The 57,671-nt window shown below is 71.4% G+C and carries 52 protein-coding genes (1 of these 52 running past the window's edge); 20 read left to right on the top strand and 32 right to left on the bottom strand.

The window, feature by feature from the left end; all coding sequences use genetic code 11:
* Positions 1-59 precede the first annotated feature (59 nt).
* The 7 genes from D2L64_RS09335 to eno all read right to left on the bottom strand — a co-directional run bounded on the left by D2L64_RS09335 (position 60) and on the right by eno (position 6,008).
* Positions 60-800, bottom strand: a complete 741-nt coding sequence (locus D2L64_RS09335) for a uracil-DNA glycosylase (protein WP_119574387.1) — start codon at positions 798-800, stop codon at positions 60-62.
* The gene (locus D2L64_RS09330; RefSeq protein WP_119574385.1) at positions 793-1,479 is read right to left on the bottom strand and encodes a dienelactone hydrolase family protein; all 687 of its coding nucleotides are present in this window, start codon (positions 1,477-1,479) and stop codon (positions 793-795) included. Before D2L64_RS09330 ends, D2L64_RS09335 begins: the two co-directional genes overlap by 8 nt.
* Before the next feature lie 154 nt (positions 1,480-1,633).
* Positions 1,634-2,566: a Ppx/GppA phosphatase family protein gene (locus D2L64_RS09325; protein ID WP_119574461.1), complete on the bottom strand. Its 933-nt coding sequence runs from the start codon at positions 2,564-2,566 to the stop codon at positions 1,634-1,636.
* Between the two features lie 363 nt (positions 2,567-2,929).
* On the bottom strand, positions 2,930-3,442 hold the full coding sequence (locus D2L64_RS09320) for an amino-acid N-acetyltransferase (protein ID WP_119574457.1): 513 nt from the start codon (positions 3,440-3,442) through the stop codon (positions 2,930-2,932).
* 23 nt (positions 3,443-3,465) lie between these two features.
* The gene (locus D2L64_RS09315) at positions 3,466-4,023 is read right to left on the bottom strand and encodes a DUF501 domain-containing protein (RefSeq protein ID WP_119574459.1); all 558 of its coding nucleotides are present in this window, start codon (positions 4,021-4,023) and stop codon (positions 3,466-3,468) included.
* Between the two features lie 23 nt (positions 4,024-4,046).
* Complete coding sequence (locus tag D2L64_RS09310) at positions 4,047-4,694, bottom strand: FtsB family cell division protein (RefSeq protein WP_119574383.1); 648 nt, start codon at positions 4,692-4,694, stop codon at positions 4,047-4,049.
* Positions 4,695-4,724: 30 nt separating this feature from the next.
* A complete protein-coding gene (gene eno / locus D2L64_RS09305; protein ID WP_119574381.1) occupies positions 4,725-6,008 on the bottom strand; it encodes a phosphopyruvate hydratase in 1,284 nt (427 codons plus the stop codon).
* A 222-nt stretch (positions 6,009-6,230) separates the two neighbouring features.
* Here eno and D2L64_RS09300 point away from each other — a divergent pair, with 222 nt between their 5' ends.
* Complete coding sequence (locus D2L64_RS09300; RefSeq protein ID WP_119574379.1) at positions 6,231-6,923, top strand: hypothetical protein; 693 nt, start codon at positions 6,231-6,233, stop codon at positions 6,921-6,923.
* Between the two features lie 85 nt (positions 6,924-7,008).
* On the opposite strand, the gene D2L64_RS09295 is transcribed toward D2L64_RS09300, so the two are convergent.
* The 4 genes from D2L64_RS09295 to mfd all read right to left on the bottom strand — a co-directional run bounded on the left by D2L64_RS09295 (position 7,009) and on the right by mfd (position 14,382).
* Positions 7,009-8,628, bottom strand: coding sequence for a DUF885 domain-containing protein (locus D2L64_RS09295; protein WP_119574377.1), 1,620 nt, complete (start codon positions 8,626-8,628; stop codon positions 7,009-7,011).
* 178 nt (positions 8,629-8,806) lie between these two features.
* Positions 8,807-9,793, bottom strand: a complete 987-nt coding sequence (locus D2L64_RS09290) for a nucleoside triphosphate pyrophosphohydrolase (RefSeq protein WP_119574375.1) — start codon at positions 9,791-9,793, stop codon at positions 8,807-8,809.
* Positions 9,794-9,795: 2 nt separating this feature from the next.
* Positions 9,796-10,575, bottom strand: coding sequence for a hypothetical protein (locus D2L64_RS09285; protein ID WP_119574373.1), 780 nt, complete (start codon positions 10,573-10,575; stop codon positions 9,796-9,798).
* Positions 10,576-10,692: 117 nt separating this feature from the next.
* Positions 10,693-14,382, bottom strand: coding sequence for a transcription-repair coupling factor (mfd, locus tag D2L64_RS09280; protein ID WP_119574455.1), 3,690 nt, complete (start codon positions 14,380-14,382; stop codon positions 10,693-10,695).
* 260 nt (positions 14,383-14,642) lie between these two features.
* Between mfd and D2L64_RS09275 the strand changes: the two genes are divergently transcribed.
* Complete coding sequence (locus D2L64_RS09275; RefSeq protein ID WP_119574371.1) at positions 14,643-14,837, top strand: helix-turn-helix transcriptional regulator; 195 nt, start codon at positions 14,643-14,645, stop codon at positions 14,835-14,837.
* Positions 14,838-15,226: 389 nt separating this feature from the next.
* Here the strand turns inward: D2L64_RS09275 and D2L64_RS09270 are convergent, their stop codons facing one another.
* Entirely contained in the window at positions 15,227-16,267 is a 1,041-nt protein-coding gene (locus D2L64_RS09270) for a S66 family peptidase (protein ID WP_119574369.1), read from the bottom strand.
* 83 nt (positions 16,268-16,350) lie between these two features.
* Between D2L64_RS09270 and D2L64_RS09265 the strand changes: the two genes are divergently transcribed.
* Both D2L64_RS09265 and ppc read left to right on the top strand, forming a co-directional pair.
* Positions 16,351-17,379, top strand: a complete 1,029-nt coding sequence (locus D2L64_RS09265) for a YhgE/Pip domain-containing protein (RefSeq protein ID WP_119574367.1) — start codon at positions 16,351-16,353, stop codon at positions 17,377-17,379.
* 151 nt (positions 17,380-17,530) lie between these two features.
* Positions 17,531-20,317: a phosphoenolpyruvate carboxylase gene (ppc, locus tag D2L64_RS09260; RefSeq protein ID WP_119574453.1), complete on the top strand. Its 2,787-nt coding sequence runs from the start codon at positions 17,531-17,533 to the stop codon at positions 20,315-20,317.
* 85 nt (positions 20,318-20,402) lie between these two features.
* Here the strand turns inward: ppc and D2L64_RS09255 are convergent, their stop codons facing one another.
* The gene (locus tag D2L64_RS09255) at positions 20,403-21,125 is read right to left on the bottom strand and encodes a hypothetical protein (protein WP_407663067.1); all 723 of its coding nucleotides are present in this window, start codon (positions 21,123-21,125) and stop codon (positions 20,403-20,405) included.
* A 148-nt stretch (positions 21,126-21,273) separates the two neighbouring features.
* Between D2L64_RS09255 and D2L64_RS09250 the strand changes: the two genes are divergently transcribed.
* Together D2L64_RS09250 and D2L64_RS09240 are read left to right on the top strand one after the other, a co-directional pair.
* Positions 21,274-22,446, top strand: coding sequence for a DNA recombination protein RmuC (locus D2L64_RS09250; protein ID WP_119574363.1), 1,173 nt, complete (start codon positions 21,274-21,276; stop codon positions 22,444-22,446).
* Positions 22,447-22,608: 162 nt separating this feature from the next.
* Complete coding sequence (locus tag D2L64_RS09240) at positions 22,609-25,875, top strand: S8 family serine peptidase (RefSeq protein WP_119574361.1); 3,267 nt, start codon at positions 22,609-22,611, stop codon at positions 25,873-25,875.
* Between the two features lie 545 nt (positions 25,876-26,420).
* On the opposite strand, the gene D2L64_RS09235 is transcribed toward D2L64_RS09240, so the two are convergent.
* Positions 26,421-26,861 carry a hypothetical protein gene (locus D2L64_RS09235; protein ID WP_119574359.1) on the bottom strand — a complete coding sequence of 147 codons (441 nt, stop codon included), beginning with the start codon at positions 26,859-26,861 and terminating at the stop codon, positions 26,421-26,423.
* A 145-nt stretch (positions 26,862-27,006) separates the two neighbouring features.
* Positions 27,007-27,984 carry a 4-hydroxy-3-methylbut-2-enyl diphosphate reductase gene (locus D2L64_RS09230; protein ID WP_119574357.1) on the bottom strand — a complete coding sequence of 326 codons (978 nt, stop codon included), beginning with the start codon at positions 27,982-27,984 and terminating at the stop codon, positions 27,007-27,009.
* 130 nt (positions 27,985-28,114) lie between these two features.
* Between D2L64_RS09230 and xseA the strand changes: the two genes are divergently transcribed.
* Positions 28,115-29,419 (top strand): exodeoxyribonuclease VII large subunit, encoded by a 1,305-nt coding sequence (gene xseA, locus D2L64_RS09225; protein WP_233558869.1) that lies wholly within the window; start codon positions 28,115-28,117, stop codon positions 29,417-29,419.
* Positions 29,420-29,493: 74 nt separating this feature from the next.
* Positions 29,494-29,715: an exodeoxyribonuclease VII small subunit gene (locus D2L64_RS09220; protein ID WP_119574355.1), complete on the top strand. Its 222-nt coding sequence runs from the start codon at positions 29,494-29,496 to the stop codon at positions 29,713-29,715.
* A 143-nt stretch (positions 29,716-29,858) separates the two neighbouring features.
* On the opposite strand, the gene D2L64_RS09215 is transcribed toward D2L64_RS09220, so the two are convergent.
* The 3 genes from D2L64_RS09215 to D2L64_RS09205 form a co-directional block, all read right to left on the bottom strand.
* On the bottom strand, positions 29,859-30,695 hold the full coding sequence (locus D2L64_RS09215; protein ID WP_119574353.1) for a hypothetical protein: 837 nt from the start codon (positions 30,693-30,695) through the stop codon (positions 29,859-29,861).
* Between the two features lie 167 nt (positions 30,696-30,862).
* Complete coding sequence (locus tag D2L64_RS09210; protein WP_233558868.1) at positions 30,863-31,663, bottom strand: hypothetical protein; 801 nt, start codon at positions 31,661-31,663, stop codon at positions 30,863-30,865.
* Between the two features lie 105 nt (positions 31,664-31,768).
* Entirely contained in the window at positions 31,769-32,416 is a 648-nt protein-coding gene (locus tag D2L64_RS09205; protein WP_119574349.1) for a DUF4245 domain-containing protein, read from the bottom strand.
* Between the two features lie 151 nt (positions 32,417-32,567).
* Here D2L64_RS09205 and glpX point away from each other — a divergent pair, with 151 nt between their 5' ends.
* Together glpX and D2L64_RS09195 are read left to right on the top strand one after the other, a co-directional pair.
* A complete protein-coding gene (gene glpX / locus D2L64_RS09200) occupies positions 32,568-33,599 on the top strand; it encodes a class II fructose-bisphosphatase (protein WP_119574347.1) in 1,032 nt (343 codons plus the stop codon).
* A 46-nt stretch (positions 33,600-33,645) separates the two neighbouring features.
* Positions 33,646-34,632, top strand: a complete 987-nt coding sequence (locus D2L64_RS09195) for a DMT family transporter (RefSeq protein ID WP_119574345.1) — start codon at positions 33,646-33,648, stop codon at positions 34,630-34,632.
* Between the two features lie 24 nt (positions 34,633-34,656).
* Here the strand turns inward: D2L64_RS09195 and D2L64_RS09190 are convergent, their stop codons facing one another.
* From D2L64_RS09190 to D2L64_RS09170, 5 genes are all read right to left on the bottom strand, one after another.
* Entirely contained in the window at positions 34,657-35,310 is a 654-nt protein-coding gene (locus D2L64_RS09190) for a rhomboid family intramembrane serine protease (protein WP_119574343.1), read from the bottom strand.
* A gap of 125 nt (positions 35,311-35,435) precedes the next feature.
* Complete coding sequence (locus tag D2L64_RS09185; protein ID WP_119574341.1) at positions 35,436-36,107, bottom strand: aggregation-promoting factor C-terminal-like domain-containing protein; 672 nt, start codon at positions 36,105-36,107, stop codon at positions 35,436-35,438.
* Between the two features lie 290 nt (positions 36,108-36,397).
* Entirely contained in the window at positions 36,398-37,813 is a 1,416-nt protein-coding gene (locus D2L64_RS09180) for a PhoH family protein (RefSeq protein WP_119574339.1), read from the bottom strand.
* A gap of 415 nt (positions 37,814-38,228) precedes the next feature.
* Positions 38,229-38,561, bottom strand: coding sequence for a hypothetical protein (locus D2L64_RS09175; RefSeq protein WP_119574337.1), 333 nt, complete (start codon positions 38,559-38,561; stop codon positions 38,229-38,231).
* A 28-nt stretch (positions 38,562-38,589) separates the two neighbouring features.
* Positions 38,590-38,934 (bottom strand): hypothetical protein, encoded by a 345-nt coding sequence (locus tag D2L64_RS09170; protein ID WP_119574451.1) that lies wholly within the window; start codon positions 38,932-38,934, stop codon positions 38,590-38,592.
* Positions 38,935-39,198: 264 nt separating this feature from the next.
* Between D2L64_RS09170 and D2L64_RS09165 the strand changes: the two genes are divergently transcribed.
* The 3 genes from D2L64_RS09165 to otsB all read left to right on the top strand — a co-directional run bounded on the left by D2L64_RS09165 (position 39,199) and on the right by otsB (position 41,045).
* Positions 39,199-39,639: a helix-turn-helix domain-containing protein gene (locus D2L64_RS09165; RefSeq protein WP_119574335.1), complete on the top strand. Its 441-nt coding sequence runs from the start codon at positions 39,199-39,201 to the stop codon at positions 39,637-39,639.
* Positions 39,640-39,798: 159 nt separating this feature from the next.
* Entirely contained in the window at positions 39,799-40,152 is a 354-nt protein-coding gene (locus D2L64_RS09160; RefSeq protein WP_119574333.1) for a hypothetical protein, read from the top strand.
* Positions 40,153-40,220: 68 nt separating this feature from the next.
* Positions 40,221-41,045, top strand: a complete 825-nt coding sequence (gene otsB, locus D2L64_RS09155) for a trehalose-phosphatase (RefSeq protein ID WP_119574331.1) — start codon at positions 40,221-40,223, stop codon at positions 41,043-41,045.
* 18 nt (positions 41,046-41,063) lie between these two features.
* Here the strand turns inward: otsB and D2L64_RS09150 are convergent, their stop codons facing one another.
* The 3 genes from D2L64_RS09150 to D2L64_RS09140 form a co-directional block, all read right to left on the bottom strand.
* On the bottom strand, positions 41,064-41,834 hold the full coding sequence (locus tag D2L64_RS09150; RefSeq protein ID WP_119574329.1) for an isoprenyl transferase: 771 nt from the start codon (positions 41,832-41,834) through the stop codon (positions 41,064-41,066).
* Positions 41,835-42,189: 355 nt separating this feature from the next.
* A complete protein-coding gene (locus tag D2L64_RS09145; RefSeq protein WP_119574327.1) occupies positions 42,190-43,041 on the bottom strand; it encodes a hypothetical protein in 852 nt (283 codons plus the stop codon).
* A 31-nt stretch (positions 43,042-43,072) separates the two neighbouring features.
* Positions 43,073-44,923, bottom strand: a complete 1,851-nt coding sequence (locus D2L64_RS09140) for a phosphoenolpyruvate carboxykinase (GTP) (protein ID WP_119574325.1) — start codon at positions 44,921-44,923, stop codon at positions 43,073-43,075.
* A 415-nt stretch (positions 44,924-45,338) separates the two neighbouring features.
* Between D2L64_RS09140 and D2L64_RS09130 the strand changes: the two genes are divergently transcribed.
* Both D2L64_RS09130 and D2L64_RS09125 read left to right on the top strand, forming a co-directional pair.
* The gene (locus D2L64_RS09130; protein WP_119574449.1) at positions 45,339-45,866 is read left to right on the top strand and encodes a GtrA family protein; all 528 of its coding nucleotides are present in this window, start codon (positions 45,339-45,341) and stop codon (positions 45,864-45,866) included.
* Between the two features lie 62 nt (positions 45,867-45,928).
* The gene (locus D2L64_RS09125) at positions 45,929-46,648 is read left to right on the top strand and encodes a GtrA family protein (protein ID WP_119574323.1); all 720 of its coding nucleotides are present in this window, start codon (positions 45,929-45,931) and stop codon (positions 46,646-46,648) included.
* A 103-nt stretch (positions 46,649-46,751) separates the two neighbouring features.
* On the opposite strand, the gene D2L64_RS09120 is transcribed toward D2L64_RS09125, so the two are convergent.
* Both D2L64_RS09120 and D2L64_RS09115 read right to left on the bottom strand, forming a co-directional pair.
* Complete coding sequence (locus tag D2L64_RS09120) at positions 46,752-47,309, bottom strand: PH domain-containing protein (protein WP_119574447.1); 558 nt, start codon at positions 47,307-47,309, stop codon at positions 46,752-46,754.
* A 212-nt stretch (positions 47,310-47,521) separates the two neighbouring features.
* Positions 47,522-48,406: a biotin--[acetyl-CoA-carboxylase] ligase gene (locus tag D2L64_RS09115; RefSeq protein ID WP_119574322.1), complete on the bottom strand. Its 885-nt coding sequence runs from the start codon at positions 48,404-48,406 to the stop codon at positions 47,522-47,524.
* Between the two features lie 74 nt (positions 48,407-48,480).
* Here D2L64_RS09115 and D2L64_RS09110 point away from each other — a divergent pair, with 74 nt between their 5' ends.
* Complete coding sequence (locus tag D2L64_RS09110; protein WP_119574320.1) at positions 48,481-50,064, top strand: acyl-CoA carboxylase subunit beta; 1,584 nt, start codon at positions 48,481-48,483, stop codon at positions 50,062-50,064.
* Between the two features lie 50 nt (positions 50,065-50,114).
* Here the strand turns inward: D2L64_RS09110 and D2L64_RS09105 are convergent, their stop codons facing one another.
* The 3 genes from D2L64_RS09105 to D2L64_RS09095 all read right to left on the bottom strand — a co-directional run bounded on the left by D2L64_RS09105 (position 50,115) and on the right by D2L64_RS09095 (position 52,289).
* A complete protein-coding gene (locus tag D2L64_RS09105) occupies positions 50,115-50,963 on the bottom strand; it encodes a hypothetical protein (RefSeq protein WP_119574318.1) in 849 nt (282 codons plus the stop codon).
* The gene (locus tag D2L64_RS09100) at positions 50,956-51,456 is read right to left on the bottom strand and encodes a SigE family RNA polymerase sigma factor (RefSeq protein WP_119574316.1); all 501 of its coding nucleotides are present in this window, start codon (positions 51,454-51,456) and stop codon (positions 50,956-50,958) included. Before D2L64_RS09100 ends, D2L64_RS09105 begins: the two co-directional genes overlap by 8 nt.
* A gap of 89 nt (positions 51,457-51,545) precedes the next feature.
* Entirely contained in the window at positions 51,546-52,289 is a 744-nt protein-coding gene (locus tag D2L64_RS09095; protein WP_119574314.1) for a M50 family metallopeptidase, read from the bottom strand.
* Between the two features lie 237 nt (positions 52,290-52,526).
* Here D2L64_RS09095 and D2L64_RS09090 point away from each other — a divergent pair, with 237 nt between their 5' ends.
* A complete protein-coding gene (locus D2L64_RS09090) occupies positions 52,527-53,279 on the top strand; it encodes a GH25 family lysozyme (RefSeq protein WP_119574312.1) in 753 nt (250 codons plus the stop codon).
* A 231-nt stretch (positions 53,280-53,510) separates the two neighbouring features.
* Here D2L64_RS09090 and D2L64_RS09085 read toward each other — a convergent pair whose 3' ends face one another.
* Complete coding sequence (locus D2L64_RS09085; protein ID WP_119574445.1) at positions 53,511-55,652, bottom strand: serine/threonine-protein kinase; 2,142 nt, start codon at positions 55,650-55,652, stop codon at positions 53,511-53,513.
* A gap of 92 nt (positions 55,653-55,744) precedes the next feature.
* On the opposite strand from D2L64_RS09085, the gene D2L64_RS09080 reads away from it, so the two are divergent.
* From D2L64_RS09080 to D2L64_RS09070, 3 genes are all read left to right on the top strand, one after another.
* On the top strand, positions 55,745-55,957 hold the full coding sequence (locus tag D2L64_RS09080) for an acyl-CoA carboxylase subunit epsilon (RefSeq protein WP_119574310.1): 213 nt from the start codon (positions 55,745-55,747) through the stop codon (positions 55,955-55,957).
* Between the two features lie 109 nt (positions 55,958-56,066).
* Complete coding sequence (locus D2L64_RS09075; RefSeq protein ID WP_119574308.1) at positions 56,067-56,528, top strand: hypothetical protein; 462 nt, start codon at positions 56,067-56,069, stop codon at positions 56,526-56,528.
* Positions 56,525-57,671: the 5' portion of a hypothetical protein gene (locus tag D2L64_RS09070; protein ID WP_233558867.1), read on the top strand. Its footprint extends 215 nt past the window's final position; 1,147 of the gene's 1,362 nt are visible here — the first part of the coding sequence; its start codon is at positions 56,525-56,527; its stop codon lies beyond the right edge, outside the window. The genes D2L64_RS09075 and D2L64_RS09070 overlap by 4 nt, the downstream gene beginning before the upstream one ends.

The following is a 57,671-nucleotide window of genomic DNA, read 5'->3' as shown; positions in this document are numbered from 1 at the left end:
AGCGACACGAACGGCGGGCGAACACGCGTCCCGTCCGTCATCGCCACCGCCCCGCAGCTTCAGTCCGTCCCGGCCAACTGTCTCGCCTGGAGGAACACGTCGTCCAGCATCCCTGGTGTCAGCCGCCCGGTGAAGGTGTTCTGCTGGCTGACGTGGTAACAACCGAGCAGATCCGGAACGGCCGCGCCGGACCAGTGTGCCCCATGGCCGAACGCCGGTCGCGGGCTGGGCGCGGCGACACCGTAGACGTCGCGCAACACCGGCCACCACGCGGCCCAGGCGAAGGCGCCCAGCGCGACCACCACCCGCAGGGTCGGTCGGATCAGGGCGACCTCCCGACGCAGCCACGGTGCGCAGGTGTCCCGCTCGACGGGGGTGGGCTTGTTCTCCGGCGGCGCGCAGCGGACCGCGGCGAACACCCGGGTCTGCCGCAGCGCCAGTCCGTCGTCGACGGCCACGCTGGTCGGCTGGTTGGCCAGGCCGGCGCGGTGCAACGCGGCGAAGAGCACGTCACCGGAGCGGTCCCCGGTGAAGATCCGGCCGGTGCGGTTCCCGCCGTGGGCCGCCGGGGCCAGGCCCAGGATCGCGATCCGGGCCGCGGGGTCGCCGAAGCCGGGCACCGGCCGTCCCCAGTAGTCCTGGTCCCGGAAGGCGGCCCGCTTCGTCCGCGCCACCTCCTCCCGCCAGGCCACCAGCCGCGGGCAGGCGAAGCAGTCGGCGACGCCCACGTCGAGGTCGGCCAGGTTGGTCGCCCGCGCGGCGCGGGCGACGACCTCGGCGGGGGTACGCGACTCAGCCAAGCTTCGCCCGGAAGAGTTCGAGGCTGCGGGCCCAGGCGCTGGTGGCGGCGCGCTGGTCGAACTTCTCCGGCCGGTCCTCGTTGAAGAAGGCGTGCGCGGTGCCCGGGTAGTCGTGCAGCTGGCAGTTGCCACCGGCGTTCTCGATGGCCCGTCGGACCGCCTGCACACCCGGGTCGGTGGACGTGCCGTCCGCCTCGGAGCAGTGCACGAGCGCGTCCTTGCCGGCGTAGTCCGTCCACTCCGAACTCATGCCCTCCCAGGGCAGGCGGGGGTAGAACGCGGTGGTGGCGACGATCCGCTCGGAGTAGGTCGCGGCCCACAGCGCCAGGCTGGCACCGGCGCAGAAGCCGGCGCAGCCGACCTTGCCGGTGACCTCGCTGCGGCCGGCGAGGTAGTCGGCGGCCACCGCGATCTCCCGGGCCGCCTCGTCCATCTGCGGCCCGTTCAGCATCTGCCGGGGCTCGCTGGGCCGGCCGGCCGGCTGGCCGTGCCGGAAGTCCGGGGCGAGGGCGACGAAGCCCGCCTCGGCGAACCGGTCCACCACCGACCGGATGTGCGGTACAAGTCCCCACCAGTCCTGGATGACGATGACCGCGGGACTGGCCGTGCCGGTGGCGGGCACCGCGAGGTATCCATCACCCGTACCGCCACCACCACGGTAGGTAACCATCTCGCCCATCGGCCCGTCCTCCTAGCGGTCAGTCAACGTTGGCTGGTCGCCCAGTGGTCCTACGTGCCGGTAGCCTGCCATGCGGTGACTCCCGCCGGAAGATGCCGGAACAGTGGCATTCACCTCCCGTTCGCATCGGCGTGGTGCGCGGCCGGACGGCCGGTCAGCCGACCAGGCTCCAGGCGATGCCGTCGAGGATGTCGTGCTCCGAGGCGACCACGGATTCCATGCCGGCACGTTCCATGATCACGCGAAGCACCAGTGCCCCGGCGCCGATCACGTCGGCCCGACCCGGGTGCATCACCGGGATCGCCAGGCGCTCTTCGCGGGTCATCGCCAGCAGCTGCGCGGTCACCTCCGCCACCCGGTCGTACGACACCCGGGCGTGGTGGATGCCGGTCGGGTCGTACTCGGTGAGGCCCTGGGCGATCGCGACCACGGTGGTGACCGACCCGGCGAGCCCGACCAGGGTGGCGGCCTCCCGCCCGGGCACGGCGGTCAGCGCCCGGTCCACCGCCACCGTGATGTCCGCCTGCGCGGCGGCGATCTCGTCCAGGCCGGGCGGGTTGCCACGTAGGTGCCGCTCGGTCATCCGGACACAGCCGATGTCCATCGAGATCGCCGCGTGTACGCCCGCGTCGCGGCTGCCGACGACGAACTCCGTCGACCCTCCGCCGATGTCCACCACCAGGTACGGCGACCGCACGTCGGCGGGCAGCCCGCGCACCGCCCCGGTGAACGAGAGCCGCGCCTCCTCGTCGCCGCTGACCACCTCCGGCGGTACGCCGAGGGTCTGCTCCACCATGGCCCGGAACTCGGCGGCGTTCTCGGCGTCCCGGGTGGCCGAGGTGGCGCACATCCGTACCCGCTCGGCGCCCAGCTTCTCGATCTCGGCGGCGTAGTCGGCGAGCGCGATCCGGGTCCGTTCGATCGCCTCCGGGGCGAGCCGGCCGATGGCGTCCACGCCCTGCCCGAGTCGGACGATCTCCATCCGCCGCCGCAGGTCGACCAGGGGGGCGGTCGATCCCGCCGAAGGGTCGGGCAGGTCGGCGACCAGCAACCGGATCGAGTTGGTCCCGCAGTCGATGGCGGCCACACGTGTCGTCACGTCGGTCACCCTACCGTCGCGATCAGCGCCGAACGCCGACTCGGCGGCCACATCCCGCCAGGCCCGGCATCGCCGGGCCGGGGAGGCCCGGGCCGAGAGCAGGTCCGTGGACAGGCGTGATTTCACCATGAAATTTGATTTCACCCTGAAATCATCGTCCTGAAGACGATCGCCGCCCAGACACGCCCGGCCACGGTGCCGGCGCCGACCCGGCGCAAGCGTGACGGCAACGGCTGCCGCGGTCACCACCAGAGCGAGCTTCCCGCTACAACTCTGCTCATGGGAATCGATCTCATCAGCGCGCCCCGCGGAGGAGGCCCCTCAGCTCCACTGCGACGAGATCAGGTTCACTCAGAGGCGCAGCAGCATCCGGGTGTTGCCCAGGGTGTTCGGCTTGACCCGCTCCAGGTCGAGGAACTCGGCGACACCCTCGTCGTAGGAGCGCAGCAGCTGTTCGTAGACCGGATGCGGCACCGGCGCACCGTCGATCTCGGTGAAGCCGAACGAGCCGAAGAAGCTGGTCTCGAAGGTAAGCACGAAGATCCGGGCCACGCCCAGTTCCCGGGCCGCCTCGATCAGTTCGGCGACGATCCGGTGCCCGATCCGCCGCCCCCGGTACGTCGGGTCGACCGCCACGGTCCGGATCTCGGCCAGGTCCTCCCACATCACGTGCAGCGCGCCGCAGCCCACCACCGTGCCGTCGGTGGCCCGGCTGGCCACCCGGAACTCCTGCACGTCCTCGTAGAGCGTGACGGTCGCCTTGCTGAGCAGCCTCCGGTCGTCGGTGTAGGTGTCCACCAGGCGACGGATCGCCCGCACGTCGGCGGTGCGGGCTCGCCGGATCACCACGTCGTCGGCCACCACCGCGTTCGGGGCCTCCTCGGTGCTCACTCGGTCTCCGGCACGTCGACGCACCGCCCGGCCGCCCACCAGGGCTCCACCAGGTCGAGGGTCTCGTCACCGAACGGGTTGACCCCGGCCCCGGCGCCGAGCGCGTGGCCGAGATGGACGTGCAGACACTTGACCCGGCCCGGCATCCCCCCGGCCGACACACCGTCGATCTCGGGCACCTCGGCGATCGCCTCCCGACGGGTGAGGTAGTCCTCGTGCGCCGCCCGATACCGGGCGGCCAGCTCCGGGTCGGTGGTCAACCGCTCCGCCATCTCGCGCATCAACCCGGCCGACTCCAGCCGGCTGCACGCCGCGGTCGCCCGCGGGCAGGTCAGGTAGTACAGCGTCGGGAACGGGGTGCCGTCGGCGAGCCGGGGCGTCGTCTCCACCACGTCGGGCAGGCCGCACGGACAGCGGTGGGCCACCGCCCGGGTGCCGCGCGGCGGGCGTCCGAGCTGCGCGGCCACCGCGGCCAGGTCGGCCTCGGTGGCCGGCTCACGCTTCGGCGGGGGTACGGAGGCCGCCGCCGGCTCCTGCGGTGGTACGACAGTCACGGTGCCATTCTCTCGGTCGGTGCTCACTCGTCGAGCTGCGAGTCGGTCTGGGCGGCGGGTTGCGCGGCGTCGGCGGCCCGCACGCTCGACCAGAGGGTGTCGTACCAGGCATCGGGGAGCTCCGGCGTGCTCGGGCCGCCGTCGGTGCCGGCGTCCCGGGCCGCACCGGCCGGATCCTCCAGCAGGATCACCATCTTCTCGCCGGGCCGGTGCATGAAGAACCGTTCCCGGGCCTTCGTCTCGATGTACGCCCGATCCTGCCACTTCTCGGCCTGGGTGGTCAGTTCGGCGATCAACTCCCGCTGGGCGGCCTGCGCCGCCTCCATCCGTTCGATGTCGGCCTGCTGGTCGAGGTAGACCCGGACGGGATAGGTGTAGGCGAGCGCCAACGCGATCAACACCGCGATGAGCACGGTGGCTCGGCCGGTGAGACCTCGGGATCGGGGTGCGGCCAGCCGGGTGACCCCGCCACCGGCCGCCCGCCTGGCGGCGGGTCGCTTCGCGGAGCGTACGCCCTCGGCAGCCCGGCTGGCCGACGGTGCGCGACCGGCGGCCCGCGACTCCGCGCGGACGCCGGTGTCGCGTACCGTGCTGCGGCTCGCGGCGGGCCGACCGGTACGACCCGGCCGGCGGGCCGGACGCTGACCACCCGGCGTGCGGCGCTGCTGCATCACACCCCTCCCCCGAGGTCTCGCATCGGCTCAGGCGGAACGGTAGCGCGGGAAGGCGCCCGCGCCGGCGTACCGCGCCGCGTCGGCCAGCTCCTCCTCGATCCGCAGGAGCTGGTTGTACTTGGCCACCCGGTCCGACCGGGCCGGCGCGCCGGTCTTGATCTGGCCGCAACCGGTGGCCACCGCCAGGTCGGCGATGGTGGTGTCCTCGGTCTCGCCGGACCGGTGGCTCATCATGCACTTGAAGCCGGCCCGGTGGGCCAGCTCGACCGCGTCCAGCGTCTCGGTCAGCGAGCCGATCTGGTTCACCTTGACCAGCACCGCGTTCGCCGCCTTCTCGGCGATGCCACGGGCGATGCGCTGCGGGTTGGTGACGAAGAGGTCGTCGCCGACGATCTGGACCCGGTCGCCGATCGCGGCGGTCAGCGTCTGCCAGCCGGTCCAGTCGTCCTCGGCCAGCGGGTCCTCGATCGACACGATCGGGTACGCGTCGGCGAGCTTGGTGTAGTACTCGCTCATCTCCTCGGCGGTCTTGGCGACCCCCTCGAAGGTGTACGAGCCGTTGTCGAAGAACTCGGTCGCCGCCACGTCCAGGGCGAAGACGATGTCGGTGCCGAGCCGGTAGCCGGCCTTCTCGACCGCCTCGGCGATCAGGTCCAGCGCGGCGGCGTTGGTCGGCAGGTTCGGGGCGAAGCCGCCCTCGTCGCCGAGGCCGGTGGAGAGGTCCTTCTTCTTCAGCACCGACTTCAGGGCGTGGTAGACCTCGGCACCGGAGCGCAGCGCCTCGCGGAAGCTGGGCGCGCCGATCGGCGCGATCATGAACTCCTGGATGTCGACGTTGCTGTCGGCGTGCGCGCCACCGTTGAGGATGTTCATCATCGGCACCGGCAGCAGGTGCGCGTTCGGTCCGCCGAGGTAGCGGAAGAGGCTCAGGTCGGCGCTGCCGGCGGCGGCCTTGGCGACCGCCAGGGAGACCCCGAGGATGGCGTTGGCGCCCAGCTCGGCCTTGTTGTCCGTGCCGTCGATGTCGAGCATCTTCTGGTCGATCACCCGCTGCTCGCTGGCCTCGTAGCCGATCAGCTGGTCGACGATGCGGTCCTCGATGTTGGCGACCGCCTTCTCCACTCCCTTGCCCAGGTAGCGGCCCTTGTCACCGTCGCGCAGCTCGATCGCCTCGAAGGCGCCGGTCGAGGCGCCGGAGGGCACCGCCGCCCGGGAGATGGTGCCGTCGTCCAGCCCGACCTCGACCTCGACGGTGGGGTTGCCCCGCGAGTCCAGGATCTCCCGAGCCTCGATTACCTCGATGGTTGCCACTGAGTCGCTCCTCGTTCGTGTGGTCTCGTCCGCTATGGGCCGCGACGGTGCGGCTGAGGCAGGTGTTGAACGCAGCGTATCGGTCCCGGCCCTTCCGTACCTCGGCCGGGCAGGCGCACGGCCCACGTTCCGGGTACGGACGGGTCGGACATTCCCGGATTCTCGTGCGTCAACCGGCAACGAGTTTGCACGAGCGGGACCTGATCGACCAGGCTTGGCGCCATGCCCGCCGCCTCGACCACCCTCCGAACGCTCGCCGTGTCGGCCATCGCGTTGCTCACCGTCACCGGCTGTCAGGCCCTGGACGACGCGGGACGGGCGATGGGGCGGGCCGACATCGTCAACGACCTGGCCGCCCGGATGGACCGGGCGCTGGAGCTGACCTACTCGGCGGAGTACCAGTTCGGCGGTGGGCAGCGGGCGCTGATCACCCAGGCCCAGGACCCGGCCCGGTCCGCGTACGAGTGGCCGGGCGGGAAGTTGACCGTCACCGCCGAGGCGACCACCCACTGCGAGACCACGGCCGGTCGGCCGGTCTGCACCCTCGAGGCGCCGCCCGCGCCCAACGCGAAGCCCTCGGTGGTCGTCTTCGCCGCCGCCGAGCGGGAGGGTCTGGTCACCCCGCCGATGGTGATGGGGTTGCTGACCAGCGCCGCCCTGGACCCGGGCGCGGTCATCACCCAGCGCGACAGTACGGTCGCCGGCTACCTCGCCACCTGCGTCGACGTACGCCAGCAGGACGACCACTTCTCCGCCTGCGTGACCGGGGAGGGTGCGCTGGGCAGCTTCACCGGCCGGGTCGCCGGGGAACCCGTGGAGCTGGCGTTGAGCCAGTTCCGGGAGCAGGTCGACGGCACGGCCTTCGACCTGCCGGCGAACGCCGGGGTCGTCGACCGTCGCCCGGCCGATTCCTGACGACCGGCCGATTCCTGACGACCGGCCGATTCCTGACGACCGCCGATTCCCGACGCCCGCCGGTGCCCGGCACGGTTGCCGGGGCTCACACCCCCAGCAGGGTGCGCAGGTGCCGCGGCGACGGGCAGTCGTGGGCGAGCATCTCGTCGTGCCAGTCGCGTACCGGCACGTCGGCCGGGCGGGCCGCGGCGATCTCGGCCACCTCGCTGTAGCCCACGAAGTACGTCGACAGCTGGGTCGAGGTGAGCAGCGACCGGCGCCACTTGCCCGCCGCCTCACCCTCCTCCTGGAATCCCCGGCCGGTCAGTAGCGCCATCGCCTCGGCCTCGGGCAGTTCCTCGGCGTGCACCAACTGGTCGAGCAGCGCGTTGAGGGTCATCCGCAGCTGCATCTTGAGCTGCTGCAACCGCACCGGCAGGCCACCGAAGCCGCGCTCGACCATCAACTGCTCGGCGTAGACCGCCCAGCCCTCGACGAACGGGCCGGAGCGGGTCAGCGCCCGTACCCGGGTGGAGCCGACGTACCGCCGGGCGTGGGCCAGTTGGAGGAAGTGGCCGGGCATCGCCTCGTGCACCGTCAGATTGCGGATCATGTGGTCGTTGTACTCGCGGTAGAACGACTCGACCCGGCTCGCCGGCCAGTCGGCCGGGGTCGGCGCGATGCAGTAGAACGTGGGCAGGTCGGCGGTCTCCAGCGCACCGGGGGCGTCGCAGTAGGCCACCGCCACACCCCGGGCGAACTCCGGCATCACCTGGATGACGCACGGATCGTTCGGCACGGTCACCAGGTCGTGGGCGCGGACGAAGTCACTCGCCTCGTCCATGGTGATCGAGGCGAGGTCCACGATGGTGTGGTCGTCCGGGTGCTCGGCGGCGAGCAGGTCCAGGGCCCGGCGTACCGTCTCGTCGTCGGCCGGGCCACCGACCAACTCCACCGCCGCCGCGCGGATCTCCGCACCGACCCGGTCCAGGTTCGCCCAGGCCCGGCGTTGGATCTCGGCGGCACCCAACTCGGTGTCCAGCGCGTACCACAGCCGGGCCTCCCAGCGCCGCCGGCCCAGGCGCGGGTCGCGGCCCGGCCCAGGATCGGCGGCCAGCCCGGCACGCAGCCAGGCGACGAACTCCTCGAGGGCCGCGATCGCGCCGGTGGCCGCCGGTTCGACCCGATCCAGCAGCGCGGGCGCCTGGGCGAGCAGCGCCGGCACCTCGTCGCGGATCAGTGCCGCCGTCCCGGTGAACTGCCCCACCGCGGTCTCGGCGTGGATGCGCGGCACATCACGCAGCGTGGTGCGGGCGGTGGCCAACGCGTCCGGAATCGCGGCGAGCCGACCGGCGAGGGCGACCAGCCGCTCCTCGGCGGGCGCGTACGGCCGGGCGAGCAGCCCGTGCAGCAGCGGCCCGGGGTTGTGCGCGAGCGGGTTCCACTCCCGCTCCCGGATCTCGGTCAGCTCGAACAGTTGCCGGTCGACCAGGGTGGCGAGCAGCGCGTGGTCCACCTGCTCCGCGACGTCCAGGGCGTCCGGGTCGATCTCGCACAGCACGCTGGCCGCGTCCACCAGCATCGCCCGGTCCGCCGCGACCGCGTCGTCCGACAGATCCGGCAACCGGTCGTCGTACCGGTGGTCCCCCACCGCGCTGGCCACCCCCGGCCGGCTGGCCAGCAGCGCCTCGACGATCCGCTCCCCCACCACCGCAAACCGTTCCACCCCCCGACCCTAACCACCCATTCCACCCCACCGCTCCGCTGCCCACAGGTGCCCGCTTCGCCGGTCGGGAGGTTTCCGTTCCGGAAACCGTCTCGGCACGACGCGAACTGCTGGACCAACCGTGCCGGCGGAGGCCGGGCGGGCTGGGTGGGGGGCGGGTTCTGGGGTGGGGGTCGGTTCAGGCTGGGGGGCGGGGGATGGAGGACTCGGCGGCGCGGATGGATTCGGCGTGCGCGAGGGTGGCGCGACGCAGGGCGGTCTCCGGGTCCAGGCCGGCCGCGCGGGCCTGCGCGACGGCGGCCAGCAGGGTGCCGCCCAGGGCGGCCTCGGCGTCCGGCTGCGCCTCGGGCAGGGGTAGCGGCAGGTTGAGACCGACCCGGGCGGCGCGCTCCAGGATCTTCGCGGCCAGGGCGAGCGCGGGCTGGCTCATCGCGATGCCGTCGAGCACCGAGTCGCGGGACTTCTCGGCCTGCTTGATCCGCTCCCAGTTCGCGGTGATCTCCGCCAGGCTGCCCGCCTGCGCACCGGCGAAGACGTGCGGGTTGCGCCGGATCATCTTGTCGACCAGCCCGCCGGCCACGTCGTCGACGGTCCACCGCTCGCCCTCGGGCAACTCCTCGGCCAGCCGGGCGTGCAGCACCACCTGGAGGAGCACGTCGCCCAGTTCCTCGCGCAGCGCGTCGGTGTCGCCGACGCTGATCGCGTCGTACGCCTCGTAGCACTCCTCGAGCAGGAAACCGGCCAGACTCTGGTGGGTCTGCGCCCGCTTCCACGGATCACCGCCGGGTGAGAGCAGCCGATCCAGCACAGCCACCGCGTCGAGCAACCGGGCGCCCGGCGGATCCCAGGAGCCGTACATCAGCTCCAACTCCGCCAGCGCCGGCTCCCGGGCCAGCCGCAGCCCCAACTCCCGGGCCAGCGACTCGTCCCCGGCCGGACCGGCCAGCCAGACCACCGTGCCATGGGCGGCCACCGCGTCCAGCAGCGCGGGCACCGGCGGCCCGTCGGGCACCCCCACCTCGGCGCCGGCCACCCGCAACGCCGTGGTCAGCTCGCTCTCCGCGGCGGTCAGCACCGGTGCGGAGCGTACGACGTCCCAGGCGGCCGCCGTGAGCAGACCGGCCGGCAACCGGGGTGAGGTCACCAGCAGGACGATCCGGGGCATGCTCAGCCGTCGGTCGGTACGGCCGGCTCGGTCGGCCGCGGCTTCGGCGTGGAGATGTCGGTGACCGGGCCGTCCTGGTTCAGGTAGGGCAGCCCGTAGAAGATCAGGTTCTGGCCGTTGCTCACCACCGACGGCACGGACAGCGGCTGGAACCGGGGGTTGATCGAGGTGTCCGACCGCTCCGCCTCCTCCTGCAGGGCCACGCTGAGCGCCGCGCCGTTACGGATGAAGCCACCGTCGCCGAAGATCTGCCGGACCTGCTCCACGGGCAGCCCGGCCTCCAGCCCGGCGGGCGCCTGCAACGCCTGGTAGACGGCCAGCACCGCGGCGTCGCTCAGCTCCGGCTGCGGCAGCTGCTGGCCGAGCGCCTGGGAGAGGTCCGCCCACTCGCTCCACAGCTTGGTGTACTCGGCGGTGGCCGGCACCCGCAGCCCCTGCTGCAACTGCTCCGGCTGGATCTGGTCGGGCACCGCGATGTTCTTCTCGGCCGCCACCCGCTTGCCCAACTCCAGGCTGACCAACAGGTTGACCACGTCCTGTCGGGTCACGGTGGTGCGGAGGTGCTCCGGCTCCGGGGTGACGCCCGCCTGGGCCGCCTCGCCCCGGACCGCCTCGCCGAACTTCTCCTGCGCGTCCTCGTAGATCTCGTCCACCCGACTCACCGAGTAGGTGGTGTCACCCACGTACGCGGCGACATCGGGGGAGGACTTCCCGCAGGCGGCCAGGGAGAGGACACCGAGGGCCGCAACGCTGGCGGCGGCGACAAGACGGCGAACACGCATGCCGGCCACTCTCTCATGCCCCACCGGTCCCGCACCCGACCACCCCGGCCCACCCCCTCCGTTGATCATGAAGTTGTTACCCGCCCACGTCGGCGTGTCGGGACAACAGGTTCATGATCAACGGGGTGAGGGGGTCGGGGTGGCGGGGGCGCCGAGGACGTCGGCCAGAAGTTGGGCGCACCAGTCGAGCAGGGGCTGGTCGCGGAGGGGGTCTCCGCCGATCCGGCGGGTCGTCGGCCTAGGGACGCTTACCTGGTCGAGGGCGGACTTGTAGACGGAGTCGGGGTGGTAGCGCTTGAGGCGCAGCTGCTTGGAGTCGGGCAGCGGCAGCGGGCCGAACCGGATGTGCTTGCCCTGCATGCTGACGTCGGTCAGGCCGTAGCGGCGGGCCAGCAGCCGGAACCGGGCCACCGCGAGCAGGTTCTGCACCGGGGCGGGCGGCTCGCCGTACCGGTCGGTCATCTCGGCCGCGACCTCGCGCAGCCGCTCGTCGTCGCGCGCCTCGGCGAGCTTGCGGTACATCTCCAGGCGCAGCCGTTCCACGCCGACGTAGTCGTGCGGCAGGTGCGCGTCCACCGGAAGATCGATCTTGACGTCGGTCTCCTCCTCGGGACGCTCGCCCTTGAACGCCGACACCGCCTCGCCGACCATCCGCACGTACAGGTCGAACCCGACGCCCTCGATGTGCCCGGACTGCTCGCCGCCGAGCAGGTTGCCGGCGCCCCGGATCTCCAGGTCCTTCATCGCCACGTACATGCCGGCGCCCAGCTCGGTGTGCTGGGCGATGGTGGCCAGCCGCTCGTGCGCGTGCTCGGTGAGCGGTTTGTCCGGCGGGTACAGGAAGTACGCGTACGCCCGCTCCCGGCCCCGACCGACCCGGCCCCGGATCTGGTGCAACTGGGCCAGGCCGAGCAGGTCGGCCCGCTCCACGATCAGCGTGTTGGCGTTCGGGATGTCGATGCCGGACTCCACGATCGTGGTGCAGACCAGCACGTCGAACTCCTTCTCCCAGAAGCCGACCATCACCTTCTCCAGGGCGTCCTCGCCCAGTTGGCCGTGCGCCACCGCCACCCGGGCCTCGGGCACCAGCTCCCGCAGCCGCCGGGCCGCCCGCTCGATCGACTCCACCCGGTTGTGCAGGTAGAAGACCTGACCGTCGCGCAGCAGCTCGCGGTGGATGGCGGCGGCCACCTGCCGGTCGTCGTACGCCCCGACGGCGGTGAGCACCGGGTGCCGCTCCTCCGGCGGGGTGGCGATGGTGGACATCTCCCGGATACCGGTGATCGCCATCTCCAGGGTGCGCGGGATCGGGGTGGCCGACATGCTCAGCACGTCGACCGCGGCCCGCATCGACTTCAGATGCTCCTTGTGCTCGACGCCGAAGCGCTGCTCCTCGTCGACGATGACCAGCCCCAGCGACTTGAACCGGGTGGCCGAGGCCAGCAGCCGGTGGGTGCCGATGACGACGTCGGCGGTGCCGTTGGCCACCATCTCCAGGGCCTGCTCGGACTCCTTGGGCGTCTGGAAGCGGGACAGCTGCCGGATCGTCACCGGGAACTGGCTCATCCGCTCGGCGAAGGTGTTGTAGTGCTGCTGCACCAGCAGGGTGGTCGGGACCAGCACCGCGACCTGCTTGCCGTCCTGCACCGCCTTGAACGCCGCCCGTACCGCGATCTCGGTCTTGCCGTAGCCGACGTCGCCACAGATCAGCCGGTCCATCGGGATGCTCTGTTCCATGTCCCGCTTGACCTCTTCGATGGCGGCGAGCTGGTCCGGCGTCTCCTGCCAGGGGAAGGCGTCCTCCAACTCCCGCTGCCACGGGGTGTCCGGCCCGAAGTTGTGGCCCTTGGACGCCTTGCGCGCGGCGTAGAGCTGGATCAGCTGGGCGGCGATCTCCTTGACCGCCTTACGCGCCCGTGCCTTGGACTTCTGCCAGTCCGAGCCGCCCATCTTGTGCAGCGTCGGCTGTTCGCCGCCGACGTACCGGCTGAGCTGGTCGAGCTGGTCGGTGGGGACGAAGAGCCGGTCGCCGGGCTGGCCGCGCTTGCTCGGGGCGTACTCGATCACCAGGTACTCGCGGGAGGCGCCGTTGACCGTACGCTGCACCAGCTCCACGTACCGGCCGATGCCGTGCTGCTCGTGCACCACGTGGTCACCGGCGCGCAGCTCCAACGGGTCGATGGTGTTGCGCCGCCGGCTCGGCATCTTGCGCATGTCGCGGGTCGAGACACCCCGACCACCGGTCACGTCGTTGCCGGTGAGCAGCACGAACCGGGCCGCCTCGGCGACGAAGCCACCGGTCAGGCTGCCGCAGGTGACCAGCAGTTCGCCCGGCGCGGGCGCGGCCGGCACCTGCTCGGTCAGCCGCGCGCCGAGGCCGCCGTCGCGGAGCACCTCCACCGCCCGCTGGGCGGGACCGTGCCCCTCGAAGACCAGCGCGATCGACCAACCCTCCCCGGCCCACCGCTTCAGGTCGTCGACCACTCGGGCGGTCTCGCCGTGGTAGAGCGGGGCGGGCTGGGCGGCCAGGCTGACCGCGATCGCGTCGTCGGGGGTCACGTCGACCGCCGTCGGCTCGTCCTCCCACGGCTGCCGGGTCGCGGCCGGACCCGCCGGCTCCGCCAGACCGAACGGGGACAGCGTCCACCACGGCTGGCGCAGCGTCGCGGCGTGCGCGCGTACGTCGGCCAGGGTGCGGAAGGCGGCGGCGCCGAGGTCGATCGGGGCCTGCCCACCGACGGCGGCCGCGGCCCAACTGGCCTGCAAAAACTCGTCCGAGGTACGCACCAGGTCGTGCGCGCGGGTGCGGATCCGCTCCGGGTCGCAGAGCAGTACGTGGGTGCCCGCCGGCATGCAGTCCAGCAGCAGCTCCATCGAGTCCCCGCCGATCAGCGCCGGGGCCAGCGACTCCATCCCCTCGACCGGTACGCCGCCGGCCAGCTTGTCGAGGATCTCGGCCAGCTCCGGATGCTGCCCGGCCAGCACGGCGGCCCGCTCCCGCACGGCCGGGGTGAGCAGCAGTTCCCGGCAGGGTGGCGCCCAGAGCTGGGCGACCTGCTCGATGGTGCGCTGGTCGGCCACGGCGAAGGTACGGATCTCCTCCACCTCGTCGCCCCAGAACTCGACCCGGGACGGATGCTCGTCGGTGGGCGGGAAGATGTCCAGGATGCCGCCGCGCACGGCGTACTCGCCCCGCTTGGTGACCAGATCGACCCGGGCGTACGCCAGGTCGGTCAGCCGGCGGGCGACCTGTTCCAGATCCGCCTCTTCCCCGGCGGCCAGCCGCACCGGTTCCAGGTCGCCGAGCCCCTTGAGCTGCGGCTGCAACACCGACCGGACCGGCGCGACAACCACCCGCAGTGGCCCGGTGCTCCCCTGCGCGTCGGTGGCGTCCGGGTGGGCGAGTCGGCGCAGCACCGCCAGCCGCCGGCCGACCGTGTCGGAGCGTGGCGACAGCCGCTCGTGCGGCAGCGTCTCCCAACTTGGGAAGATCGCCACCTGCTCCGCCGGCAGCAGACTGCCCAGCGCGGCGACCAGGTCCTCGGCCTCCCGGCTGGTGGCGGTCACCGCCAGCACCGGCCGCCCCGCACCGCCGCCAACCGCACCCGACACCTCGACGCCCGTTGTGGCCGCGGTGCCCTCGGCCGGCTCGGCCGCGACGGCGGCGACCGCGAACGGGCGCAGTGCCGGCGGGGCGGTCAGGTCGAGGCCGTCGACCTGGGCGGCACCGGAGCGCGCCAGGTCACGGACCCGGGCCAGGCCCGGGTCGGCCAGAGCAGCGGCGAACAATCCGGTGAGCGCAGTCATGATCACTTCCGAGGCAGGGCACGACGATGGCGACGGCACGACGATCACCCCTCGTCCATCCGGACGGGGGGGGTTCCACCTTCCGACACTATCTCCCCGGCCCGACGATCCGCCCCGTCCGCTCCGGTAGCCACGCGCCGTGGAGTCCGGCACTCGGAGCCCGGCATGATCACGCTCGTTCACGGAACGAGTGGCCACTTCATCACCGCCAAGTAGGCAAGTGGCTAAGTGACAACCCCTGACCTGCCTACGGTCGCGACGTGAGACTTGCCGCGCTGGCTGACGTGGCCGAGATGCTCGGCGGGGTGTCACGCACGCGCGCCACCGAGATCGTCCGCAGGCCAGGCTTTCCTGATCCGATTGACGTGGTCGGCAACGGCCGGATGCGGATCTGGGACCGCGACGCAGTTGAGGCGTGGATCAAGCAGAACCGCCCACACCAGCACGCCGATTAGCCACAGGCACCCGCGCCGCAGCCGGTGGGGCTCGCGCCGGACGGTCATCGCCGACTTGGTGTGGTCTGCGGCCGTCCCGCTGCGGGGGCATTGTGTGGCACGGTCGTGATTTCAGTCAGAAATAAAAATTTCTCTGTGAAATCACGCCACCCCGCCATTGCCCCGGCTCGTGGCGACCTTCTGAGATCTTGGTCCGGGGCCGACCTGGGATCGCTCACCGACACTGCCGCCGACCTGCTCACCACCGCTGCTCAGGCACTTGACGTTCGCGCCCGCGCCCGGCCCAAACGCAACAACGTTGCGTTCATGGAACGAGCGTGATCATGCCTAGCCGGGCCCCTCGCATCGGGGCCCGCCCGAAGAGACGGGGGCCCGCCCGAAGAGCCGGGTCAGTAGCGGACCGAGATTCGTTCGTTGATCGCGTCGATACGGACTTCGCCGCCGTAGGGGACGATCAACTGCGGGTCGGTGTGGCCGAGGTCGACGTCGAAGACCAGCACGGCGTGGGGGGCGTACTCGGCGAAGGCGCGGGTGATGGCGGCGCGCTGCTGTTCGGCGTACGCCTGCTTTTCGGTTGGGGTGAGGCGGCGAGCGAACTCCCACGCCTTGGCTCGGCCGACCAGCGCGGCGGGGAAGGTGGCGAGCAGGCCGCGTTCGCCGAGGTTGCGGAGTATCCGGTAGACCTCGATGGCGGGCGGCAATTCCTCGGAGGTCTCCAGCAGGAAGACCGAGCCGGCCAACGACGCGGCAGCGCCGACCCGGTCGGCGGCGAGCAGCCAGTGCAGCACCTCCAGGTTGCCGCCCCAGATACGGCCCTCCACCACCGTCGCCGGGCCCTGCCAGCGCCAGCCCTCGCTGGGAAACATCACCGGTTCGTCGGCCAGGCAGCCGGGGTCGTTCCAGTCGTTCGGCTCGTCGCCCCACTTCGGCGCCGGGGTCAGGTCGTACCAGCCGGCGGTGAACAGCGCCGCGCGCAGCGAGTCGGCGGTCAGCGGGTGCAGTTTGCCGGGGCGGCCGAGGTGCACCAGCACTGAGCCGCCGTGGTAGCTGACGATGCCCAGCCGGTGCAGGTGGTTGAGCAGGTTGGTGTTGTCGGAGTAGCCGAAGTAGGGCTTCGGGTTGGCCCGCAGCACCGCGTCGTCCAGGTGCGGGGTGACGGTGATCAGGTCGTCGCCGCCGACGGTGGCCAGCACGGCGGTGATCGTGGGGTCGGCGAAGGCGGCGGTCAGGTCCCGGGCCCGGTCGCGCGGGTCGGCACCCATGATCCGGGTGGTCGGGTACTCCACCGGTTCGAGGCCGTACTCCTCGCGCAGCCGGCGCAGTCCCAATTCGTACACGTGGGGGAAGAGGGCTGGCAGGCCGGCGGAGGGTGACACCACCGCGACCCGGTCGCCGGGCCGGGGTTTCGGTGGGTAGATCAACGACGTCATGTCGTGACGTTACCGATCACCACTAGCGGTTTTCCCGCCGATAAAAGCCACAAATGGGGTTCATTCGCTTCTAGGCTGGCGGGGTGGGCGAGGAGAGCGCGGTGCGCGAGTGGCTGCCGCGTACCGTCGCGTTGCTGGTCGGGACGCTGATCCTGGCGTCGGCCTTCATCGCCGCGTACGTCGGTGCGCTGCACGCACCGACGCCTCGGGACATCCCGGTCGGCGTGGTCCGGGGCGACCAGCCCGCCCAGGCGCTGCTCGTCGCGATCCGGCAGCGCACCACCAGCGTCAAAGCCATCACGTACGCCGATCCCGCCGCAGCCGAGGCCGCGCTTGACGGGCGCGACGTGTACGCGACGCTCACCTCCGCAGGCGACGGCGCGCTGGCGCTCACCCTGGCCAGCGCCTCCGCCCCCGCCGCCACCGAGGTGGTCCGGCAGGTGGTCACCACGGCCGGTCAGCAGGCCGAGGTGCCGGTGCAGGTGACCGACCGGGTGCCGGTCTCGCCCGACGACCCACGCGGCCTGGTGCCGTTCTACCTCGCCATCGGGTTCGTGCTCGGCGGCTACCTGGCCTCGACCGTGCTCGGTGTCTCGCTGGGTACCGCGCCCCGTGGGCTGCGCGGGGCCGGGCTGCGGATCGCCGCGCTCGCGGTACACGCCGTGCTGCTCGGGATCGTCGGTGCGGTACTCGTCGGTCCGGTGTTGGGGGTGTGGCCGGACCACGTCCCGACGATCGCCGCCGTGGGCGCCCTGGCCGCGTTCGCCGCCGCCATGGTGGCCGCGGCGGTACAGGGTTGGCTCGGGCTGTTCGGCACCGGTCTGGTGATCCTGCTGCTGGTGGTGCTCGGCAACCCGGGTTCCGGTGGCGTCTACGCGCCGGAGTTCCTGCCCTCGGTGCTGCGCGGCATGCACCGCTGGAACGTGCCGGGGCTCGCCACCGACCTGATCAAGTCGGCGGTCTACTTCGACGGCCGGGCGGCCCGGTGGCCGGGAGTCGGGCTGGCGATCTGGGTGGCCGCCGGAATCGTGGGATTGATCACCGCAGCCCTGGTCCGGGGCCGTCGCGACACCGCCCCCGCGGGCCGCCATCGCACACCCGACCAGCGCTGATGTCCGGTTCTCCACGGCCACCGCGTTAGCCAGGGGCGCCTCCCACACAAAAGGCGACAACAAGGGGCCCCTCCTGCCCAGCGGCCCTTCGCGGATACGATCGGGGGCAGTCGGACAGCGCTGTCCTTCGTACTAACGTGAGGAGCGCATGGTGACCGACCAGCACGATCACGACGGCCCCGACGCCGCTCTACGCGCCGACATCCGCCGGCTGGGCACCCTGCTCGGGCAGACCCTGGCCCGCCAGGAGGGGCGCCCCCTGCTCGACCTGGTCGAGGAGATCCGCGCCCAGGTCCGTACCGACGCGCCGGCCGCCGCCCGCCGGCTCGGCGGGCTCGATGTGACCACCGGCACCAAGCTGGCCCGCGCCTTCTCCACCTACTTCCACCTGGCCAACATCACCGAGCAGGTGCACCGGGCCCGCGACCTGCGCCGCCGTCGGGCGGTGCACGGCGGCTGGCTCGATCAGGCGGCCAAGATGATCTCCGAGCGCGGGGTGCCGGCGGAGGAGATCGCCGCGGTGGCCCGCCGGCTGGCGGTGCGCCCGGTCTTCACCGCCCACCCGACCGAGGCCGCCCGCCGGTCGATCCTGTCCAAGTTGCGCGCCATCGCCGACGAGCTGGACGCCGAGACGGCCAACGCGATCCTCTACGGCGCCAGCGACGAGGGCCCGGCGAACCGGCGACTGGCCGAGTTGCTCGACCTGATGTGGCAGACCGACGAGCTGCGGCTGGACCGACCGGACCCGACCGACGAGGCCCGCAACGCGATCTACTACCTGCGCGACCTGTACGCCGAGGCCGCCCCGCAGGTGCTCGACGACCTCGCCGAGACGCTGCGTACGCTCGGCGTGGAGACCTCGCCGACGGCGCGCCCGCTGACCTTCGGCACCTGGATCGGCGGTGACCGCGACGGCAACCCGTTCGTCACCCCGACGGTGACCCGCGAGGTGCTGGCGATCCAGCACGAGCACGGGCTCTCGGCCACCGAGACGGCGATGGAAGAGCTGATCAACGAGGTGTCGGTGTCCCGCCGGCTGCGCGGCGTGTCGCTGGACCTCTCCGCCAGCCTCGCCGCCGACCTGGACGCGCTGCCCGAGGTGGCACCCCGGTTCCGCCGGGTCAACGCCGAGGAGCCGTACCGGCTCAAGGCCCGCTGCGTACGCGCCAAGCTGGCCAACACCCGGGCCCGGCTGCGCCAGGGCACGCCGCACGTGCCGGGGCGGGACTACCGGGGCTCGGCCGAGCTGATCGCCGACCTGGAACTGCTGCGCGCCTCGCTGGCCCGCAACTCCGGCCAGCTCACCGCCGTCGGCCGGCTCGCCTCGACGATCCGGACCGTCTCCGCGTTCGGCCTGCACCTGGCGACCATGGACGTCCGGGAGCACGCCGAGAAGCACCACGAGGTGCTCACCCAGCTGTACACGGCGGTCGGCGAGGTCTCCGACTACCCGTCGCTGACCCGGTTGGAGCGCACCAAGCTGCTCGCCGACGAGCTGACCGGGCGCCGTCCGCTGTCCACCGCGGACACCCCGCTGACCGAGTCGGCCCGCAAGACGTTCGACGTCTTCGGCACCATCCGGGAGGCGCAGGACCGGTTCGGCAGCGAGGTGATCGAGTCGTACATCATCTCGATGACCCTCGGCGTGGACGACGTACTCGCCGCGGTGCTGTTGGCCCGCGAGGCCGGGCTGGTCGACGTGCACAGCGGGCGGGCCCGGATCGGTTTCGTGCCGCTGCTGGAGACCCCGGCCGAGTTGAACTCCGGTGGTGAGCTGCTCGACGAACTGCTGTCGCTGCCCGCGTACCGGGCGCTGGTGGCGGCCCGGGGCGACGTGCAGGAGGTGATGCTGGGCTACTCCGACTCCAACAAGGAGGCCGGCATCACCACCAGCCAGTGGTCGATCCACCGGGCGCAGCGGGCGCTGCGGGACGTGGCCGCCCGGCACGGGGTGCACCTGCGGCTGTTCCACGGTCGGGGCGGCACGGTGGGCCGCGGTGGTGGCCCCACCCACGACGCGATCCTGGCCCAGCCGTACGGCACGCTGGACGGGGCGATCAAGGTGACCGAGCAGGGTGAGGTCATCTCCGACAAGTACACGCTGCCCGCGTTGGCCCGGGAGAACCTGGAGCTGACCGTGGCCGCCGTGCTCCAGGCGACCCTGCTGCACACCGCGCCCCGGCAGCCGGCCGAGATGCTGGAGCGCTGGGACGCGACGATGGACCAGGTCTCCGAGTCGGCGTACCGGCGGTACCGGTCGCTGGTGGAGGATCCGGACCTGCCGGAGTACTTCTGGGCGTCCACGCCGACCGAGCTGCTCGGCGCGCTGAACATCGGCTCCCGGCCGGCGAAGCGGCCGAACACCGGTGCCGGCCTGTCCGGGCTGCGGGCCATCCCGTGGGTCTTCGGCTGGACGCAGACCCGGCAGATCGTGCCCGGTTGGTTCGGGGTCGGTTCGGGTCTGGCCGCCGCCCGGGAGGCCGGGCTGGCCGACGTGCTGACCGAGATGCACCGCAACTGGCACTTCTTCCGCACGTTCCTGTCGAACGTGGAGATGATGCTGACCAAGACCGACCTGGGCATCGCCCGCCGGTACGTGGAGACCCTGGTCCCGAAGAAGCTGCACCCGATCTTCACGAAGATCGAGGAGGAGTACGAGCTGACCCGGCGCGAGGTGCTGGCGATCACCGACTCGCCGGATCTGCTGGAGAACTCCCCGGTGTTGCAGCGCACCCTGGCGGTCCGCGACACCTACCTGGAGCCGCTGCACCACCTGCAGGTGGCGCTGCTGCGCCAGTACCGCGACTCGGGTGCCGCCGGTCGGGCGGTGGTGACCGCACCGGGCGGGCGGCGCGCCCCCAGCGACGGTACGGCGCTGGAGCGGGCGCTGCTCACCACCGTCAACGGCATCGCCGCGGGCATGCGCAACACCGGCTGAACGACCGGCAAGGAACGGGCCCCGCTACCGCCTCCGGGCGGTAGCGGGGCCCTCCTCGACTGCCGGGCTGCCGGCGGCCCCGGGCTCAGAAGTCGCCGCCGCCGAAGTCACCACCACCGAAGTCGCCGCCGCCGAAGTCGCCACCACCGAAGTCGCCACCGGCGTCGCCGCCGTCGAAGCCGGCACCGGCGTCGCCCAGGTCTCCCATGCCCGCGGCGGCGTCGGCGTCGTAGCCGGGGTCGCCGAACGAGGGCGAGAAGAGCGCGTCGGCGATCAGCATGCCGCCGATCACGCCGGCACCGGCGCCCAGCGCCGTCTTCCACCACGGGGTCGAGTACCAGCCGGCCGGTACCGGCCGGCCCTGCATCCGCCCGCCCGGGTAGTAGTACGGCGTGTCCCGGCCCGGCTGCGGACCGGCCCGGAAGGTCTGGCCCTGCACGTCGACCTGCCGGGGCACGGTCAACTGCCCGGCGCCACTGGCGGTGGCCAACGGTGGCAGGTCCGGCCCCGGGTCGATGCCGAGCGCCGTCCGGGCCGCCCGGATGTAGGTGAGCCCTTCCACCGCGGTCTCCCGGGCCAGCCGGTACTGGGTTGCGGTCCGCGCCTGCTCCAGCTGCGAGCCGGCGGCGTGGTAGCGCTCGGCGGCGTCGGCCAACGCCTGGCGTACCGCCGGGTCGTCGCCGCTGAGGTTCATCACCTGGCCGCCGAGGCGCTCGTACCAGCGACGGGCGTCGGCCTGCACGTCGGCGAGGTCACGCGCCGCACGTTGCCGCTGCCACCAGACCAGGCCGACGACGAGCACGGCCATCACGAGTACGCACAGCAGAAGTTCCACGACTCCAAACGTACCCACCCGACGCCACGTACCCACCTGCCCGGGTGCGTCGGAACATCCGGCGCCACACCCCGAGCACCCGTCGCGGGCGTGGCTCGCCGTTGTTTGGCAAGCTCGTGGCGTGGAGTTCACGACCTTGGCGGTTGTCGTCGTCTGTCTCGGTGCCGGTGGGGCGGTGGGCTGGTTCGCCGCCCGCTCCCGCGCGGCCACCGAGATCGCCCGGTTGGACGCCACCCTGCGCGCCACCCGCGAGGGCGAAGGGCGGCTGGAGCAGTCGATGCGGGCGTTGAGCTACGAGGCGACGGCCCAGTCCCAGGAGGCGGTCGCCCGGGCGGTGGCCCCCCTGCACGACACGCTGCGCCGCTACGAGCAGCGGGTGGCCGAGCTGGAACGTGACCGGGTCGACGCGTACGCCGAGCTGCGCGAGCAGGTCAGGGCGATGAGCAGCGTCTCCGGCGAGCTGCGTACCGAGACCAAGCAGTTGGTGGCGGCGTTGCGCGCGCCGCAGGTCCGTGGCCGGTGGGGTGAGCACCAGTTGCGGCGGATCGTCGAGGCCGCCGGCATGTTGGAGCACTGCGACTTCTCCGAGCAGGTCACCGCCGCCACCGACCACCAGACGGTCCGCCCCGACCTGGTGGTCCGGCTGCACGGCGGCCGGAGTGTGGTGGTGGACGCGAAGGCGCCGTTCGACGCGTACCTGACCGCGATGGAGGCGCGCGACGAGCGCGGCCGGGACACCCACCTCGACCTGCACGCCAAGCACCTGCGCGGACACGTGGACGCGCTGGCCGCCAAGTCGTACTGGACGGCGTTCGAGTCGACGCCGGAGTTCGTGGTGCTGTTCGTGCCGGCCGACCCGTTCCTCGACGTGGCCCTGCAACGCGATCCCACCCTGTTGGAGTACGCCTTCGCCCGCAACGTGGTGCTGGCCACCCCGGCCACCCTGGTCGCGCTGCTGCGTACGGTGGCCTGGTCGTGGCGGCAGGAGCAGTTGGCCCGCAACGCGGTCGCGGTGCACTCGCTGGCCCGGGAACTGTACGGCCGGTTGTCCACCCTCGGTGATCACGTCGGCAAGCTCGGCACCTCGCTCGGCGGCGCGGTGACGGCGTACAACCGGGCGGTGGGATCGCTGGAGGCACGGGTGCTGGTCAGCGCGCGTCGGCTCGCCGAACTGGGAGTGTCCGATCAGGAGTTGGCCGCGCCGGCACAGGTCGAGTTGGCCCCCCGGCAACCTCAGGCACCCGAACTACTGGCCGACGATTCCCTTTCGGATGGTCGAAGTCGGTCGACCTAATCGGGTCTTTACCACCGTCGATGTGACATTGCGCGTCTCACGTATCACGAGATGGTCACAACGTACCTGCCGGTAGTGACATCGATGGTCGGCACCACGAAGGATTCGCCTCACGCGTGCCCTGCATCTGAGGGCGCCTGAGTTCTCTGGAGGAAAGAGAACGTGAGTAAACCCCGAATCCTGAGCCGGCGAACCTCCGCCGCGCTCTTCGCCTCGGTCATGGCGGCCGGCGCCGTGACCGTGGTCGGCGGTACCGCCACCGCGAGCGCCGCTCCTGCCGGCTCCGACCCGGCGCAGGTGACCCCCGCCGAGGCGCTGGGCGAACACGACGCCAAGCTGCTCGCCGAGGCGGAGGCGAAGAAGGCCCCCACCGTCACGATGATCGTCGCCACCGAGAAGGGCAAGGCGAAGGACGTCGCCGACGACCTCAAGGACCTGGGCGCCGCGGTCACCGAACGCTACGACACCATCGGCTACGTGCTGGCCAAGGTGCCGACCGGCAAGGCGCTCACGGCCGCCACCCTGCCCGGCGTGGCCGCCGTCGACCTGGACGAGAAGATCCAGCTGCCCGACCCGAAGCCGGAGGCCGTCCAGGGCGGCAAGAAGGCCGAGAAGCAGGGCAGCACGCTGAGCGGCCCGGGTGCCAAGACGCCGGCCGACAACCCCTACATGCCGACGGGCGAGATCGGTGCGGTCAAGTTCGTCAAGGACAACAAGAAGTGGGACGGCCGCGGCGTCACCATCGGCGTCATGGACTCCGGTGTGGACCTGGAGCACCCGGCGCTCCAGACGACCACCACCGGCGAGCGGAAGATCGTCGACTGGGTCACCGCCACCGACCCGTTCGAGGACGCCACCTGGCGCCCGATGACCAACCAGGTGACCGGGCCGACGTTCACCATCGCCGGCCGCACCTGGACCGCACCGGCGGGCACCTACCGGTTCAACCTGTTCAGCGAAGCGGTCACGAACAACAGCGAGCCGGCCGGTGACGTCAACCGCGACGGCGACCGGACCGACCAGTTCGGCATCCTCTTCGACCCGGTCACCAACAACATCTGGGTCGACACCGACCAGGACGGCGACTTCACCGACGAGGCCCTGATGCGGCCGTACAAGGAGAAGTTCGACGTCGGCTACTTCGGCACCGACAACCCGGCGACTCCGGTCAAGGAGCGGATGTCGTTCGTCGTCGAGTACCGCAAGAACGTCGACACCACGCCGGTCGGCGGCCCGGGCCTGGTCGACTACGTCAACATCGGCATCATCGAGAGCGCGCACGGCACGCACGTGGCCGGCATCACCGCCGCCAACAGCATGCTGGGCAACAGCGCGTTCAACGGTGCCGCCCCCGGCGCCAAGATCGTCTCCTCGCGGGCCTGCTCCTGGGGCGGCGGCTGCACCTACGCCGCGCTCACCACCGGCATGGCCGACCTGGTGATCAACCGCGGGGTCGACGTCATCAACATGTCGATCGGCGGCCTGCCGGCGCTCAACGACGGCAACAACGCCCGCGCCACCCTCTACAACAACCTGATCACCACGTACGGGGTGCAGATGTTCATCTCGGCCGGCAACTCCGGCCCGGGTGTGAACACCATCGGCGACCCGTCGGCGTCGAGCAACGTGGTCAGCGTGGCCGCCAGCATCAGCAAGGACACCTGGCTGGCCAACTACGGCTCGGTGGTCAAGAAGAAGAACGCCCTGTTCAACTTCTCCTCGCGCGGTCCGCGTGAGGACGGCGGCGCCAAGCCGAACATCGCCGCGCCGGGTTCGGCCATCTCCACCACCCCGGTCTGGCAGGCCGGCAGCCCGGTCGCCGAGGCCGGCTACGCGCTGCCGCCGGGCTACAGCATGTTCAACGGTACGTCGATGGCCTCCCCGCAGGCCGCCGGTGCCGCCGCGCTGCTGCTCTCGGCCGCCAAGGCGAACCACCTGGGGGTCACGCCGGAGGCGCTGCGCCGGGCCATCTACACCTCCGCCAAGCCGATCGCCGACACCGCCACGTACGCGCAGGGCTACGGCATGTTCGACGTGCCGGGCGCCTGGAAGCTGCTCCGCAAGGGCGTCCAGACCCGCTCGTACACCGCCGACGCGCCGGTCTGCACGCCGCTCTCCGGCCAACTGGCCACCCCGCACCGGGGTACCGGCGTCTACAACCGCTGCGAGACCGCCAACGGTGGCCACAAGGCCAACCAGTCGAAGTCGTACCAGGTCAAGCTGACCCGGACCAGCGGCCCGGCCGGCAACATCAAGCACAAGGTCGGCCTGCGTGGCAACAACGGCACCTTCTCGGCGCCGAAGAACGTCACCCTGCCGTTGAACCAGACGGTCACCATCACGGTCACCGCCAAGCCCAAGACCGTCGGCGCGCACAGCACCATCGTCACCGTCGACGACCCGGCCACCAACACGATCGACTTCGAGTTCGCCGCCGTGGTGGTGGTCTCGAACGACGTCACCAAGCCCAACTTCGCCTACTCGGCGCAGGGCACGGTGGACCGCAACAACACCACGTCGTACTTCGTGACGGTGCCGCCGGGTGCCGGTGCGCTGCAGGTGAACCTCTCCGGCATCGCCACCGCGTCGCAGACCCGGTTCATCGCCATCAACCCGTACGGCGTACCGGTGGAGAGCACCTCCAGCCTGGCCTGCTTCACCAACCACGTCAGCACGGTCGTCTGCAACGCGTTCGAGCGTGACTACGCCAACCCGCTCCCGGGTGTCTGGGAGATCGAGGTGGAGTCGCGCCGCACCTCGCCGTCGCTGAACAACCCGTTCCAGCTCCAGGCACGGGTGCAGGGTGTCGCGGTCGAGCCGGCCGTGGTCGAACTGCCGTCGGTCACCGCCGGCGCACCGACCCCGGTGACCTGGTCGCTGAAGAACACCTTCGGCCCGGTCACGGTGACCGGCCAGGGCGGCGCGCTGTCCAGCGTGCACGTCGAGCGGCCGACCATCGTCGAGCTGGCCCAGCAGGAGTTCGTCGTCCAGGTGCCGGCGGGCGCCACCAGCTTCACCGCCCGCATCGGCAACGTCTCCAACGCCAGCGCCGACCTCGACCTGTTCGTCTACCGGGGCGGCGCCCTGGTGGCGTACAACGCCGACGGCGACTCGGAGGAGTTCGTCACCATCAACAACCCGCCGGCCGGCACCTACACGGTCGTGGTGGACGCGTACTCGGTGGACGGTGCCGGTGGTAGCACCGCGTACGACTACCGGGACTCGTACTCCTCCCCGGCGCTCGGCACCCTCGCGGCGTCGGGCAGCAGCGCCACCCTGGCGCACGGCGCCACCGGCACCCTCTCGGGTACGGTGACCGCCCAGTCCGCCCCGCCCGCGGGCCGGACGCTCTCCGGCGAGCTGGCCGTGGTGACCAGCGAAGGCGCGGTCGTCGGCCGCGGCGCGGTCACCATCGGCGCGGTGAACTGACGCACCACCACCGCATCACAGGGAGCCCGTCTCCGGACCTCCGGAGGCGGGCTCCCGTCCGTCCACGAACGCCAGCCGCTGCCAGTCGCGTCGGCCGGTCGCGGCCGAGCCTCGCAGAGCCCGGCAACGAGCAGCAGGTAGGCCGCCGCCTCGACGGTCGCCGTCAGCGCCGCCCCGACGGTGGCGAGCCCACGCCCCCGCCCGATCAACAGGGCGGCCAGGACGATCGCACCGAGGGCGACAGCGAGGAGCGGCACTACGGCGGCTCCGGCCTGTACCGCATCCGACACACCGACGACCCGCACGATCGCGTACCCGATCACCGACCCGGCCACCAGCATCACGGCGACGAGCACGGGTCGCCCCCTGGCTGCCCGGCGGAACTGCGGGTACGGCCCGGCGACCGCCTCGGGGGGCATCGTCCGGATCGCGTCGACGACCAGCACGGTCCGCGCGAGCGGCACGGCCCAACGCGGAGCCGGCAACCGGGTCAGAGCGTACGCCGACAGCAGCAGCAAGGCGGGGCCACTTCGGCGGAGCTGGTGTCAGGCGCGTTTGGCGGTGGACACCTGGAAGGGAGTGCCCTGCTGGCAGGTGGTGAGCATGCCCGGTGCGGGCCGTCCGGTCACCGTGACCGTGGCACCCGCGGTCAGCACGTCGCGGGGGCCGCCGAGCAGCAGATAGCCGTCGAGCAGCAGGCAGCCCGGTTCGACGCCGGCCTCGATCCGGCCGGTCAGGGTCAGCTCGCTGGTCCCGGTCGGTTTCGGTACGCCACCCGGACGCTCGCCGGGCGGGTTGAGCCGGCCGGTCGGGTCCACCGGCTCCGACGGCGAGGGGACGGGGCCGGTCGGATCGGGGGTCGGCAGCTCGGTCACGGAGGGCGCTCCCGTCGGGGTGGCGGGGCCGCCCCCCGCGTCCTGACCGGCACAGGCGACAAGCGCCGTGCAGGCGATCAGCGCGACGGCGGCGATCCGAATGGTCCTCATACCCAGTTCTGACGCAGTTGGCGGGTCGATCGTTCCATCATCCGGGCAACCCGACCGGGCTGCCCGCCGTGCTTGGCGTGTGTCGGCCACCGGCCGCGCTTCGGCCCGGATCGGCGGACCGTGCCCATGCGCCGCCCCCGACCGCTCAGCCCCGGGCGGCCGCGGCGGCCTTCATGTCGCGCTTGAGTTCCTGGGGCAGTGAGAAGGTGAGCCGCTCGTTGGCGGTCACCACCTCTTCCACCTCGGTGAAGCCCCGGTCGGCGAGGTGGGTCAACACCTCCGCGACCAGTTCCTCGGGAACGCTCGCCCCCGAGGTGAGGCCCACCGTCCGCGCCCCGGCCAGCCAGGCGTCGTCGATCTCGTGAGCGAAGTCGACCAGGTGCCCGGCGCGCGCCCCGGCGTCCAGGGCCACCTCGACCAGGCGTACCGAGTTGGAGGAGTTCCGCGAGCCGACCACCAGCACCACGTCGCAGTCGGCCGCGATCTCCTTGACCACGTGCTGCCGGTTGCTGGTCGCGTAGCAGATGTCGTCGCTGGGCGGCGACTGGAGCATCGGCAGCCGCTTCTTGAGCCGGGCCACCGTCTCCATCGTCTCGTCCACCGACAGCGTGGTCTGCGACAGCCAGACGACCTTGTTCGGATCCCGGACGGTGATCCGGTCGGCGTCCTCCGGACCGTCCACCAGCTGGATGTGCTCCGGTGCCTCGCCCGCGGTGCCGATGACCTCCTCGTGGCCCTCGTGGCCGATGAGCAGGATGTCGTAGTCCTCGGCGGCGAACCGCTTCGCCTCCTGGTGCACCTTGGTCACCAGCGGGCAGGTCGCGTCGATCGCCTTCAGCGACCGCTCCTTCGCCTGCTCGTAGACCTCGGGCGCCACCCCGTGCGCGGAGAAGATCACAGTGGCCCCCTCGGGAACCTCCTCGTTCTCCTCCACGAAGATCGCGCCCTTGGCTTCCAGCGTCCGCACCACGTGCTTGTTGTGCACGATCTGCTTGCGGACGTAGATCGGGGCACCGTAGAGCTTGAGTGCTTCCTCGACGGTCTGCACCGCCCGGTCGACACCCGCGCAGTAACCACGGGGCTTGGCCAGGAGCACGCGCTTGCCGGTCTCAGCCTCAGTCACCCCCTCATCCTACGCGGACCCCCTCCCCACCTCTGTTGATCATGAAGTTGACGGCGTTCCCGATCTCCGCAACTGCCGCGAACCTCATGATCAACGAGGTGGGTCGGCGGGGTGGGTTTAGGGTGTGGGGGTGGGTGGTCAGGGTGGGGCGGGGGCCGGCTCGGGAGCGGGGGCCAGCAGCTCCGATGAGCCGTGGCCGGTGCGGGTGGTCAGTCAGAAGATCGGTGCCTGGGTCGCCCGGCTCGGGTGGGTGTGGGTCGACGGGCAGGTCGCGCAGATCAGCCGCCGGCCCGGCGCCAGCACCGTCTTCCTGACCCTGCGTGATCCGTCGGCCGAGCTGAGCCTCACCGTCACCACCAACCGCGACGTGCTCGACTCCGGCGCCCCCGAGCTGCGCGAGGGCGCCCGGATCGTGGTGCACGCCAAGCCGGAGTTCTACGCCGCCCGGGGCACCCTCAGCCTGCGCGCCGACGAAGTCCGCCAGGTCGGCCTGGGCGAGCTGCTGGCCCGGTTGGAGAAACTGAAGAAGCTGCTCGCCGCCGAAGGGTTGTTCGATCGGGCCCGCAAGCGCCGGCCACCGTTCCTGCCACAGCGGATCGGCCTGATCACCGGCCGGGCCAGCGCCGCCGAACGGGACGTACTCACCAACGCCCGGCGACGCTGGCCGGCGGTGGAGTTCCGGACGGTGAACGTCGCCGTCCAGGGCCCCGGCGCCGTCCCACAGATCCTGGACGCGCTCAAGGTGCTGGACGCCGACCCGAGCATCGACGTGATCATCCTGGCTCGCGGTGGCGGCGGCATCGAGGACCTGCTCCCCTTCTCCGACGAGGCGCTCTGCCGGGCCGTCTTCGCCTGTCGTACGCCGGTGGTCAGCGCGATCGGCCACGAGACGGACGCACCCCTGGTGGACTACGTCGCCGACGTACGCGCCTCGACGCCCACCGACGCGGCCAAGCGGGTCGTACCCGACCTGACCGAAGAGGTACGCCTGATCAACCAGGCCCGGCATCGGCTGCACCGGGCGGTGCACAACCTCGTCGACCGGGAGAGTCACCGCATCGACGCGCTACGCTCCCGGCCGGTGCTGGCCCGGCCGCAGGTGATGGTCGAACAGCGGGCCGCCGACCTGGCCGCCCTGCGCCAGCGCGCCGATCGCTGTCTGACTCATCGGCTGGCCGCCGCCGACGACGACCTGCGGCACACCCTGGCCCGGCTGCGCGCGCTCTCCCCCGCCGCCACCCTCGACCGCGGATACGCCATCGTCCAGCGCGCCGACGGCCACGTCGTCCGGGCGGCCGGCGAGGTCGACCCTGGTGACCCGCTGCGGGTACGCCTCGCCGACGGCGAACTCGCCGCCACGGTGCGCAGTGCCGCCCCGGCGAACACCGGCGCTCCGGTGACCAGCGACGCTCCGGTGACCAGCGACACTCCGTGAGCGCCGACGGCCCGTTGGTACCGGCCGGTGGGTGATGCGGGGAGGTGTCGGGCGGTTGTGCTGAGATGAGTGCGATGACTGACGAGCAGACGAGCGGGTCCGACGAGCGACTCAGCTACGAACAGGCCCGCGCCGAACTCGCGTCGGTGGTGGAACGGCTGGAGGCCGGCGGCACGGCGCTGGAGGAGTCGCTCGCGCTCTGGGAGCGGGGCGAGGCACTGGCAGTGATCTGCCAGCGCCGGCTCGACGGGGCGCGGGCCCGCATCGACGCCGCCCGGCAGGACCAGGCCGGCTGACCGCGGCGGGGCTGATCCGCCCCGCCGCGTTCCGCGACAACCCGCCCCGCCGCGTTCCGCGACAACCCGCCCCGTCACCTTCGGCGACAACCCCGCCCCGTCACGTTCCGCGACAACCCCGCCCCGCCGCGTTCCGCGACAGCTCAGTCGAACAGGTTGTACAGCTCCGGCGGGGCCTCGACGACCTGGTCGGCCGGGGGCTGCTGGGCGGCGGTCGCGTTGCCGTAGTCGCTGTACGTCACCCGGATCTCCTGGGCTGCCGCCTGACCCGTGCCGGGGAGCCGCAACACCAGCTCGGTGAGCCGCCCCTGCGCGTCGGTCGTCGCGGTGAACGGCACCGAGTCGGCCTGGGTACCGAGCGCGGTGATCAGATTCTGGTCGAGCGAGCCCGCCTCGGCGGCCTTGGACACGTCGATGGTGCCGGCGTACGCGCCGTCGCCGGTCCGGCGTACCTCGGTGATGGCCTGGGTGAGCACCTGGCTGCCGGCCGGGTCGACCTGGTCGAAGTCGAAGCCGAGGTCACGGTTGCCCTGGATCCGGTTCTGGTCGAGGTGCTGGTACTTGCCGAGGTTGAGTCGTTCCCGACCCGGAACGCTGGACGCGGCCGCGCCGTTGAGTTCCAGCTTGACCCAGCTGTCCGGCTTGGCGTGGATCAGGTCCAGGCTCATCGCGAGGTCGTCGGTCGGCTCGCCGATGCTCACCCGCATCTGGGCGCTCTGGCTCGGCTGGTGCACCTGCCCCTCGGCGGTCGATCCGACGCCGGACATCCGGAACCGGAAGTTGCCGTTGCTGATCTCGCGCGTCGAGTCCAGCAGTGCCTGCTTGGCGTCGCCATCGGTGGCGGCGCCGGTCGGCTCGGCGGTGGCCGACGGCGTGGTGGTGGGCCCGGCCGTACCGTCACCGGTGGTGGCACAGGCGGCGACTCCGGGCGTGAGCAACGCGGCGGCCATGAGGCCGGCGCTCAGTCGTCGAACGTTCATCGGTCTCTCCCAGCAGGGTCGCCCGACGCATCTCGCGCCGGAAGGCTGCCTTCCTCTGTTCCCTGCCGGCCCGGCCGGCAATCACCCCTCCCCCGGTCGGGTGACCGCTCCACCCGGGTACGCGAAACGGGGGCGGTCCGAGACCACCCCCGTTCGCGTACGACGACCTACTTGAACATCTCGTAGGTCTGCGCGCTCGCCTCGACGACCTGGTCCGCCGGGGGCTTCTGGGCGGCGGTGGCGGCGCCGTAGTCGGCGTAGCTGACCTTGATCTCCTGCGCCTTGGCCTCACCGGCGGCCGGCACCGAGATGACCAGCTCGGTCAGCCGACCCTCGCTGTCCAGCTTCGCGGTGAACGGGACCGCCTTGGCCTGGTCGCCCAGGGCCTTGAGGACGTCCTCGTCGGCGGCGACCGAGTCCTTCGCCGCGGTGATGTCGACCTTGCCGCTGTACGTGCCCGGGCCGGTCTCCTGCACCTCGGACAGGCCCTGGAACATCGCCGCGGCGTCGGCCGGGTCGGTGCCCTCCTTGAGCATGTCGAGGCTGCGGGCGCCGCCGGCCTTGGCCGCGTCGAGGTGCTGGTACTTGTCCTTCATCCCCTCCATGCCGGGGATCCCGGCGAAGAGGTCACCCAGGTCGACCTTCACCCAGGTGTCGGACTCGATCTGGATCAGCTCGAAGTCCATGGTGAACGACTCGTCGCCCATCTTCATGGCCATCTGGGCGCTGTTGCTGGGCTTGTGGACGCCACCGCTGCCGTTGAACGACTCGGAGGCGATGGTGAAGGTGTAGTTGCCGTCGGCAAGGCCCTTCGTGGAGGCGACCAGCGCCTCCTTCGGATCCTTCGGCACCTCCCGGGAGGACGAACCCGCACTCGGCGAGTCGGTGCTCTCGGAGTTGCAGGCGGCCACGCCGGGAACCAGCAACGCGGCGGCGATGACGCTCACACTCCAGCGTCGAACATTCACAGAGGATCTCTTTTCGAGCAGGGATAACCCGCCCGAACAGGTCGGGCGGGCACGAACCCGGGGAGCGTAACGGATGGCACCGACAGCCGGGGGGCAGTTATATCTTCAGTCGACGGCGGTGGCGATCTCCCGCAGCTCGTTGTCCCGGGCGTCGCCGACCACGATGACCGTACGGTCCGGCTGGAGCAGCACCAGGGCCTGCTCGTTGCCCCGGGCGGTGTACCGCTGCCAGGTGCCGGCGCCGAGGTCGGCTTGGCCCTGCGGCCGCCCCTGGTCGGTGAGTTCGGCGGGCAGCAGTCGTTCCGGCGGCACGTTGCTCTGCACCAGCTGGAGACCGCGGCCCTCCGGGGTGACATATCCCACTCGCAGGGTGGCCCCGTCGGGGCTGCTGCGGTAGTTGGCCCGTACGGCCCGCCAGCCGTCGCTTAGCCCGGTCGGTTCGCTGACCGGGAACGCCGCGGCCGACCGGGCCTGGTCGAAGGCCGGCGTCGGGTCGACCGAGGTCGGCTGGTCTCCGCCGAGGAAGCCCCGGTAGAAGGCGAGCAACAGGGCAACCGGGATCAGCAGTACCAGCAGCGAGATCGCCATGTCCCGCGGCGACCGGGTGGCGGCGGGCGCAGCCTTGGCCTCCTCGGGCGGAGCAGTTCCGGCAGGCGCCGGGTCCGCCGCGGCGGGCGCCGCCTCCGCCGCGCCGGGTGGCGCCGGCTCCGGCTGGTCTGCGGGTACGCGGTCGGCAGGCTGTGCGGGTTCCACCCGGCCATTCTCGCAGCCGCCCGACCGGCGGTATCCGGCCCATCACCGCCCCGCTCCGGTTCCGCGTCCGCCATCGTGTGAGGATCAGGAACAAAGCCGGCAGCAGCACCGGCCCGGTCAACCCCGCACCGCCGCGAGGAGGAGCCGTTCAATGACGACCACCAGGACGCGAACCCCACAGGATCTCGACCGCAACCTTGCCCTCGACCTGGTCCGGGTCACCGAGGCGGCGGCGATGGCCGCCGGCCGGTGGGTCGGCCGGGGCGACAAGGAGGGCGGCGACGGCGCCGCCGTCGACGCGATGCGCAAGCTGATCAACTCGATCCCGATGCGCGGCGTCGTGGTGATCGGCGAGGGTGAGAAGGACAACGCGCCGATGCTCTTCAATGGTGAAGAGGTCGGCGACGGCAGCGGCCCCCAGGTGGACGTCGCGGTCGACCCGATCGACGGCACCACGTTGATGAGCAAGGGGATGCCGAACGCTCTGGCGGTCCTCGCGGTCGCCGAGCGGGGCGCGATGTTCGACCCGAGCGCCGTCTTCTACATGGAGAAGCTCGCGGTCGGCCCGGCGTACGCGGACGTGGTCGACATCAACGCCGGAGTGGCCGACAACCTGCGCCGGATCGCCAAGGTCAAGGGCACCGGTGTCGACGAGGTGACGGTCTGCGTGCTGGACCGGTCCCGGCACGACGGGTTGGTCGACGACATCAGGCGTGTCGGGGCGGGCATCCGGTTCATCTCCGACGGCGACATCGCCGGTGCCATCGCGGCGGCGCGCGGCGAGTCGGACGTCGACGTGCTGATGGGCATCGGCGGTACGCCGGAGGGGATCACCGCCGCCTGCGCGCTCAAGTGCATGGGCGGGATGATGCAGGCCAAGCTGTGGCCCCGCGACGATGCCGAACGGGAGAAGGCCCTGGCCGCCGGGCACGACCTGGATCGGGTGCTGACCACCGACGACCTGGTCACCGGCGACAACTGCTTCTTCGTGGCCACCGGCATCACCTCCGGCGACCTGCTGCGCGGTGTCCGGTACCGGTCCGGTGGGGCGTACACCCAGTCGATCGTCATGCGCTCGAAGAGCGGCACGATCCGGGTGATCGACTCGTACCACCGGCTGGAGAAGCTCGCGCTCTACTCGGCCGTCGACTTCGACGGCCGCCCGCTGGCCGAGCAGGCGTGAGCAGCGGGCCACACCGCATGGCTGGAGCGTGAGCACAACCGGGACGATGTCCCGTCCGATCTCGGCCGGGCGCCGGACCGGCGCGGTGGGCCTGGCGGTGGTCGGCGGTGTCGCGGTCGCCGTCCAGTCCCGCATCAACGGTGAACTGGGTGGCCGCCTCGGCGACGGGCTCACCGCGGCGGTCATCTCGTTCGGGCTGGGGCTGCTGGTGCTGGCGGTGCTGGTGCCCGCCAGCCGCAGTGGGCGGCGCGGCCTGGCTGCCCTACGCCACGCCCTACGTACCGGCGCCCTGCGGCCCTGGCAGTGCCTCGGCGGGGCGTGCGGAGCATTCCTGGTGTTCACCCAGGGTGCCACCGTAGGAACCCTGGGTGTGGCCGTCTTCACCGTGGCGGTGGTCGCCGGCCAGTCGGGCAGCAGCCTGGCCGTCGACCGGGCGGGCATCGGCCCGGGCGGTCGTCAGCCGGTGACCGCTGCCCGGCTGACCGGTGCGGTGTTGACCGTGGCAGCGGTCCTGCTGGCCGTCGGCGACCGGCTCAGCGACCCGGCCGCGCTCGGCCTGGCCGTGTTGCCGCTGCTGGCGGGCATCGCGGTGGCCTGGCAGCAGGCGGTGAACGGTTGGGTACGGGTGATCACGGACAGCACGTTGACCGCCACCGGGGTCAACTTCGCCGTCGGGACTCTCCTGCTGCTGGCCGCGTTCGCGGTGAGCGTCGTACTGCGCGGCCGGCCGCCCGGCGGCCTGCCCGCCGAACCATGGCTCTACCTGGGCGGACCGGTTGGCGTGGTGTTCATCGCGGTGGCCGCGGCGGTGGTCCGCCTGACCGGCGTGCTGCTGCTGGGCCTGGCCACCATCGCCGGCCAAATCGTCGGAGCGGTGCTGCTGGACGTGCTGTTCCCGACCGCCGCGTCGCATCCGCACGCGACCACCTATCTCGGTGCCCTGCTGACCATCGCCGCTGTCGCGGTCGCCGCGCTGGGCGGCCGGCTGGGCACGTTGACCGGGCACCGCCGGCGGGGTGGCCCCCGCGGCTGAACGGCGGGCTCACCGGGCGCCGGGTCAGGGCATGGTCATCGGCGACTCGGAACGGTACGGATCGTCGAGGTCGGGCCGGCGACGCCGGAAGATGATCGCCGCCACGATCCCGCCGAGCAGCCCGAACAGGTGCCCCTGCCAGGAGATCCGTTCGTCGGTGGGTAGCACACCGACCAGCTGACCGCCGTAGAGGAGGCCGACCAGCAGGAAGACCGCGAAGTTCCACCAGCTCCGCTCGAAGATGCCCCGGGTCAACAGGATGCCGAGGTAGCCGAAGATGACCCCGCTCGCCCCCACCACGATGGTGTTGGGCGAGCCGGTGAACCAGACGCCCAGGCCGCTCACCAGCACGATCACCAGGGTGGACCAGAGGAACCGCCGAGCACCCGCGGCCAGTACGAAGGTGCCGAGCAGGATCAGCGGGATGCTGTTGCTGTAGAGGTGGTCGAAGCCGTGGTGCAGGAACGGGGAGAAGAAGACCCCGTCCAGGCCCTCGATGCGCTGCGGAATGATGCCGGCGGCGGCGTCGAAGCCGGCGCCCAGCCACTGGTCGAGGCCCTCGATCACGAACAACACCGGCACCACCGCGCACATGGCGACGAACGCTCGACCGATGGACGCGTAGAAGGCCTCGGTGCCGAACCGGTGCGGGTCGCCGTTCGCGGGGTGCAGGGTCACCTGTCAACAGCTATCAGCAAACGCCGGAAGCCGCCACTCTTCGCCCCGCCGGAGGCACCCGGCCGGACGTGACGCGACGGCGGCGAGGACGTGTCGAACCGTTCCTCGCCGCCGTCGCGGTCAGCTCAGTACCACCCGGTGTTCTGCGAGTGGGTCCAGGCCTTGCAGGGGGTGCCGTACCGACCCTTGATGTAGCCGAGCCCCCACTTGATCTGCGTGACGGGGTTGGTCTCCCAGTCCGAACCGACCGTGGCCATCTTGTTGCCCGGCCGGGCCTGCGGGATGCCGTGCGCCCCGGAGGAGTTGTTGTGGGCCCGCGGGTTCCAGCCACTCTCCTTGGTCCAGAGCTTGTCCAGACAGGGGAACTGGTCGATGTCGAAACCGGCGTCGATCATCAGCGCACAGCCGGTCTTCCGGTTTCCGCCGTACTCCGAGCACGACTCCGGGATCGGGCCGTCGTACGGCTTCAGGGCCCGAGCCGCGGCTTCCTTGGCCGCCTTCTCCTCGGCGGCCTTCTTACGCGCCGCCTCCTCGGCCTTGCGGGCCTTCTCGGCGGCGACCCGGGCCCGCTGCCTGGCCTCGGCGGCCTGCTGGCGAGCGGCCCGTACCTGGCGGGAGACCTGCTGCTCCTGCCGGTAGTCCACGTTGATCTGGGTGGCAGTGCCGGCCACCTGCGCACCCGGATCCAGGCGCGCGGACTGGCGCTCCTCGGTCAGGTAGACGCCACCGGCAACGCCCACGGCAAGCAACGCGACGGCGGCGCCACGGGCGGCGAACCGGCTCCACAGCCGACTCACGAGTGATCCCTTCGTCGGGGTCAGGGACGCGGCATGCCCACGACCACGTCGGGTCGGAGCGCGCCGCGAGCGCCCGCGACCGGCGTACCGGTCACCGTTGACGCACCGAGCCGCCGTCCGGTGGACCCTTCACCCTCCCGACGGGAGTGACGAAAGACCACCGACGATGCGTCCGGTGCGTGGGCGCCCATCGGACACCATTGCGCACAGTGAGGCGGTTGGGAAACGGCCAGACCGTAATGTGATGTGGGTCACGCCGCAACTGAGTCGGAAAGCTGCCTAAACGGCCGTCACTGCGGGATGTCCTCCAGCAGATCGGTCACCATCGCCGCGATCGGAGAACGCTCCGAACGGCTGAGCGTGACGTGCGCGAAGAGCTGATGACCCTTGAGCGCCTCGATCACCGCCGTCACCCCGTCGTGCCGACCGACCCGGAGATTGTCCCGCTGGGCGACGTCGTGGGTCAGCACCACCCGGGAGCCCTGGCCGATCCGGGAGAGCACGGTCAGCAGGACGCCACGTTCGAGCGACTGCGCCTCGTCGACGATGACGAAGGCGTCGTGCAGGCTGCGGCCGCGGATGTGGGTCAGCGGCAGCACCTCGAGCAGCCCCCGGGCGGTGACCTCCTCCAGCACGTTCTCGTGCACCACCGCACCGAGCGTGTCGAAGACCGCCTGGGCCCAGGGCGACATCTTCTCCGACTCCGAGCCCGGCAGATAGCCCAGCTCCTGACCGCCGACGGCGTACAGCGGGCGGAAGACGATCACCTTCTTGTGCCGGCGACGTTCCATCACCGCCTCCAGCCCGGCGCACAGGGCCAGAGCCGACTTGCCGGTACCGGCCCGGCCACCCAGCGAGACGATGCCGATCGACTCGTCGAGCAGCAGGTCGAGGGCGATCCGCTGCTCGGCGGAGCGCCCGTGCACCCCGAACGCGTCGCGGTCACCCCGGACCAGTCGTACGGTCTTGTCGGGCAGCACCCGGCCGAGCGCCGAGCCACGGATGGAGTGCAGCACCAAGCCGGTGTGGCAGGGCAGGCCCGCCGCGTCGTCCACGTCGATGGCCTCCCCGGCGTAGAGCCGGGCGATGTCGTCCTCGCCCAACTCCAGCTCGGCCATTCCGGTCCAGGTCGGGTCGCTGGCCTGACCGTGCCGGTACTCGTCGGCCCGCAACCCGACCGAGGCGGCCTTCACCCGCAACGGCATGTCCTTGCTGACCAGCGTCACCTCCCGCCCCTCGGCGGCGAGGTTCAGCGCGACCGAGAGGATCCGCGCGTCGTTGGACTCGTTGCGGAACCCGGGCGGCAGCACCCCGTCGTCGGTGTGGTTGAGCTCCACCCGCAACGTGCCGCCGAACTCGTTGGCAGGTACCGGCCGGTCCAGCCGGCCATGGCGTACCCGTAGTTCGTCGAGCATGCGCAGGGACTGCCGGGCGAACCAGCCCAGCTCGGGGTGATGCCGTTTGCCCTCCAGCTCGGAGATCACCACCAGCGGGAGCACGACCTCGTGCTCGGCGAAGCGGTGGAAGGCCGCCGGGTCGCTGAGCAGTACGGAAGTGTCCAGGACGAAGGATTGGCCCGCTGGTCGGGGCTCCCTGGTGTCGGCCGACCCGGCGGCCGCGGTCCGGCGGCTCCGGGTGGTGCGGCGGGTCGTGGCAGTCGCGGCCGAGCCCTGGTCGGCACCGGCGGTCGTACGGCGAGTCGTCACAGGCCTGCTCCGGCGGATGGGCACCCGGCCACCCGCGGTCCGCCTCCTCCGGTGCCCGGCGGAACGGGGTCGGATGCGGGCCCCGTGCGCGAGGTCGCAGGCCGGGCGGGCCGGCTGGCTCGGGACAATCCCGCGCCATGCCTAGACGCTAGCTCCCCGCACCCGTCCCGGCTAGGGGTCGTTCGTTAACGCCTGATGGCGCAGGTGACGGGCCCGGTGGCGGGACCGGCCGGCGCCGGGCCCAGAGGGCGGTGCGCCGGGCGGCGGAAGATGAACCGGCCGGGATGCATGCCCCCTGCGCGCACCCCGGCCGGTGGGACCACCGTCACCGGTCTGACGTGGCCCTCGGCGGCCGGCGCCCAGCGGGCGCCGCACCGCGTCGTTGGACGGACCGCTACGGGCCCGTCGACCGGTCTCAGCCGGTTCGTCGTACGAGAGTTCCGGTCGGGTGTCGCCCGGTGACCGGGGCGGCCGGTTCCGCGAACGACGATCCGGTGTACGTGGTACCCGGGCGCCCCACGGTGGCGGAGACCCGGGTGGTGGGCGCGGCGACCGCGAGCGCGGAGGCGATCGCGGCCTGGGCGTCCCGACGGCGCCGGTTCCACGCGCCACGGTCACCGTCGAAGTAGCCCTGGCGGTAGCCGAAGCGGTAACCGATCCGGTAGCTGAGTTGCCCGTGCAGCCGCCCCGCGGCGTAGCTGGTCGCGGCGAGGACGAGGACGAGGAAGATCGCGAGGAAGGGACTCATCCGGCGGCTCCGGTCCCTCGCGCGCCCCTCATCGTTCCTCCTGCTCGACCGTGGTCGGGTCGGCCACCAGCAACCGGTCGAGGTCGTCGGTGCCGACCTCCTCCACCAGCTCGACGCTGATCCGGCAGCCGTCCAACACGACTTCGGCGACCGACGACCGACGGATCTCCCCGCCGGCGTCGTAGACCCGGACGCTCAACTCCGGGCAGCCGAGATGCGTCCGCCAGGCGTTCCACTCGGCGCGGTCGCCGACACTGAGCGAGAGGTAGCGGCAGCCCCGCGCGAGGTAGAGGCGCCAAGGCGCGCTCAAGCCGGCGGCGACACCCTCCGCGATCAGACCGAAGGCCTGGGCACGGGTTGCGAGTTCGGTCACCACACCCCCCTCACACCGGGCGCGTGACGCAGGTGAGCACTGATCGTCTCATGCACGTGACACACCGTAGGTTGTCCCATGGGCGTGACAGTATCAGCTTTTCGCTTGTTTGCCGTCGCACCTACGTACATCTATCCTGCCCAGGTGACACCCCTCAAGAACCGCAAAGGAACGCTGACCAGCGAGTCAAAACCCTCGTCACGTAAGCGTGACAGAGGCGCGCCGGGAGCCGCCACCCAAGCTCAACGGCCGTACGGTCACGAGGTGACCGAGACCGCCAACGCCCGGAAGATCGCCTTCGCCACCTTCGTCCGGCGAGCCCTCGGCGAGGCCCGGGCCACCCGGGCCTGGAGCGGCACCGAGGTCTCCCGCCGCACCGGCGTCTCACGACAGACGATCAACCGTTGGGTACGCGGCGACTGGGCCAGCGATCCCGAGGCCGAGCGGGTGGTGGCCTTCTGCGAGGGTCTCGGCCTCGACCCCGCCGCGGCCTTCGCCGCCCTCGGCTGGGACCGGACCGCCTCGCGCCGAGCCGCCCCACCCCCGCCACCGATGGACCCCGACGTCGAGGCGCTACTCCGCCGGTTGATCGATCCGGAGGTCTCGGATGCGGAGAAGTTCCACATCCGAGAAACCATTCGTTACCTCGCATACCGCCCGACCATGCCCACTGGTGGCCGAAAACGAGGAGAAGCGGCCAGCTAGTTCCTCAGATGGCGAAAGAACACCAGGTCAGCCTCATCCGTTTCGCTACGGGCCGGAAGCGGGCGCGCTAGCGTCCGTATTCGTACTGCTTGGGCTCGTCGTCGGCGGGGGGACGGGACAAGGCCGAACCCAGCCCTGCGGGACAGAAGGAGGGTCTTCATGACCCTGAAATGGTTGGCAGTCGTGGTCGCCACGATCTCGGTGACACTTTGCGTCACCGGCAACGCGGTGACCCTGGCCCTGAACGGCGGGCAGCTTCCCCTGCTCGTCAACCTCTTCGCGCTCGTCGCCGCGGCCACCGCAGTCGTCTTGGCGGTGGTCGCCGAGTTGCACGAACGGCTCAACGACCGGCTCACCGCGCTCACCGAGTTCCTGGTGGAGCGGCTCCGGGAGATCGAGGCGCACACCGGCGACCGGAACAGCGGGTTCGTGGAGGGCTACCTACTGAGCCACGGCCAGGAGGCGGCCGTGGTGCCGTTCGTCCGCCGGGGACGTGGAGCCGCCGAACGCTGATCGCATTCGCGGCAAATGCCGGATCCACCCGAGGAATAGCCGGAGAAACCCGGGGTACGCTGTCGCGCGTGCCGCCGTTGAATCTGGGCAACCAGCAGCCGAAGACCCCGCTGAACGCCGACCAGGCCTGGCGGGCCACCGCCGACCGGGCGGCCGAAACCATCCTCTTCTTCGACTTCGACGGCACACTCGCGCCGGTCGCCGACGATCCGACCCAGGTACAGCCCGCGCCGAAGGTGCTGGCCGCGCTCGAAACGCTCGCCCCGGTGGTACGCCGGGTCGCGATCGTCTCGGCCCGGCCGGTGGACTTCCTGCGGGAGCACTTCGGCGGGCTGGCCGGCGTGGATCTCTACGGGCTGTACGGGTTGGAGCACAGCCACTCCGGCGGTGCGACCGTCACCGAACCGGCCGCGCTGCCCTGGGTACCCACCATGGCCGAACTCGCCGAGTCGGCCCGCGCCGAACTGCCGGCCGAGGCGCTCGTCGAGTACAAACGGCTGTCGGTGGCGCTGCACTGGCGTACCGCGCCGCAACTCGCCGCCGCCGTCGAGACGTGGGGACGCGCCCAGGCCGAGCGCCTCGGTCTGCGGGTGCAGGTCGGTCGGATGGTGCTGGAGATCAAGCCGCCCGTCGACCGCGACAAGGGCATGGTGATCGACGAGCTGGTGCAGGATGCCGGCGGCGCCTGGTACTTCGGTGACGACGTCTCCGACATCAAGGCCTTCGCCGCGGTGCGGGCCCGCGCCGCCGGTGATCCCGACTTCCTGGGCGTCTGCGTCGCGGTGGCGAACCCGGAGACCGGTGCCGAGGTCGCCGAGGCCGCCGATCTCACCATCGACTCGCCGGCCGACCTCGGCGACTTCCTCACCGAGGCCACCCACCACCTCACCTGAGCGCGGCCCCGGCGGGGGCTAGACGCCGAAGCGGCGCTGCCGGGTGGCGTACGAGCGCAGTGCCCGGAGAAAGTCGACCCGGCGGAAGTCCGGCCAGTTGAGTTCACAGAAGTAGAACTCCGAGTGCGCCGACTGCCAGAGCATGAAACCGGACATCCGCTGCTCGCCGCTGGTCCGGATGATCAGATCCGGGTCGGGCAGACCGCGGGTGTAGAGGTGCTCCGAGATGTCGTCGACATCGAGCGAGCCGGCCAACTCCTCCAGCGTGCCGCCGTTCGCGGCGTGCTCCAGCAGCAGTGAACGCACCGCGTCGGCGATCTCCCGCCGGCCGCCGTACCCGACCGCGATGTTGACCTGGGCGCCGCCGCTGCGCTCCCGGGTTCGTTCCTCGGCGGCCTTGAGCGCGGTCGCGTGCTGCGCCGGTAGGACGTCGAGGGCGCCCACCATACGTAGCCGCCACGGGTTGCCCTGCTCGGCCAGTTCGGTGGTCAGGTCCTCGATGATCTGAAGCAGCGGATCCAGCTCCGCCGCCGGCCGCGAGAGGTTGTCGGTGGAGAGCAGCCAGAGCGTCACGTGCCCCACGCCCGCGGCATCGCACCAGCGCAGCAGTTCCTTGATCCGCTCCGCGCCCTTGCGGTGCCCGTCGTTCGGGTCGACGAAGCCCATGTCCCGGGCCCATCTGCGGTTACCGTCGCACATCACGCCCACGTGACGAGGCACCGGTCGGCCCGCGAGCTTGGCCGTCAGCCGCCGCTCGTACACGGAGTAGAGGAGTTTCCGCAGAGTCATCACTTGCAGAGTAGCGAGCCCCGGCGCGGCCGAGTGTGCCGGTGGCCGACGCCGCACCGAGCGGCCGAGGCCGATCGAACCGACCGTGTGACAGGCCCACGGACCAGCGGCGCAGCGGCACCGACCGGCCGACCGGCCAACGCGACGCGACCACCGCCCGGAGCCCGGTCCGGCACCCCACCCTCCCCTGTCTGGACGCTTTGCTCTGCTTCAACCGACGCAAATGACTTCCGCCACTCTCCGTTGCGCGAGTTGAAGCAGAGCAAAGGCGGCACAGGGGAATCTGGTCGGCGACCGGACGCCGGACCGGTCGGCCGCCACGCGACGACAGCCGCTGGTGGGTGACGGAGCAGGCTCAGGTGGTGGCGGTGACACGGGCGGCGCGGCGTACGCCGTAGAGGGCGAGGACCGCTGCGGCGACCAGTGGCGCACCATCGCGGATCAGGCCGTCGACGCCGAGCAGCCACCAGCACAACGGGAGATCCACGGCGAGCACCCCGGCGGTGATCACGACCAGGAGGGTGCTCGCCCAGCGTTTGCCGCGCATCAGGAAGGCGGTGCAGAACAACACCAGGTAGCTGGTCGCCAGACCGGCGCCCAGCCAGAGCAGCACCGCGGGCACGGCGAGCAGCCGCCCGTCCAGGATCGCCGCCGCGGCCACCAGCGCCGGCACCAGCATCAGTGGGCTGTAGGTGAAGGCAGCGACCCGGCTGGTGAGCAGCCAGGCGCTCGCCTCCGGCCGACGGGGTGGCGTCTCCCGCCAGGAGATGCCGGACTTGTCGATGACCAGCCGCGGTCGATGCCGGACCAGGTGCGCGGCGATGCCCGCAGAGCGGTACAGCAGCCATACGACGGTCGCGCAGAGGGCGGTGAGCAGGGCGAAGCCGAGCAGCCCGGGCAGTGGGGGCACGCCCTGCCGGGGCACGATCAGGCGGCCGACCGCGAACACCGTGGTGACGGCGAGGATCAGGCCCAACGGACGGGCCACGGTACGCCCCCGGCGCACGTGGCCGATCAGCAGCAGGAAACCGAACGAACGCAGCATCGCCCAACCGGTACGCACCGCGAGCCCGAAGCCCTGCTCCGGGGCGTACCACCAGTTGAGCACCTCGACCACGACGGTGGCCGCCGCCGTCAGCGCGAGCAGTGCGGTCAGCGCCCGGACGGCGGACGGCCGCCGGACCTCGGTCTCGGCGGCCGTCCTCATGGGATCCGATGATGCCCGGATCCGGCGTCGATCACACCCCGCGCTGGGGCTGCTCCGCGTCGAGCCGGGCCCGCAGGGCGTCCAACTCGGCCCACAGGACACCGGGCAGCTTGTCCCCGAACTTCTCGAACCACTCGGTGACCAGCGGCAACTCGTCGCGCCACTCGTTCGGGTCGACCTTGAGCGCGATCCGGACGTCCTCAGGGGTCATGTCCAACCCGTCGACGTCGAGCGAGTCCAGCGTCGGGACCATGCCGATCGGCGTCTCCACCGCGTCCGCCCGGCCCTCGATCCGCTCGATGATCCACTTGAGCACCCGGGAGTTCTCGCCGAACCCAGGCCAGAGGAAGTTGCCCTCCGGGTCCTTGCGGAACCAGTTGACGTAGTAGACCTTCGGCAGCTTCGACTCGTCGCCGTCGGTGCCCTTGCCCATCTCGATCCAGTGCCGGAAGTAGTCGCCGCCGTGGTAGCCGATGAACGGCAGCATCGCCATCGGGTCGCGGCGGACCACACCGACCGCGCCGGAGGCGGCGGCGGTGGTCTCCGACGAGAGGGTGGCACCCATGTAGACGCCGTGCACCCAGTCCCGGGCCTCGGTCACCAGCGGTACGGTGTCCCGGCGCCGGCCGCCGAAGAGGATCGCGTCGATCGGTACGCCGTTGGGGTCGAAGTAGTCCTCGGCGAGGATCGGGCACTGGGTGATCGGGGTGCAGAACCGGCTGTTCGCGTGCGAGGAGAGGTTCTCGCTCTCCGGCGTCCAGTCGTTGCCCTTCCAGTCGATCAGGTGCGCCGGGGGCTCGCCCAGGCCCTCCCACCACACGTCTCCGTCGTCGGTGAGCGCGACGTTGGTGAAGACCGAGTTGCCTCGTTCCAGCGTCCGCATGGCGTTGGCGTTGGTCTTCCAGTCGGTGCCGGGCGCGACGCCGAACAGGCCGTACTCCGGGTTGACCGCGTATAGCCGACCGTCGGGACCAAACCGCATCCAGGCGATGTCGTCGCCGATCGTCTCGACCTTCCAGCCGGGGATCGTCGGTTCCAGCATGGCCAGGTTGGTCTTGCCGCAGGCGGACGGGAAGGCACCGGCGACGTGGTAGACCCGCCCCTCCGGCGAGGTGATCTTCAGGATCAGCATGTGCTCGGCGAGCCAGCCCTCGTCCCGCCCCATCACGCTGGCGATCCGCAGCGAGTAGCACTTCTTGCCGAGCAGTGAGTTGCCGCCGTACCCGGAGCCGAAGGACCAGATCTCCCGGCTCTCCGGGAAGTGCGAGATGTACTTGGTGTCGTTGCACGGCCAGGCGACGTCCTGCTGGCCGGGGGCCAGCGGCGCGCCGATCGAGTGCAGCGCGTGCACGAACTCGGCGTCGTCGCCCATCGCTTCGAGGATCTTGGCGCCCATCCGGGTCATGATCCGCATCGAGGCGACGACGTACGGGCTGTCGGTGATCTCGACACCGAACATGGGCTTCTCGGCCTCGACCGGACCCATCACGAACGGGATGACGTACATCGTCCGACCGCGCATCGAACCGCGGTACAGATCCGTCATGATCCGCTTCATCTCGGCCGGCGCCATCCAGTTGTTGGTGGGGCCGGCGTCCGCTTCGTCCACCGAGCAGATGTACGTCCGCTCCTCGACCCGAGCGACGTCCGTCGGATCCGTCCGCGCGTAGAACGAGTTCGGCTTCTTCTCGGGGTTGAGCCGGACGAGAGTGCCGGCCTCGACCAGTTCGTCGGTGAGGCGACGCCATTCCTGATCGGATCCGTCCACCCAGACCACTTGATCCGGGGTGGTCAGTTCAGCGACCTCACGAACCCAGGCGAGGAGTTTGGGGTGGGACGTCGGGGCCTGATCGATACCTCGAACCGTGGCCGGAGCAACCATGACAATCTCCTTGTGGTCGACGCTGACCGGTCTATGGAGTGCACGAGTCTCGGCGGCGCGATGTGCGTCACCTTCGTGGAAACCTGGGATTGGGCTCAGCGTAAACCGATGAACCTCGCCAGTCAGTGGGACTGGTTGTGAAGAACTGCACAAGGTACGGGCACGCTGCGGCTTCACGAGCCTTTACCCGCTTTCACGCGCAGTTTCACGCAAATCCTGCGGTGGACCTCCGGGTGGCCCGCCGAGCGCGGCACTTTCCGACCGGTTGACCGGAAGCGCAATTCAACTCCGGATTCGACAGGTCCGGCTACGCTCCGTTCGTGCCCGTCCGTGCCGCCGCACCGGTGGATCCCGGTAGCCGTCGCTACCCGTCCGCGCGCCCCCCAACCGGTACGCTCGCACGGTGGCCGCCACGATGACCGGGGAGCCGGACTCCTCGCCGACCCGTACGGGTCTGGTCCACTCCCTGCGCGACCGCTTCGGTCACCTCCTGCGGGAGCTGAGCAAGTTCGCGACCGTGGGCGGCATCGCCTTCCTCGTCGACTTCGCGCTGTTCAACTACCTCATCGGCCCGGTCGCCATGGAGCAGCTCACCGCGAAGACCATCGCCACGGTGACCGCCGCCACCTTCGCCTTCCTGGGCAACCGGTTCTGGACCTGGCGCCATCGCAGGCGCACCAACCCGGCCCGCGAGTACGCGCTGTTCTTCTTCTTCAACGCGGTGGGCCTGGGGATCGCGGTGGCCTGCCTGGCCGTCAGCCGGTACGGGCTCGGCAGCATCTGGCCGCAGGTGTTCCAGACCCGACTGGCCGACAACATCGCCAGCTTCGTCGTGGGCACCGGCCTCGGCACGCTGTTCCGATTCTGGTCGTACCGACGGTTCGTCTTCGTGGATGCGGGAACTCCCACCGGCACGGAAGTGAACCGGGACCGCGGGGCGTGACCTGCCGCCCACCATCCGGCCGGAGCCTACCGGCCCCCGCCTACTGCCCTAAGGTGTTTCGCATGCCTCTTGTCCGTCTGCTGCCTGAACGCTGGCAGAAGTTCATCCATGAGGCGCTCAAATTCGGCCTGGTCGGCGGCGTCAACACCGTCATCAATTACGCGGTGTTCAACGCGCTCGCACTCACCGTTTTCGTCGACGGCCAACTGAAGGCCACGGTGGTCGCCACCGTGGTGGCGACCATCACGTCCTATCTGATGAATCGGCACTGGACGTACCGAGATCGCCCGAAATCGGCCATGCAGCGGGAGTACGCCCTCTTTTTCCTCTTCAACGGGGTGGGCCTGCTGATCGAACTCGGTGTCCTGGCCGCCGCCAAGTACGGGCTGGGCGTGACCGGCCTGCTGGCGCTCAACATCGCCAAGACCGGCGGTGTGGTGCTGGCGACCCTGTTCCGCTTCTGGTCGTACCGCACCTTCGTCTTCCAGCCCGCCGCGCCCGCCGAGTCCGCGAAGACCTGGCACGGCCTGCCGCGCGACGAGTGGGACACCATGGCCGAGATGGACCCGGTGGCCGAACTCGCCGAGTCCATCACCGAGCTGGAGGAAGAGGAACCACCGGCGACCCGGCCAACCGGCCTGACCCCCCGGCCGCTCCAGCCCCGGGCCGCCGCCCTGAGCAGCGAGACCGAGTTCAGCGCGGCACTGGACAAGGAACTGGCTGCCGAGCTGGACGCCGAACTCCAGCCTGCCCCGGCGCCCCGCCGCTTCCGGCGCCGCTGACCCACGCCCGACAACCGCAACGCCCGCCAGCAATCGCTGGCGGGCGTTCGTCGTACCCACGTCGTTTGCCGCGGCGGGGCGGCCCTCCGCTGCCAGACCTGCGCTACGCGCCGGCCTTGTTGTCGCGTTCGGCGAGGATCTCGCGCAGTTCGCCGTCGCCCAGCGAGTGCTTGTCGTGGAACGCCTCCACCAGTTCGTAGAGCTTCGTCTGGACCCGATCCACCTTCGGCACGTCGGGCAGCACGGACTGGCCCCGCTCGCCGGCCGACTCGATGGTCAGGGTGCCGAAGCCCAGCAGCCGCCCGACGAAGCGCTGGTTCATCGAGTGGTCGTTGACCCGGCTGAGCGGGATGTCCCGCCGTTCCCGGGAGAAGACGCCGTGCTGGAGCACGACCCGTTCGTTGGTGAACAGGAAGTGCGTGGTGCGCCAGTTGATGTACGGCCAGAGAGTCAGCACGATCACCGCCAACCCGGCCAGACCGCCGATCACGGCGAGCGTGATCGACCCGCCCCCACCCGAGGGCAGGAACACGACACCGGCCGCCACCGCGGCGATGGCGAGCACCAGCACCGTCACCGGGCGGACCAGAACCTTCCAGTGCGGATGCAGGTGCAGCACGACATGCTCGTCCTCGGTGAGCACGTCCTCGGGGAACGCCACGGAAACCTCCTCGCAGAACCAGACGCGCAGACCGTAACCCCCCACCGCCACCCCGCCACATCCACCACGCGGTCACCCCCCAACCCGCCACCGCCGCCCCACCCCCTCCCCTACGCGTCGATCTTGCACTTTCGGTCGCCGAAATGCCCTGTAAGCAACGTTTGCCCGGACACAAAGTGCAAGATCGACACGCAGAGATGGGGTGGGGTGGGTCAGCGGAGGTGGAGGAGGTCGGCGGCGGGGAGGGAGTGGGTGGTGGGGGTCGGCGAAGGGGTGGTGAGGAGGAGGTGGCCGTCGGTGTCGACGGTGGTGGCGGTACCGGTCAGGGTGGTGCCGTCGGGGAGCAGGGCACGGACCTCGCGGCCGACGGTGTCGCAGACCTGAAGGTATGCCTCGCGCAGGCCGCTGGCGCTCGCGTCGCCACCGGCGTCCCGCCAGCGGGCGTACCAGTCGGCCAGCGAGCGGAGCAGGGCACGCAGCAGCGGGTCCCGGTCGGTGGCCGCCGCGCCGGCCAACTGCAGCGAGGTGGCCGGCAGGCCGGTCGGGTGCTCGGGCAGTTCGTCGGCGCGCAGGGTGACGTTCAACCCGATGCCGAGGACCACCGCGGGCGGGTCCGCAGGGGTGGGACCGGGTACCGCCTCGGCCAGGATGCCGGCGCACTTGGCACCGTCGACCAGCAGGTCGTTCGGCCACTTCAGGCTGGCCTCCAGCTCGGCCAGCCGGGTCACCGCCTCCACCAGCGCCACGCCGGCCAGCAACGGCAGCCAGCCGTACCCCGCCGGTGGTGCGGCCGACCAGCCGCGCTCCGGCGCCGCCACACCGGGCCGGAGCAGCACGCTGGTCGCGATGCCCGCCCGCGGCGGAGACTGCCAGACCCGGCCGCGTCGCCCCCGGCCCGCGGTCTGCCGCTCGGCCACCACGACCAGGCCCTCCGGCTCACCGGCCCGGGCCGCCTCGGCGACGTCGGCGTTCGTGGAGCCGGTCTCCACCCGCAGCTCCAGCCGCGCCCACGGACCGTACGGGGCGACCAGCGCCCGGCGCAGCCGGGCCGCCGACAGCGGCGGACGATCGAGGTCGGTGTACGGCGAATCCGGCATCGGGCCAGCCTACGGGCCACCGGTGAGGCGAACTGCACAGCGGCGGCGACCTGAACCATCGTTATATTCCCTGGGTGACTACCGAGACCGGGAGCAACCTGCACAGCACCGCGGGCAAGCTGGCCGACCTGGAACGCCGGGTCGAGGAGGCGGTGCACGCCGGGTCGGCCCGCGCCGTGGAGAAACAGCACGCCAGGGGCAAGAAGACCGCGCGGGAGCGGATCGAGATGCTGCTCGACGAGGGTTCCTTCGTCGAGCTGGACGAGTTCGCCCGGCACCGGTCCACCAACTTCGGGTTGGACCGCACCCGACCGTACGGCGACGGCGTGATCACCGGCTACGGCACCGTCGACGGCCGGCAGGTCTGCGTCTTCGCCCAGGACTTCACGGTCTTCGGTGGCTCTCTCGGCGAGGTCTTCGGGCAGAAGATCGTCAAGGTGATGGACCTGGCGATGAAGATCGGCTGCCCGGTCGTCGGCATCAACGACTCCGGTGGCGCCCGCATCCAGGAGGGCGTGGTCTCGCTCGGCCTCTACGGCGAGATCTTCTTCCGCAACGTACGCGCCAGCGGCGTCATCCCGCAGATCTCGCTGATCATGGGCCCGTGCGCGGGTGGGGCGGTCTACTCCCCGGCGGTCACCGACTTCACCGTGATGGTCGACCAGACCTCGCACATGTTCATCACCGGCCCCGACGTGATCAAGACGGTCACCGGCGAGGACGTGGGCATGGAGGAGTTGGGCGGGGCCCGTACCCACAACACCCGCAGCGGCAACGCGCACTACCTCGCCTCCGACGAGGACGACGCGGTCGACTACGTCAAGGCCCTGCTGTCGCACCTGCCGTCCAACAACCTGGACGAGCCGCCGGTCTTCGACGCCCCGGCGGAGCTGGCCGTCACCGACGCCGACCGGGAGCTGGACACGCTGATCCCGGACTCGGCCAACCAGCCGTACGACATGCACCGGGTGCTCGAACACGTGCTCGACGACGGGGAGTTCCTGGAGGTCCAGCCGCTCTACGCGCAGAACATGGTGGTCGGCTTCGGTCGGGTCGAGGGCCGGCCGGTCGGCGTGGTGGCCAACCAGCCGATGCACTTCGCCGGCACGCTGGACATCGCGGCCAGCGAGAAGGCGGCCCGGTTCGTGCGTACCTGCGACGCCTTCAACATCCCGGTACTGACCTTCGTGGACGTGCCCGGGTTCCTGCCCGGTACCGGTCAGGAGTGGGACGGCATCATCCGCCGGGGCGCCAAGCTCATCTACGCGTACGCCGAGGCCACCGTGCCGAAGGTCACCGTGATCACCCGCAAGGCGTACGGCGGGGCGTACGACGTGATGGGTTCCAAGCACCTGGGGGCGGACCTGAACTTCGCCTGGCCGACCGCGCAGATCGCGGTGATGGGCGCCCAGGGTGCGGTGAACATCCTCTACCGGCAGGAACTCGCCGCCGCCGAGGATCCGGCCGCGGTCCGCGCCGAGAAGATCGCCGAGTACGAGGACACCCTGGCCAACCCGTACGTCGCCGCCGAACGCGGGTACGTCGACGCGGTGATCCCGCCGCACGAGACCCGTACCCAGATCGTCCGCGCCCTGCGGGTGCTGCGCACCAAGCGGGAGACCCTGCCGCCGAAGAAGCACGGCAACATTCCGCTCTGACCGGCCCCGGCCCGCCCGGGCGGGCCGGGGCCGGTCGAACGCGGCGGGCGTCAACAGGCCGGATTGGCCGCCACACAGAGTCGGCCTGCGGCGATGGCGGCGACCCGCCGCAACTCCGGCTCGGTGCCGTCGGCGCCGAGCGTCAGCACCGTGACCAGGTCGCCGACCCGCAGCACCGCGGTCGTCTCGGGGGGCGCCGTCTCCCGGCTCGGACCGGTGTCCAGATGGCGGGTCACCGTGACGGTGTGCCGGATCAGCATCGCCTCGTCACCGGCGAAGTCGCGGTCGACGACCTCCCACCGGTGGTCCGCCTCGGCCCGCGCGAGCCGCTCCCCCCATGCAACCTCGCCGGTCGATCGCCAGTTCGCGCACGGCGCGAGCAGCGCGTCGAGGCGTACGAAGAACTCCGCGACCCGCTCCGCTGCGATGCGGTAGACGTCCTGCCTGAAGGCCAGCTCGGCCAACCGGGGACTGCCGTCGTCGTTCGCTCGCAGCAGGGTCTGCGAACGTGAGTACCGCGAGGTGTCCCAGTTCGCCGTCCGGCCCTGCTCCTCAAGACAGACCTGCACCAGGTAGTCGACCTGCACCGGTTCGCCGAGGCCCGCCTGGCCGAGCGGCGGATCGGTCCTCGTCGTCAGGGCTTCCGGCTGCACCAGCGCCTCGTGTGGAATCTCGGCGTACGGCGACGGCTGCGGCTGCGGCGCGGAGGCCGGCGGCGCCACGAGACGTATCCCCGCCATCGTGGGCACACCGGCCAGGACCAGCACCGCGACCGCCGCGCCGACCACGGCCCGGTGCCGTCGGCGGCGGGCCCGCGCACGTAGCACCGCGGGTTCCGGCCACCGGACGCTCCGCAGGTCGTTGCGGAGCCGCTCGACGAACGCCAACTCGTCACGCATCGGGTGCCTCCTCGAGTTCAGCGACGGCGAGCAGCCCGGCGAGCGCGGCACGCCCCCGGGACAGGCGGGCCTTGACCGTGCCGACCGGTGCGGCGGTCTCCCGCGCCACCTCCGCCACCGGCAGACCGACCAGGTAGTACAGGGCTATCGCGATGCGCTGCTCCTCGGGCAGCCGGCGCAGGGCGGCGACCACGTCGACGGTGTCGGTACCCGGCGGAGGAACGCTCTCCACCGCGCCGTGCCGCAGGTATGCCCGGGCCCGGCTGCGCAGGCTGCGCCACCGGCTCACCGCCAACCGGCTGGCCACCACCCGTACCCACGCCTCGGGGTCGTCGTAACCGCTCACGCTGGGCCAGCGCTGCCACGCCCGGATGTACGCCTCCTGGACGGCGTCCTGGGCTTCGGTGAGGTCCCCGGTCAGCACGTACACGAAGCCGAGCAGCCGTTGCCGGCTGCCCCGGTAGAACTCGTCGAACCCGTCGACGTCCGGCACCTGCTACCTCCCTGGGCGTTGTAGAGGACACGCTCCAGGGGTGGCCGTGGTTGCGCCGACGGCGGGAACTTGTCGGGGCGGTGCCCCGGTCACCAGCTGATGCCGGCCTCCGCGAGCAGCGGGCCGGCCAGCATCAGCCCTCCGACGACCAGCACGACGAGGTTGACCAGGCCGAAGAGGACGACCCAGAAGAAGGCCGGCAGTCCGGTGATGCCGGCCAGCTGGTCGGCGTCGGAGGCCGGCATCCCGCGTCGGGTCCGCAGTCGCTGCAGTTCCACCACCGGGCGTACGCCGCCGAGCAGCAGGAACCACACGCCGGTCCAGGCGAACGCGGCCTGCACCTGCGGGCTGGCGTACCAGGAGACGGCGAGCACCACTCCGCCGGTGACCAGCAGCGACAGCACCCCGAAGAGGTTCCGGATCATGATCAGCATGGCCAGCAGCAGGAGCACCGCGACCCAGAGCAGCAGGGTGATCCGGTTGCCGGCCAGCAGCCACGCCCCGCCCAGGCCGACCAGCGGCGGTGCGACGTAGCCGGCGAGCAGGGTGAGCACCATGCCGGGACCGGTGGGGCGGCCGGCGGAGAGCGTCAGTCCCGAGGTGTCCGAGTGCAGCCTGATGCCGCGCAGCTTGCGCCCGGTGAGCAGCGCGACCAGGGCGTGACCACCCTCGTGCGCGATGGTGATCGCGTTGCGGGCGATCCGCCACGGCAGCCGGAGGGTCACCACCAGCAGCGCGACCAGGGCGGTGAGCAGTACCAGCAACGGCGGCGGGTCGGGCTGCGCGCCGAACAGGCGGTCCCAGAACTCGGTCATGCCCTCGATCGACACCATGGGGCGGGAGCCTACCGCCCGCGTTCCGGTGTCACTCCCGGGCCAACCGCCCGATCGTCTGAGACTGACCGGGTGGCGATCGGATCGGGAGGTAGACGCCAAGAGCCTGATCGTGAGCCCTGCACCGCGCAAACGACACCGGCTGGTGTCGTGGAAGGTTTCCTTAACCCCTATTGCCCCGACGGACGACCACCTTCAAAGATGACTGTCTATCGACAGTCGTCTCAGGAGGACGCCATGGGTCGGACCAGACCATCGCTGCGCCGGCTGACCGCCGCCGCGCTCACCGTGCTGGCCACCGCCGCCGCCGGGCTCGTCGCCACCGCGACCCCCGCCGCCGCGGCCACCGTGCCGGGCATCGACGTGTCGCGCTACCAGGGCACCATCAACTGGACCAGCGTCCGCAACGCCGGCATCCAGTTCGCCTTCATCAAGGCCACCGAGGGTACGAGCTACAAGGACCCGAACTTCAACACCAACTACGTCAACGCGTACAACGCCGGGGTGATCCGGGGCGCGTACCACTTCGCCCGGCCGAACATCTCCTCCGGCGCGGTGCAGGCCAACTACCTGGCCGCCAACGGCGGCGCCTGGTCGGCGGACAGCCGAACCCTGCCGGCAGCGCTGGACCTGGAGGCGAACCCGTACAGCGGCGGCTACTGCTACGGCCTGAGCACCACCGCGATGCGCAACTGGGTGCAGGACTTCCTGAACACCTACCGCTCGCGCACCGGCCGCTACGCGGTCATCTACACCACCACCAGCTTCTGGAACCAGTGCACCGGCAGTTGGACCGGCCCGTGGGCCAACCACCCGGTCTGGGTGGCCCGCTGGTCCTCCTCGGTCGGCGCGCTGCCGGCCGGCGCCCCGGTCTGGAGCTTCTGGCAGTACACCGACTCCGGCAGCGTGTCCGGCATCAGCGGCGCGGTGGACCGCAATCACTGGAACGGCGACCGCAGCCGGCTGATCGCGCTGGCCAACAACACGTGACGCACGCCACGGCGACTGGCCGGCGCCCCGTGACCCTGCGGACGTCGGCCGATCGTCGGCGTGAGTGTCGCCGCGCGGCGTTCAGCCCGTCGTCGCTGTTGGCCGCAGGCGCGGCGTCCAGGCCCGTGAGCGCGACCGGCACGCTCAGGCCACCCCGGCAGGTGACGCTGCCCCGGCGGGTGACGCTGCCGCGGCGGGTGACGTGCCAGCCGGCGAGCCATGCCCGGTCGATCAGTCCTGGCGGTCGGGCACGAACTCCCGGAAGATCATCTCGAAGTTCGCCAACTGCTCGTCCCACTCCCGGTCCGCGACCTCCCAGCGCAGGGCGAAACCCCGGTTGCTGGCGGTGACGAAGCCGCGGTTCCTGGTCCGGATCCGAGTGTTGTCCCGGGTCTCCCGCCAGTCCCAGTCGGCACAGGTACGCCACTTGCAGTCGAACGACCAGATGTCGATGTACTCGTAGTTCCGCACCACGTTCTTCCGGCCGGACTCGATCCTTCGCCACTCGGCGGCAGCATCCCGCTTCGGCGTGTCGGTCCGGTCGATGAGCAGCTCGCGTACGCCGTTCGGTTCCCGGTAGGTGACCGACGTGCCGCTGGCGCTGCGCCGCCAGCCGTCCGGAATCGGCAGCTTGAAACCCACCGGGTCGGTACGCATCGTCCAGCCCTCGGGTAGGCCACCGGCCGGCGTGGACGGACTGGTGGAGACCGACGGGCTCGGTGAGGCGGACGGGCTGGGCGACTCGGAGGGGCTGGGCGGGGCAGCGCTGGACGATGTCGTCGGTGCACCCGTCGCCGTCGGCGAAGCGTCCGAGTTGCCGGCCGCGTCCTGCGGCGTACCGCCGTCGTCCCCGTCGCCGCCGGTCAACAGCGGCACCACCAGCACCAGGCCGAGGAGCAACACCGCGACGAGGGCGCCGACGAGCAGACCGCGCCGGTTCCGCTCGGAGCGGAGGAACCCCGAGGTGAAGACCGAACCCCGGGCCGGCGCCGGACTCACCGGAGCCGACGGCAGCAGCGAGGTCGGCTGGCGGGTGACCCGGGTGGCTTCGGCGTCGCCGGTGGCCGTCGGGTCGCCCCCGTCGGCGGTGGCCGCCGAACCGGTCGCACCCGCCGCCGCGAGGCTACCGGCGGCGGTCGACGCTGATTGGCCCTCCGACACCCTCGTCGTCGCGTCGGCGTCGCCGACCCGGGTCGTCGGGCCGGCTTCCGAACCGTCGCCGGATGCGGCGAGCTGCTCGGTCGACGCGCCGTCCGAGCCGCTGGCGCCGACGTCCACCCGGGTCGTCGGCTCGGCGTCGGCCGGGACCTTCGCCGTCGGCGCGGCGTCCGGGGCGGCAGGTGTGCCGGTCGACGGATCAGGGCGGGCGCCGGCGGCCGCCGCGGTGGTCGGGCCGGCGGGCGGGGGCGTACGCGGGGCCGGCGGACCGACCGGACTGGCCGGTCGTTCCCCGGACGGCCGCGGCGCCGGCACCAGCGGCGGACGGGGCTCACGCGGACCGTTCGGCCCCGGCCGGCGTACCCCGTCCAGCAGTGAGATGCTCCGGGCGCGGCGGCCGGCGGCCTTGCGCAGCATGCGCTCGGCGGACTCGGCGGTGACCCGTTCCTGGGGATCCTTGCGGAGCAGCCCGTTGAGTACCGACTTGAGCGGACCGGCGTTGCGCGGTGGCGGCACCGGCTCGGTGGCCAGCGCGGCCAGGGTGGCGATCGCCGACGACCGGGCGTACGGGGACTTGCCCTCCACGGCGGCGTAGAGCGTGGCGCCCAGCCCCCACAGGTCGGCCTCCGGCCCGGCCGTGCCGTCCCGCGCCCGCTCGGGCGATATGTACGCCGGAGAGCCGAGCACCATGCCGGTGCGGGTGACGTTCGGGTCGCCGGGGATGGTGGCCAGCCCGAAGTCGGTCAGCACCACCCGACCGTCGTTGCCGAGCAGGACGTTGCCGGGCTTGACGTCGCGGTGCATGATGCCGGCCTTGTGCGCGGCCTTCAGGGCGTTCAGCACGCCGAGCCCGATCTCCACCGCCCGGGCCGCGGGCACCGGCCCGTCCTCGGCGATGGTGTCCTGCAACGAGCGCGACGCCACGTACTCCATGACGATCCACGGGTCACCGTCGGTGCGCAGCACGTCGAAGATGCGTACCACGTTGACGTTGTTGAGCCGGGCGATGGCCCGCGCCTCCCGCAGCGAGCGTTCCCGCATCTCGCGGCGCTCGTCGTTGGTCAGACCCGGCGGCGGCACGAGTTCCTTGATCGCAACGTCGCGGTGCAGCACCTCGTCACGCGCCCGCCAGACCCGACCCATGCCACCCTGACCGAGCGGCGAGATGAGCCGGTACCGGTCGGCGACGAGTTGGGAGGGGGCAGCGTCTGACATCGCTGAGACGGTACCCGCCAGCGCCGACAGCCACACCGTCGGCACGCCACTGTGCGACGAAGGTCAAGCTCACGACGCGTACCCTGGATGTCATGTCCGAGAAAGAGCCGCTGGTGCGGGTCGTGCGCGGCGTGCCGACCGCCGAGGAACTCGCCGCGTTGGTCGGTGTGGTCGTCGCCCGTTCCCGGCCGCCCGCCAGCCCGCCACCGGCACCCGCGTCGGCCTGGGCGCGCAGTGGCCGGCCGACCAGAGCCGGGCTGGTATCCGGTACCGGCGCCTGGCGCACCTCGGGCCTGCCCCGCTGACATCGCGGTACCCACCCCCGCCAGGACGAGCCGAGTACGGGGCTGCCGGGGCGGCGTCGACCCACTAACCTCACTCTGGGGAACGAGGCCGTGACGGTTGGGAGGGCCGATGATCCCTGAGGAGGATCGACAAGCGTCCTGGTTGGGCGGTAACCCGGGCGTCGAGGCGGACATCCGCCAGATGCGGGAGTTCGCCGACCGCCTGCGGGCCGAGGTCGACGACAACTACACGCCCCACCTGCGCTACATCGCCAACGACATGCTCACCCAGGTGTCCAACCCGGCGGACGCGTTCATCGAGCTGGTGCAGTTCATGCGTACCCACTGGGAGACCCAGCAGGCCACCGCGAACGCCGTCTGGGGCGCCGGCCACAGCACCGGCCGACTGGCCGATGCGGCTCACCAGGTGGCGCAGCGTTACGGCAGCGTCGACGCCTTCGCCGCGGCCCTGGTCGCGGACGTCCAACAGGCCCTCGGCCGCCCCGGCGTGGCGACCACCCAACCGGTGCCGTCACCGTCGCTCGCCGACCCCACCGGCCCCGACCACCCCGGCCCGGTGGTGCTGCCGTGAGGGACGTGGGCGTCGGCCGCAGCGGCGGCCGCACCGACTGGCACCTGATGTGCGTCACCGACATGTGGGCCTGCCTGCAAGACCACCAGACCGACCAGCACTGGCGACACGTCGCCGGCTGGCGCAAGGTCTGTGACCTGGCCGGTCAGCACCTCACCCGGCTGCGCACCTACCGCGCCGGCCTGGCCCGGGCCTGGCCACCGGAGACCAACGCCGCCGCCCGCGCCTACCTCACCGAACTGGACCAGCTGATCGAGCAGGTGCAACGCACCCACGACGCGGCCGCCGCCAACCAGACGGCACTGTCCGCCGCCACCCAAGCCATCACCAGCACCCGCAGCGCGCTTCAGAAGATCCACGAAGAGTACGCCGGCAAACTCCAGCAGAAACGATCGTGGGAACAGACCGCAGCCGACCCCAAGGCCGCCGCCGCCAGCCGCGCCAGCCAGCCCCCGGTCACCGACGCCGACCTCGAACAGCTGAACGTCCAAGCACGCGGCATCATGTACGGCCTCAGCAGCGAACTCCAACAAGCCCAAGTAATGCTCCGCCAACCCCCTCAACCGCCTCGGGCTCAGCCCTCCAGGGATCAACCTCGGCTTGAAGGGCAACCTTTCGCTGGCGACGCTGCGCCGATCATTCCTCCGGTAGTGCCCGTCCCCGTGACCACAGCCGTTCGCAGTAAACCCTCGAACCCGCCGTCACCGTCGCGTTCGATAGCCATGCCAGCTGCGCCCAAGACAGGCCCCGTACTCGGTGGAACACCGGCTGGCACCGTCGCCACTTCCGCAACTCCACACTCATCCGCACCGGGCCCTCCCCCAATCCAGGGCAACCCGACCTCATCCCCTCCCCTCGGGTTGAGACCTGGCATTCCACGGCTCGGGTATACCCAGCCCGACCAGATCGGTCGACCCAGTAACGGTGGCGCAAACGCGGCGCAACGGCCCATGCCCATCGGGGGGTTAATCGGAGGCCCCCCTAGCGCCGGGCTTGGCCAACCTGCGTCTGCCAACACGCCGCCGCGCAAGGTCAATCCGATTGGCGGAGTCATTGGCGGCGGTGCGGGCACCAGCCCAACAGGTGCAGCTGGCTCCCGTCCAGGCAGCAGCAGAGGGTTCGCGGGCAGCTCACAAATCTTTC

Origin of the sequence: Micromonospora radicis (assembly GCF_003583405.1) — a bacterium.
Lineage (GTDB): Bacteria > Actinomycetota > Actinomycetes > Mycobacteriales > Micromonosporaceae > Micromonospora > Micromonospora radicis.
The sequence above is the reverse complement of the archived record's forward strand: the minus strand, read 5'-3'. Positions and strand labels throughout refer to the sequence as shown.

Coding starts and splice junctions, on each gene's coding strand:
- D2L64_RS09330 (WP_119574385.1), bottom strand. CDS start 1,479: ATGGGCGAGATGGTTACCTACCGTGGTGGTGGCGGTACGGGTGATGGA.
- D2L64_RS09310 (WP_119574383.1), bottom strand. CDS start 4,694: ATGCAGCAGCGCCGCACGCCGGGTGGTCAGCGTCCGGCCCGCCGGCCG.
- D2L64_RS09300 (WP_119574379.1), top strand. CDS start 6,231: ATGCCCGCCGCCTCGACCACCCTCCGAACGCTCGCCGTGTCGGCCATC.
- D2L64_RS09290 (WP_119574375.1), bottom strand. CDS start 9,793: ATGCCCCGGATCGTCCTGCTGGTGACCTCACCCCGGTTGCCGGCCGGT.
- D2L64_RS09285 (WP_119574373.1), bottom strand. CDS start 10,575: ATGCGTGTTCGCCGTCTTGTCGCCGCCGCCAGCGTTGCGGCCCTCGGT.
- mfd (WP_119574455.1), bottom strand. CDS start 14,382: ATGACTGCGCTCACCGGATTGTTCGCCGCTGCTCTGGCCGACCCGGGC.
- D2L64_RS09270 (WP_119574369.1), bottom strand. CDS start 16,267: ATGACGTCGTTGATCTACCCACCGAAACCCCGGCCCGGCGACCGGGTC.
- D2L64_RS09255 (WP_407663067.1), bottom strand. CDS start 21,125: ATGGCCGTGCTCGTCGTCGGCCTGGTCTGGTGGCAGCGGCAACGTGCG.
- D2L64_RS09235 (WP_119574359.1), bottom strand. CDS start 26,861: ATGAGGACCATTCGGATCGCCGCCGTCGCGCTGATCGCCTGCACGGCG.
- D2L64_RS09220 (WP_119574355.1), top strand. CDS start 29,494: ATGACTGACGAGCAGACGAGCGGGTCCGACGAGCGACTCAGCTACGAA.
- D2L64_RS09215 (WP_119574353.1), bottom strand. CDS start 30,695: ATGAACGTTCGACGACTGAGCGCCGGCCTCATGGCCGCCGCGTTGCTC.
- glpX (WP_119574347.1), top strand. CDS start 32,568: ATGACGACCACCAGGACGCGAACCCCACAGGATCTCGACCGCAACCTT.
- D2L64_RS09195 (WP_119574345.1), top strand. CDS start 33,646: ATGTCCCGTCCGATCTCGGCCGGGCGCCGGACCGGCGCGGTGGGCCTG.
- D2L64_RS09175 (WP_119574337.1), bottom strand. CDS start 38,561: ATGAGTCCCTTCCTCGCGATCTTCCTCGTCCTCGTCCTCGCCGCGACC.
- D2L64_RS09160 (WP_119574333.1), top strand. CDS start 39,799: ATGACCCTGAAATGGTTGGCAGTCGTGGTCGCCACGATCTCGGTGACA.
- D2L64_RS09150 (WP_119574329.1), bottom strand. CDS start 41,834: ATGACTCTGCGGAAACTCCTCTACTCCGTGTACGAGCGGCGGCTGACG.
- D2L64_RS09145 (WP_119574327.1), bottom strand. CDS start 43,041: ATGAGGACGGCCGCCGAGACCGAGGTCCGGCGGCCGTCCGCCGTCCGG.
- D2L64_RS09140 (WP_119574325.1), bottom strand. CDS start 44,923: ATGGTTGCTCCGGCCACGGTTCGAGGTATCGATCAGGCCCCGACGTCC.
- D2L64_RS09130 (WP_119574449.1), top strand. CDS start 45,339: ATGACCGGGGAGCCGGACTCCTCGCCGACCCGTACGGGTCTGGTCCAC.
- D2L64_RS09125 (WP_119574323.1), top strand. CDS start 45,929: ATGCCTCTTGTCCGTCTGCTGCCTGAACGCTGGCAGAAGTTCATCCAT.
- D2L64_RS09115 (WP_119574322.1), bottom strand. CDS start 48,406: ATGCCGGATTCGCCGTACACCGACCTCGATCGTCCGCCGCTGTCGGCG.
- D2L64_RS09105 (WP_119574318.1), bottom strand. CDS start 50,963: ATGCGTGACGAGTTGGCGTTCGTCGAGCGGCTCCGCAACGACCTGCGG.
- D2L64_RS09095 (WP_119574314.1), bottom strand. CDS start 52,289: ATGGTGTCGATCGAGGGCATGACCGAGTTCTGGGACCGCCTGTTCGGC.
- D2L64_RS09090 (WP_119574312.1), top strand. CDS start 52,527: ATGGGTCGGACCAGACCATCGCTGCGCCGGCTGACCGCCGCCGCGCTC.
- D2L64_RS09085 (WP_119574445.1), bottom strand. CDS start 55,652: ATGTCAGACGCTGCCCCCTCCCAACTCGTCGCCGACCGGTACCGGCTC.
- D2L64_RS09080 (WP_119574310.1), top strand. CDS start 55,745: ATGTCCGAGAAAGAGCCGCTGGTGCGGGTCGTGCGCGGCGTGCCGACC.
- D2L64_RS09075 (WP_119574308.1), top strand. CDS start 56,067: ATGATCCCTGAGGAGGATCGACAAGCGTCCTGGTTGGGCGGTAACCCG.